Origin of the sequence: uncultured Parabacteroides sp., assembly GCF_902493135.1 — a bacterium.
Lineage (GTDB): Bacteria > Bacteroidota > Bacteroidia > Bacteroidales > Tannerellaceae > Parabacteroides.
Window position 1 is genome coordinate 1 of the sequence record NZ_CABUOD010000042.1, and the last position, 42,253, is coordinate 42,253.

The following is a 42,253-nucleotide window of genomic DNA, read 5'->3' on the forward strand; positions in this document are numbered from 1 at the left end:
CTCTTTTTTTCGCCTTTTTTGACGGACAAGAAAAGGTATTATATGGTACGCATGTGTGAAATATCTTCGAAAAGAGGAAAATATGCGAAGTCCAGTATCTGGCATGAACAAATACAACAGCCAGTTGTTCCTAAAATGTATTTATGCGCTATACAAAACTAAATTTTACAATCATGGCAAAAGAAAGTGTTAAGATCCTTAAGGGCAAATTAGATGTAGACAACTTGTTAGTACAAATGAATGCTGCATTATCCGAAGAATGGTTAGCTTATTACCAATATTGGATTGGTGCCCTCGTTGCAGAAGGAGCTATGCGAGCAAACGTGCAGGCTGAATTCGAAGAACACGCTAAAGAAGAACTGGGGCATGCCAAGTTGTTGGCAGACCGCATTATCGAATTGGAAGGCGTCCCTGTATTAGATCCGGAAAAATGGTTTGATCTTGCCAGATGCAAATACAGTATTCCTACCGACTTTGATGTCGTTAATCTGTTAAACCAGAATGTTGCATCCGAACGTTGTGCGATCGTACGTTACCAGGAAATCGCCGAATTCACAGACGGCAAAGACTTCACCACCTGCGATATCGCCAAGCACATCCTGTCTATGGAAGAAGAACACGAACAGGACTTGCAGGACTACTTGCGGGACATTGCAAGAATGAAGCAATCCCTCTTAAGCAAGTAAGCTTAAGAACTTTGCTGTAAAATAACCCTGTCATTTTATTTATGAATTGGCGGGGTTATTTTGTTATTTGCCCCAACTATTACACACGGTTGATTGTAATTGTTTTGGATATTCACAACTAAACGTATACTTTTGTAGTTATAACATAAAAAGGCTAAATTATGAAGAAGATTCTACAAGAGTTCAAACAATTCGCCATGCGTGGCAATGTGATCGACATGGCAGTGGGTATCATTATCGGCGGTGCTTTCGGTAAAATCGTGTCATCTGTCGTCGGTGACATCATTATGCCTGCCATCGGTTTACTGATCGGAGGCGTAAACTTCACCGATTTAAAGATCGTACTGAAACAGGCTGTAATGGACGGTGACAAAGTTGTCTCACCGGCTGTTTCCATCAACTATGGAAACTTTTTGCAGGTGACTTTCGATTTCATCATTATCGCTTTCTCTATATTCATGCTGGTAAAAGGGATCAACGCCCTGAACAAAAAGAAAGAAGAAGCACCGGCAGCTCCGGCTCCCCCTCCCGCCGATATACAGTTGCTTACTGAGATACGGGATTTATTGAAAGACAAAAAATAGTCATTTCAAGATTTCTCGAAATGGCTTTTCACTATTCAAAACCCATTTCGAGAAATCTTGAAACCGTTTTTCACCGTTGAAAAGCCATTTCTATCAATATCAAGACTAATAAGAAAGTATTTCAAGTCCCGTTTCCGTCATCAGGAACGTATGTTCCCATTGCGCGGAAGGCAGTTCGTCTTCGGTAACGACTGTCCATCCGTCTTCTTCGTCAATAAAGACCTGCCAGGTTCCCATGTTGATCATCGGCTCGATCGTAAATACCATGCCGGGAACCAGAAGCATCCCTGTCCCCTTCCGTCCGAAATGACAGACCTCCGGTTCTTCATGAAATTCCAGTCCGACACCATGCCCACATAAATCGCGGACGACAGAGTAACCGTTCTTCTCCGCATGGCGTTGGATGGCATTGCCGATATCGCCGACAAAACCGAACGGTCTCGCAGCCTGCATGCCGATTTCGAGACACTCTTTCGTCACCCGCACCAGCTTTTCCTTTTCAGGAGTCGTCTTACCTATGATAAACATACGGGAAGCATCCGAGTAATATCCGTCCAATATAGTCGAAACATCTACATTGATGATATCCCCTTCTTCCAATATCTCATCTTCGTTGGGAATACCGTGGCAGACCACTTCGTTGACAGAAGTACAGACGCTTTTCGGGAACCCTTCATAATTAAGAGGTGCCGGAATAGCTCCGTGTGAAACGGTATAATCATACACCAACTTATCGATCTCGGCGGTAGACATACCGGCCTTGATCTCTTTTGCAACGCAATCGAGCACCCCCGTATTCACTACACTGCTCCGGCGGATACCTTCGATCTGTTCTGCTGTCTTAATCAGTTTGCGGGAGGGCACCAGGTGGCCTTTATTCTGAAAGTAAAGTACTTTTTTGTCTAATTCGGTAAGAGGCTGTCCTTTGATGATGTGCCAATTGTTCTTAATTCTTCTGCTATGCATGGCTTTGTTTATTTATCCATACAAAGGTAACGGTTATCGGGCATTATCCAGATACTTTTCCTTGAATATATTGAAACAAAGTATAAAGATCGAGATCAAAAGCGGCCCGAAGATAATCCCCATAAAACCGAACAAAGACAAGCCGATGATCACACCGAATATGGTGATGAGCGGATGAATATCCGCCATCTTCTTCTGCAAAATAAAACGGATCAGATTATCCACATTCGTAATAATAATCAAGGCATAAGCAGCCAACCCGGCAGCGTTCACCCAATCTCCGGTCAACGCCATATAAAGAACCAGCGGCAACCAGACCAACGCAGTACCCACGACCGGAATGATCGTGGCAAAACAGGTCAGAAAACCGAAAAGAAAAGGACTCGGCACATTGAATATCCAATAACCGAGCAAGGCGATCAATCCCTGGATAATCGCCAGCAACGGAATCCCGATCGCATTGGAAGTGACGATCATATTGATCTCGCTCAAGACATTTTTCTTATTCTTGTCGCTAAAAGGCAGAATGCTGTAAACATACTTTTCCATCTTGGCACCGCCGATCAGCATGAAATAGAGTACCAGCACCAGTACGGCCACATTGATGGCGAAACCACTGATTCCTCCCATCAACACCTGCCCTATCTTCGGGAGGACGGAGACGGCAGACATGATATTGGAGGTGTCGAGCACGTCATATCCGGTCCGTTGCTCGATCAGGTTCGCGACATGCTCCACCGACTGGACCAGCCGGGTCGGATCCAGATTAAAATTCTGCAACTTATTGATGAATAACCAGACAGCCAGAGAAAGCGGTATCAAAAAACAGAGAACCGTCTCCAATAGCAAGATTACAGCGACGATACTGCGCCGCCAATGTTTCTTTTCCGTCAGATACAACAGTTGTTTCCTTACCAATATATAAATAGTGCACGCTCCCAAGATCCCTCCCAGAAAAGGGATAAACTCTACAAAAAGAATTACCCCCAGCACGATTATAATCGTTATCAGAGAGTATTTCCAATATCGTTCCTTTACGTTTATTTTGTTATTTAGCATCATTATACATTATATATATACATAACAATACGAAAAGGCTGTTGTTTATTTCCACCTGTCAATACAAGCTGAAATCGGAAGGCTTGATAACGAAGCCTATCCTTATCATACTTTTGAACTTATTATATTCCAGGAGATTTTCTCCAAAACCATTGTAATATTGCAGGAAGAAATATTGATTCTCATTATTGTTGAATTTGTAGCTCAGTTCGACCTGCGTGTTAAAGCTGGTCCAGGTCTTGCGCTTGGTCAGGATCACACCGCAATTAAAACGGCGGTTGTCGGTCCGGTAATTGGCGGCCACTTGGAAAATCCCGTTATACTTCAGCAAGTCTTTGTTATATTTGCCGTCCACAATCGGTATCCAAGTCTTGAACTGCGCCTCCCAATTCGGCGAAAGAGTGATCGCAACCGCAAAAGTGACTTTATTCCAACTGCGGGAAGCGGTACTGTCCTTCCCGTTCGATTCATGTTCGAGCATAAGATATCCCTTGCCTATATATTTATTATGGTAGACGATCAGATGCCCCAGACCGATACCGGGATTAAAATTAAGGTCTTTCATAGGCAACGATTCCTGAAAGACATTCCAAAAAGCCTTCTGAGTGTACTGGATAAACAGATAAGTATCGAACGGCAATTTACTTTTTGTCAGTCGTTGCGCAATACTCAACTGGAATTTCACATCCGAATTGGCAGCAGTCGGTTTATGTCCGAGAGTCGTCCCTCCTACGAAGTAATTGTCTTTGAACAGGGTGAAATACGGCATCTTGTCCAAAATGGCACGGATACTGTCGGCGTTATAAGCATTCGCCACGATTCTTTCCCCGATTGTTTCTCCCTTTTTTTCCTGTGCCGACAGGGCACAGACCATCACTGACAGAAGCAGGAGCATCACGATTCTTTTCATAAAATGCATCAAGTTTATTGAGTCGATAAAAATCTCAGCAAAGATATACGAATCAAAGAATGATAATTCGCCTGTTTAGCACCTATATTGGTCATTTCGTTATCATTCTTTTTAATAAAACCAATTACAGAATGGTTAGTTCATTTTTTCTATCTTTGCACGCATGGAAAAGATATACAACTATTACCAGGATATTGTCACAGCTTACACCCGCAGGGCTGATAGTCTGAAGAAAAAAATTCATTTGCTCGGAAGCATCCGTTTGTTATTGGTTGCCGGTTTGATCGCCATGATCTGGTTTTTCAAATCCGAAGACTGGACAGTGTTGGCCGGGATTGCCGTCTTGTTCATTATCCCGTTTATGGCTCTGATGGTCTGGCACACCAAACTGTTTGCCCGGAAATGTTATGCCGAAGCACTGGCAGACCTTTGCCGAAACGAACTGAACGGGTTGGATTACGATTTCAGCGCGTTCGACGGAGCACCGGAAAAAAGCTCCGCAGAACATTCGTTCAGCCTTGATCTGGATTTGTTCGGAGACCATTCGCTTTTCCAGTCTATCAACCGCACGGTTACTTTTATGGGAAAAGAGAAGCTGGCCGGCTGGTTTATGCAACCGCTCACCGACAAGGCAATGATAATAAGGCGCCAGGAAGCGATCCGCGAACTGGAATCATTCACGCAGCTCCGACAACATTTCTATGTGACAGGGATCTTGCATCCGGGAAACAAGGGCGATCAACAACTTGTCACGCTATTAAGCAAAACCGCTCCTTATTTCATCAACAGCAAAACATGGAAACTGCTCATCTATCTGTTCCCCGCCATTTGGGTATTGATCGCGATAGGATGTGCACTGAACCTGCTCCCGATATCGATAGCCGGCCTGTTTTTCGGATTATCATTCATCGTCTCTTACATCAATGCAAAACAGATCGCTACGGTACACAATTCCTTGGACAAGATGGAGCAGATCCTCCATACTTATTCCGATCTGGTCAAATGTATCGAGAGAGAAAACTTTCAATCTGCCGAATTAGCCGATATCCACGACCGGTTCGCAAGCGACGGACAAACGGCCTCTTCGATCATCAAAAAACTATCCGGCCATATCGGTGCGCTGAACCAACGTTTCAGTGCAATCGGCGTCATACTGAATATCTTCACCTTGCGCGACACCCGCATGGCGATGAAATTAGAAAAATGGAAAGAGGAGTACGGACAGGAAACGGAACGCTGGTTCGAGGCATTGGCTTTGTTCGATGCTTACTGTTCGCTGGGCGGATTCGCCTTCAATCACCCGGAATATATTTATCCTGAAATAGCAGACGCGTATTTCAAAATGGAAGGCAAAGCGCTCGGACATCCGTTACTGCGCCGGGACATATGCGTAAAGAACGACATCGACATCCGGAAAAGTCCCTGGTTCCTGATCATTACAGGAGCGAATATGGCAGGGAAAAGCACTTACCTGCGCACCATCGGCGTCAACTATCTGCTCGGCTGTGTCGGCGCTCCGGTTTGTGCAGCGTCTTTGACCTTGTATCCGGCGCGGATGGTGACCAGCCTGCGTACTTCCGATTCGCTTGTGAGCAACGAGTCCTATTTCTTTGCCGAACTGAAACGGTTGAAGATGATTATCGACCGTTTGCAACAGGGTGAAAAGTTGTTCATCATCTTAGATGAGATCCTGAAAGGGACCAATTCGATCGACAAACAGAAAGGTTCCCTCGCTTTGATGAAACAGTTAGTGGCGAATCAGGCTTGCGGTATCATAGCCACACACGATCTGGCGTTAGGCGAACTTGAACAGGAATTTCCGAACCAGATCAAGAATTACCGTTTCGAGGCCGACATCCAAGACAACGAACTGACTTTCTCCTACCAATTGCGGGAAGGAATAGCCCAGAATATGAATGCTTGCTTCCTGATGAAGAAGATGGGGATCATACTCATATGACGGTTCTCTCATGCCTGCGCCAAAGGAATCCTGTGCCCACCCTTATCGGGACGTTTTTCCATTCGGAACGAAATTCCCCTTCACAGATCAGGATGAGAAGGGGAACTCGTTTTTACCAATATTTGAACCGGCTTATAAAGCACGGGCGGCTTTGCGGCGATCCAATTCCGCTTTCAACATACGAAGTTCACGGCTGGTTTGTCCGGCAACCGAAGTGTTTTCCTCGGCACGGCGGATCAGGTATGGCAAAACATCCCGCACCTTTGCATACGGCACATATTTGGTTACGTTATACCCTTCATGAGCCAGGTTAAAAGATATATTGTCACTCATCCCCAACAGTTGGGCGAAAAAGATACGGGGATCATCTCGTTTCAAGCCTTTTTCATCAATCAGCTTGGCCAATTTATAGTTGCTCTCTTCATTATGCGTCCCCATAAACATTTCGAAATGGTCGAGGTGGTCCATTGTGAAACGGACAGCTTCGTCATAGTTCTCGTCCGTCGCCTTTTTATCCTTGCAGATCGGATCGGGATATCCCAAAGCGGCCGCTCTGGCACGTTCGGCTTCCATATAAGCGCCACGCACGAATTTCACGCCGGCAATATATCCTTTCTCTTTCGCATCATCCAAAATACGGCGCAAATAGGGCATACGGTCATGACGATACATCTGCAAGGTAGCAAATACAATCGCACGTTTCTTATTATATCTGCGCATAGCCTCATCGGTCAAAGCATCGAGGGCATCCTGGAAACAATAGTCTTCGGCATCCACAATCAGTCGCACGTCATTGTCGTAGGCACGCTGGCAAAAAGCCATAAAGCGTTCCTTGAATTCGCGGTAGGCCTTTACTTCTTCGATAGTCAGTTCCTCATGTTTTTCGGATGCTTTAGCGAGAAGTTCGTCCGTTATGATAGTGGAAGGCTTGAATACGGCATACGCCAGATTATCATTTCCCTTTGCAAAATCGATCGAACGTATGGTTTCCTCAAAAGTGGCCTGTATGCCTTCGGGGGTTTGCTCGCCTTCGGCAGAAAAGTCCAGGGTGGAGCGCACATTGAACTTCCGCAGGTGGTCGATCGCCTTTGAACAGTCCTGCAGAGTTTCACCTCCGACAAATTGCTTGTACAAGGTCGGTTTGACCGCCCATCCCAACGGGAAATGAATTTTCAAAGCGATATTACTTGCTACACTGGCGCATTTGACCAGCCACGGATACTTGATTGTATTGAACAGCAAATAAGCATTTTTCAGCTCAGACTGCGATTTGGCAGAGAAAGCAATTTCGGTGTTATTAAAATCTAACATGGTATTTGATGATTAGTTGACAGTTAACGTATAAATAATGAGTTGGAATACCGTTTGACAAAATGTGCCAATCACCAATTCATAAGAAGTATTCTATCATTGGCATATTGGCACATTCTAATTACCGGTTCATCATTAAATTAATTACTTTTCTCCAAGAAACGGATAACCATAGCTTGTCGGCGGGACCAAAGCCTCTTTGATGCAACGGGCATTTGTCCATCGAATCAGGTTCAACGGTCCGCCGGCCTTATCGTTCGTACCCGAAGCACGCGAGCCGCCGAACGGCTGCTGGGCGATGACAGCACCTGTCGGTTTGTCGTTGATATAGAAGTTACCCGCTGCATAACGCAATTTATTAAATGCCATATCGATCGCATAGCGGTCGCGGGCAAAAATAGAACCGGTCAAACCGTACGGAGAGGTACGGTCGCAGAGTTCGAGTGTCTCTTCATACTTATTATCATCATATACATAGATCGTGATAACCGGGCCGAAGATTTCTTCCACCATGCTCTTGAACATCGGGTCCGTAGTCCGGATGACAGTCGGTTCCACGAAGTAACCTACCGACTTGTCACCGTTGCCACCGAAAACGATTTCCGCATCCGGAGACTGTTTTGCATAATCGATATAGCTCATGATGTTGTCGAACGAAGCTTCATCGATGACCGCATTGATAAAGTTCGTGAAGTCCTGGACATCTCCCATCTTGATTTCTTTCAGCATATCGCCGACATAATCTTTCACTTCCTTCCAGAGTGAAGCAGGGATATAGGCCCGTGAGCCTGCCGAGCATTTCTGTCCCTGGTATTCAAACGCACCGCGTACGATAGCCGTTGCGACATCCAAAGCCGGAGCGGAAGGATGGACGAAGATAAAGTTCTTGCCGCCTGTTTCACCGACAATCTTCGGATAAGATTTATAATGTCCTAAGTTCTCACCGATCTGACGCCAAAGGGTATTAAAGGTGGAAGTGGAACCGGTGAAATGGAAACCGCCCAAATCACGGCTGGCGGTCACGACTTTGCCGATCACGCTTCCCTGTCCCGGAATAAAGTTGACAACACCGTCGGGCAAACCGGCTTCCTGGAATACTTTCATCAGAAAATAGTTAGAGTGGATAGCTGTCGTCGACGGTTTCCAGACGGCCACATTCCCCATCATGGCAGGCGCCATGTTCAAGTTAGAGGCAATAGAGGTAAAGTTGAACGGCGTGAGCGAGAACACGAACCCTTCCAAAGCACGATATTCCATCCGGTTCAGGATACCGGTTTCCGAATAAGGCTGGTCGGCATACACCTGACTGGCATAGAAAGTACTGAAACGAAGGAAGTCGATCAATTCGCAAGGAGCGTCGATTTCCGCCTGGAACGGATTCTTGCTTTGCCCCAGCATGACGGATGCGTTCAATATATACCGATATTTCGTAGAAAGCAATTCTGCCACACGCAACATGACGGAAGCACGTTCGACCCAGGGAAGTTCGGACCATTCCTTATGCGCCTTCATGGCAGCATCGATAGCCATCTGCACTTCTTTCTCTCCGGCCTTATGATAAGTTGCCAATACGTGATGGTGGTCATGCGGCATCACGACCTTACCGGTATTGCCAGTACGGATTTCCTTACCTCCGATAACCAACGGGATGTCCCATTCTTCTGAAGAGAGCTGTGCAAGAGCCTTTTTCAAGGATGATTTTTCACTTGAACCGGGAGCGTATGCCTTTACCGGCTCATTAATGGGTTTGGGAAAACTAAAAATTGCGTTGTCCATAGTATACCTTAATTTTATTAAGTGTTCAAAGACTGATTATTTCAGCGCCGTAAACATAATCAATAATTTTTTAAAATAAGAGACTGAAGCGTTAAATTAAATTTAAATCCTAATCTCGTCCAGCATCAACAATTCAAGCCGTAGAGCTGTTATCATAACATATTAATCATCTTAAACGTAAAGAATATGGCTATAAAGAGTGTTTGGGTAGAAGAAGATTGTATCGCCTGCGGTACATGCGAAGGCATCTGCCCCGAAGTATTTCAGGTCACAGACCGCTCACGCGTCAATGAAGGAGTAAACTTCAACGATTATGAAGAAGGAATAAAGGAAGCGGCCGAAAGTTGCCCGGTCAGTGTCATCAAATACGATTAAGGTTTTTCCGGCACGCCACCACCACTTTTAACAAGTTAGTGCTTAACATCTTGCAGTTTCCTACTGGAAGAAACTTTCGTTTCCTCGGCAGGAAACTGCAGTTCCCCTTGCAGGGAACTATCGTTTCCCGCTAAGGAAACTATGGTTTCCTGCAAGGGAAACAGCCGTTACCTGAAAAGCATCTTCCACACGGCCTTATAAAAATAACTAAATAACATTACATTCCTCTTTCCTTAGACATTTTGCTTTTTATTCCTATCTTTGGAGCATCATAAATATAATAATCAACGGAGATGAACGAACAGATAAAACAAATTGCGGAGCGTTTGGCCGGACTCAGGGATGCATTGGAGATCACACCTGAAGAAATGGCCGGGGTTTGCAACCTGACTCCCGAACAGTACATGAAGCTGGAAAGCGGTACTGTCGATATTTCAGTAAGTGTATTACATCAGATCTCGCAGGCTTACGGCGTAGAGCTGACAACGCTGATGTTCGGCGACGAACCGAAAATGAGCAGTTACTTCATTACCCGTAAGGGCAAAGGCATTGCCGTCGAACGGACCAAAGCCTATAAATACCAGTCGCTTGCCGCCGGTTTCGTCGGCCGGAAAGCAGACCCGTTCATGGTCACCGTCCATCCGACGCCAGATGAGACGCCGATCTACCTGAACTCGCATCCGGGACAAGAGTATAATATGGTACTGAAAGGCCGCATGCTGTTGCAGATCAACAACAAAGAGCTGATACTGGAAGAAGGCGACAGTATCTATTTCAACTCCGAACTGCCGCATGGCATGAAGGCGCTCGACGGAGAAAAGGTCAGTTTCCTGGCTATTATCCTTTAAATTGACAATTCAAAATAGTTATGTTAGAAAGATTCATAGACAAAACGACCTTTGAGTCGCAGGAAGATTTTATAAAGAATTTCAAGATAAAAGTCCCGGAGAACTTCAACTTCGGATATGACGTAGTAGATGCATGGGCGGAAGAAGAACCCGATAAGATTGCGTTGTGCTGGACAAACGACCAAGGGGAACATATCGACTTCACCTTTGCCGACCTCAAGAGAGAGACCGACCGGACAGCCGCTTACTTCCAGTCGCTGGGAATCGGCCACGGCGATATGGTCATGTTGATATTGAAACGCCGCTATGAGTTCTGGTTCTCGATTATCGCATTGCATAAATTGGGAGCTGTGGTGATCCCGGCCACTCACCTGCTGACAAAGAAAGATATCGTCTACCGTGCGAATGCCGCCGATATCAAGATGATCGTCTGTGCAGGCGAGGAAGTGATCACCAAACATATCATCGACTCATTGCCCGATTCGCCTTCTATCAGGAGCGTCGTTTCGGTCGGTCCCGAAATCCCCGAAGGCTTCGAGGACTTCCACAAAGGCCTCGATAGCGCGGCTCCGTTCGTACGTCCGGAACATCCGAACAGCAACGACGACATCTCACTGATGTATTTCACTTCCGGGACGACCGGCAACCCGAAGATGGTGGCGCACGATTTCACCTATCCGCTCGGACATATCGTGACAGGTAGTTTCTGGCACAATTTGCATACCGACAGCCTCCACCTGACTATTGCCGATACCGGCTGGGGGAAAGCCGTCTGGGGGAAACTTTACGGACAATGGATTGCGGGAGCGACCGTATTCGTGTACGACCATGAGAAATTCACGCCGGCCGATATGTTGCAGATGATACAGGACTACCGCATCACATCTTTGTGCGCACCTCCCACGATCTTCCGTTTCCTGATACGCGAAGACCTGACGAAATACGACCTGTCGTCCCTCCAATACTGCACCATCGCCGGCGAAGCCTTGAACCCTGCCGTATTCGACACGTTCTACAAACTGACTGGCATCAAGCTGATGGAAGGTTTCGGGCAGACGGAAACCACCTTGACCGTCGCCACTTTCCCGTGGATGGAGCCGAAACCCGGTTCGATGGGCGTACCCAATCCGCAATACGACGTAGACTTGTTGCGTCCGGACGGGACCCGTGCCGAAGACGGCGAACAGGGACAGATCGTCATCCAGACGACAAACGGCAAGCCGATCGGACTTTTCAAGGAATATTACCGGGATGCCGAACGCACACGCGAAGCCTGGCACGACGGACTCTATTACACGGGCGATGTCGCCTGGCGTGATGAAGACGGTTACCTCTGGTTCGTAGGCCGTGCCGACGATGTGATCAAGAGCTCCGGCTACCGGATCGGCCCGTTCGAGGTGGAAAGCGCCCTGATGACGCACCCGGCGGTTGTCGAATGTGCCATCACCGGCGTTCCCGATGAAATCCGCGGACAGGTGGTAAAAGCCACCATTGTCCTGGCGAAGGACTACAAGGATAAAGCCGGAGACGCTTTGATCAAGGAATTGCAGGATCATGTCAAAAAGGTGACGGCTCCGTACAAATACCCGCGTGTCGTCGAGTTCGTAGACGAATTGCCGAAGACGATCAGCGGCAAGATACGTCGGGTCGAGATCCGGGATAAAGATAAGAAATGAAACGTATCGCCGTTAAAATAGGTAGCAACGTGCTCACCCGCAAGGATGGCACGTTGGATATTACCCGGATGTCCGCCTTGGTAGACCAGGTGGCCGAACTGCACCGCAAAGACGTGGAGGTCGTCCTCATCTCTTCCGGGGCGGTCGCTTCGGGACGCAGTGAGATAAAGGCCGGCAAAAAGCTGGACTCCGTCTCCGCCCGCCAACTTTATTCGGCAGTCGGGCAAGCCAAGCTGATCAACCGTTATTACGAGTTGTTCCGCGAACATGGCATGACCTGCGGACAGGTGCTCACCACGAAGGAGAACTTCGGCAGCCGCACGCATTACCTCAACCAGAAACACTGCATGGAGGTGATGCTTGAAAATAAAGTGATTCCCATCGTGAACGAAAACGACACGATATCGGTTACTGAATTGATGTTCACGGACAATGACGAGCTATCCGGGCTGATCGCCACCATGATGGGAATGGATGCTTTGATTATCCTGAGCAACATCGACGGAATATATAACGGCAACCCGTCCGACCCGTCTTCCACGGTTATCCGCGAGATCGACGGAGGCAAGGAAGACCTGTCGGAATATGTACAGACCAGCAAGTCTTCATTCGGCCGCGGCGGTATGCTGACCAAATGCAACATTGCGCAGAAGGTGGCCGACGAAGGCATCACGGTGATCATTGCCAACGGCAAGAAGGACAACATCCTAGTAGACCTGCTCGCCAAAGACAGCCGGGCCGTTTGCACGCGTTTCATCCCGTCAGACAGACCTGTCAGCAGCGTCAAGAAGTGGATCGCCCATTCCGAAGGCTTTGCCAAAGGCGAGATACACATCAACCGGGGAGCCGAAGAGGCGTTGTTAGGCCCGAAGGCGACCAGTATCCTGCTGGTCGGCGTCACCCGGATCATCGGCGACTTCGAGAAAGACGATATTGTCAAGATCATCAACGAGGAAGGCCGCCAGTTAGGGGTCGGATGCGCAGGTTACGACAGTACGGAAGCACGGGAACTGGTCGGCAGCCGGGACAAGAAACCGTTGATACATTACGATTATTTGTATCTGGATTAATAAAATAGAAGAGAGTATGAAGAAGTATTGGTTATCATTCGCATCAGTCCTGATGATTGTAGTAGGACTGCTCAGAGGCATGGGAGGCGTCACCCTCCTGACACACGGGGACAAATTGGACTTGGGGCTGCCCGTCACTGCTTCGCCTGCCGAGTTGAAAATAGCAGCTTACAGCCTGATTGCGGTATGCCTACTGCTTGTCATCTCTGCTGTCAGCCTGACGATACGCAGGCTTGTATCGAATTACGCATTCTGCTGGGCAAGCCTCGGGCTCTTCCTGGTAAGCGGCCTTGTCAACGGTTTCCTCCTGTTCGGCCACCCGTTAGGCAGCGGCCAGCTTATCAACTGGGGCGTGAGCTTCGTCATCGGGCTTTGCCTCGTGTTAGGGAAAGATGCCGTCCATCCCAAGTATATTCAGGAATACGAAAAGTAACAACGATCATACGACCATGATTAACGAATTATTGCAACAGACCCTCGCCGCTTCGCGCCAGCTTGTCACGCTGGACGATGCCGCCATCAACCGCATCCTCACAGACACGGCTTCGGCTTTGCTGTCGCGCCGGGCGGAAGTCCTGGCCGCCAACGCCGAAGACTTGCAACGCATGGACCCGGCGAATCCGAAATACGACCGTCTGAAACTGACGGAAGAACGCCTCGCTGGTATTGCCGGAGACATGAAGAACGTCGCCTCGCTACCGTCGCCTCTTGGGAAGCTGTTAAGCGAAACGGTACGCCCAAACGGCATGGTGATCCGAAAAGTGACCGTTCCCTTCGGCGTGATCGGCGTCATCTACGAAGCACGCCCGAACGTCACCTTCGACGTTTTCTCCCTCTGCTTCAAGAGCGGGAATACCTGCGTGTTGAAAGGCGGTTCGGATGCCGACAGTTCCAACCGCGCCTTAGTGGCGATTATCCATAACGTACTGGCAAAACAAGGCATCGACCCGGCTGTCTGTACGCTCCTGCCGCCCGACCGCGAAGCGACGACCGAACTGTTGAACGCCGTCGGCTTGGTGGACCTTATCATTCCGCGGGGCAGTAGTTCGCTGATCAACTTCGTCCGTGACCATGCCCGCGTGCCGGTCATCGAGACGGGAGCCGGTATCTGCCACACCTATTTCGACAAGGACGGGGACAAAGAGAAAGGGCGCGAGATCGTCAACAATGCCAAGACACGCCGCGTCAGTGTCTGCAACGCCTTGGACTGCCTGATCGTCCATCGTGACCGGTTAGGCGACCTGCCGTATTTGTGCGGCAAGCTGTCCGGCAACCACGTGGTTATCTATGCCGACGAACCCGCCTTTGCCGCCCTATCGGGCCACTATCCCGCCGCTTTGCTCCAGCCGGCTGCGGCAGACAGCTTCGGCACCGAGTTCTTAGACTACAAAATGGCGGTCCGCACGGTCTCCTCTCTGGATGAAGCCCTGCAACATATCGCCCGCTACAGTTCGAAACACAGTGAAAGCATCGTCAGCGAATCGACGGAAGCCATCCGCCGTTTCCAGCAAATGGTCGATGCCGCCTGCGTCTACGCCAATGTGTCTACGGCTTTCACCGACGGGGCGCAGTTCGGTTTCGGAGCCGAAATCGGCATCAGCACGCAGAAGCTGCACGCCCGCGGTCCGATGGCGTTGCCGGAACTGACGACCTACAAGTACATCATCGAAGGAGACGGACAAATACGAAAGTAATTCCTGATACAGTGTTGGTATTATCAGTGTCAGATGATAATACAGCTATAACGGTATTGCATAAATCTGAAATCATTGTTTACCTTTGCAGGCAGAACAATTTAAAATGAGACATGATATGAGAAACTTCACTTGTGTACAGGATTTGGGCGACCTCAAGCAGGCGCTCGCCGAGGCTTTCGAAATAAAGAAAGACCGTTACCAGTTTACCGAACTGGGCAAGAACAAGACGTTATTGATGATATTCTTCAACTCCAGCCTCCGCACCCGCCTCTCCACCCAGAAGGCAGCCATGAATTTAGGCATGAACACGATGGTGCTCGACGTGAACCAGGGAGCCTGGAAGCTGGAAACCGAACGAGGCGTGATCATGGATGGCGACAAGCCCGAACATCTCTTAGAAGCGGTTCCGGTGATGGGTTGCTATTGCGACGTGATCGGCGTACGTTCCTTTGCCCGTTTCGAAAGCAAGGAAGACGATTACAACGAAAAGATCCTGAACCAGTTCATCCGACATTCCGGCCGGCCGGTGTTCAGCATGGAGGCGGCTACCCGCCACCCGTTACAAAGCTTTGCCGACTTGATCACGATCGAAGAGTATAAGAAGACAGACCGTCCGAAAGTCGTCATGACCTGGGCCCCGCATCCTAAATCACTTCCGCAGGCTGTTCCGAACAGTTTTGCCGAATGGATGAATGCGACGGACTATGAGTTCGTCATCACCCATCCGGAAGGATACGAATTGGATCCGCGCTTCGTTGGCAACGCCCGCGTGGAATACGACCAGAAGAAAGCGTTCGAAGGCGCCGACTTTATCTATGCCAAGAACTGGGCGGCCTATGCCGATCCCAACTACGGCAAGGTTCTCAACATGGACCGCAGTTGGACTGTCGACACGGAAAAGATGGCGCTCACCAACAATGCCTATTTCATGCACTGCCTGCCCGTCCGCCGCAACATGATCGTTACGGATGACGTAATCGAAAGCCCCCAAAGCATCGTGATCCCCGAAGCCGCCAACCGCGAAATATCGGCACAGACAGTATTGAAGAAGATATTGACGGGATTGCAATAGAGCGCTACCCGGCGCTCCCGCCAGGCTTTACCGAGTACGACCACCGTAACAGTACGCTTACGAAAGGCGTAACAACTTATTACCCGATAGATTGTTCTATAAGAAACAATAAACACATAAGACATCATGGGATTCAATATCGCTGATACAGGTAAGAAACGGGTCGTTATCATTGGCGGGGGCTTCGGGGGATTAAAGCTTGCCAACAGACTGAAGGGTAGTCATTTCCAAATCGTATTGATTGACAAGAACAACTACCACCAGTTCCCGCCATTGCTCTACCAAGTGGCCTCTTCCGGACTCGAATCGAGCTCCATCTCCTTCCCTTTCCGCAAGATTTTCCAGAAGCGGAAAGACTTCTTTTTCCGGCTGGCCGAAGTGAAAGCGGTCATACGGGAAAAGAACCTGATACTGACCTCTATCGGAGAATTGAAATACGATTACCTGGTAATCGCTTCCGGTACCGTCACGAACTTCTTCGGCAACGAGGTGATCCAAAGCCAGGCATTGCCGATGAAAACCATCGAAGAAGCCCTTATCCTGCGCAACACGCTCCTCTCCAATTTCGAGAAAGCGACGATCTGCACCGATCCGCAGGAGAAACAGGCATTGATGAATGTCGTCATCGTTGGCGGAGGTGCTACGGGTGTCGAAATATCGGGCGTGCTGGCGGAGATGAAACACTTCGTCCTGCCTAAAGATTATCCCGACCTGAAACAGTCGGAGATGAATATTTACCTGGTGGAAGGTTCGCCCCACCTGCTTGCCGCCATGTCGGAAGAGGCGTCGGACAATGCAAAGCGGTTCCTCGAAGGGATGGGTGTCAAAGTCATGTTGCAAAAAAAGGTGGTCGATTACAAAGACGGCAAAGCCATACTGGACGACGGCAACTCCATCGAAACGAAAACAGTCGTCTGGGTTAGCGGCGTAACCGCCACCCGTTTCGAGCAGATCGACCATAAGGAATTAGGTCGGGGCGGACGTATCCTGGTCAATGAATACAACCAACTGCACGGTTCGGGAAATGTATTCGCCATCGGCGATGTCTGCCTACAAACGGAAACCGACTATCCGAACGGCCATCCGCAAGTCGCCCAAGTCGCCATCCAGCAGGGCCTCCTGCTTGCCGACAACCTGAAACGTCTCGAAAGCGGTAAACCGCTGAAACCTTTCCATTACAAGAATCTCGGAACCCTGGCAACCGTCGGCCGCAACAAAGCGGTAGCCGACCTCCATAAAGTGAAACTGCACGGCTTCATCGCCTGGCTGGTCTGGATGGGCGTGCACCTCCGTTCCATCCTCGGTGTCAAGAACAAGATCATGGTGCTGATCGAATGGGTATGGAGCTATTTCACCTACGACCAGTCCATCCGATTGATCCTGTTCATTCCGAAGAAGGAACGGGATAAACAGGAAGGCTGACAAAACCGGCCTTATAGATTATACGTCAACGTCACCCAAGTCACCTGTGCGTCGCGGTTGCGGATCTGGGTCATTTGCAGGTCTTTCGTGTCGACGATCGTTGTCTCTTCGAGACCATTGAAGATGTTGTTGATGCTCAGGTTGGCACGCAACTTACGGTGCATGAAATATTGGGAGATACCGGCATTGACGCTGGAACGGTACTTGATCTTTCCCTGCGGGGTAAGCTGGTCGGAGATGTAAAAGCCATCAAGCTGCAACTCCGTCGTCGGGGTGATGCAGATGTTGACAGAGCCTTTGATATCGCCGCAGACCATCGACTTCTTTTCATCATAACCGATCGTACGCCCATCGATCTCGTCCCGGTAGATATCGCCGGACCAACCGAGAGACAGCATACGGACCGGTTGCCAGGTTCCGGACAGTTCAAAACCGAATGTCCGGCTATGGCCGATGTTCTCCTTTGTCCAGATCGTCCCGCTTTCTCCTGCATCTTCTACCCTGTCCATGATCCGGTTCTTCTTATTTCGGTAATACAAGCTCGGCGACAGCCGGAAAACGGAGGTAGCATACGAATAGGCCAACTCGACCGAATGGATCAGTTCGTCTTTCAAATCCGGATTCCCCTTCCAGATATGGGTCGCGTCGCTGCGATCGGTAAACACATTCAGGTAACTGCCGTAAGGCCGAATTACGCGTTGCACGTAACTCAAGGTCAACTCCCCGGATTTATCCGTCTGGTAGCCCAACTTCAAACGGGGAAAGAGATGAAAGCGGGAAGTGCTCTTTACCATCGGGATCTTTTCCTGCACATCATCGGTCTGATAACGCGTATCTATCTTTTGCCAGTTCAGTTCGCCTTGCACGCCCGCTTCGGCATAGAAAGCATTCCACTTCTTTTCCAAAGCGGCTACAAGCAGATTCGTGCGGCGGTTGAAATAATATTCGTTCTCCTTCTGCCAGTCAAAAGCCCATGTTTCGCCTGACAACTTACTGCCATTGGCATGATAGCTCTCATCCTTGAAGCGCCCGATATAACCGACATGCAAGCGCCAGTCGTCGGCAAAGAGTTTACCGTAGAGGACAGACACGTAATAATTATTCTTATCCTGATTGACATAATAGTTATCCTCGGCAATGATCTTACCCGTTTCCGGCTTCTCATTCTTGTATTCGTTGCCTTCGTCATACCCGAAATTATTGTAGTTGAACACGACGTCCAGGCGATCCCGGGGATTGTCGAATGTATGGTTCCAGCGCACTTCGGCAGCATACGCTTCCTGGCGCTGGTCATTATAACGATGGCGGAACATCACCGGTTGCAGGTTCCCGTCCACCAGCTTATTGTTATGGATCTTCCCGTAACGGCTATAGTCCATCAGGCTGTACAGGCCGTAGACCGTGATCAGGTCGTTTGCCGTCAGGTCATATCCGACACTCAGATCGGCGAGATGCACATCAGGGCGGGCAGACGCATTATTGTTCATAACGGTTGTCCCTCCCTTGTTCGTCGTCGACTTGCTGAACGTACGCTTACGGAACTCCCGGCGATAATTATATTTTCCGACAATATGAAACTTACCCGGATGCAGATTCAGGATCGCACCGACATTATAACGTTCCTGAAATCCGGCTCCCAACGTCAGGACCAGAGGCGAATCAGCAGCCGTATAAACCGCCGACGACAGGTTCAGAATCCCAGCATCCCCATCCGGCACAAACCCGATGGAAGGAGTCGACGTCATCGACACCCGGTCGAAGAACAACGCCGGAAGCTGGATCAGCATATCCCCGCTATACTCTTCCAGCAAACCATAGGGCACTCCGTTTATCAGCAGGCCGGGATTGCCGGAACCACGGAAAGTGATTCCTCCCTCGATATCCGTAACAACGGAAGGCAGCAAGCGAAAGACATCGGAGGTCGTCCCGGTCAGGCCACTCAGGTTACCGTCCACCTGCAAGCGTTTCACTTCCCCGCCGGTCAGACCGCCAAAACGTTTCCCCTGGATTTCAACACTCTGCAACGAGACAGTTTTATCAACAGGAACCTGTGCGAAAGCAGACAGACCCAGACATGCAATAACCGGAAGGAGTAATAGCGTTCGTTTCATATACATAAATTACATAGGTTTAAAAACAAAAAAAGTCTGTATGTTACACGCATACAGACTGTCCTCATTACTGATCACTGAATGATTATTCAGCGGGAGCAGCTTCTGTTTCAGCAGCCGGAGCTTCAACAGCAGTCGAATCACCTTCAGCAACTGTTGCTTCTTCTGTTGTTGCTTCTTCAGCAGGAGCAACAACTTCTTCTACTGTAGCTTCTGTTTCAGTTTCTGCAACTTCAGTGTTTTCTGCTGATTTGTTGCCACAAGATGCGAATGATACAGCTGCGATAACGGCAGCAAATGCAACTAACTTTTTCATTTTGTTTTTTAATTTAAACGGTCTATAATATCTTCTTGTCTTAAAACGATGCAAATGTATGTATTAATCAAACATGTTGTACAACATAATGCACTTTTTTTCAAAATATTTTTCATACAGATCCCAACAAGCTGATTCACAGACCGTATAAATCCACTAATAGTTACTATACAAGTAACGCTTGATGCTCTTCTTAGGCGTCTTTTCAAATTCCGTCGGATACAATTGCAGGGCGGAAACAGCCTCGTAAGGTGCTAAAAGTTTGTTAAGTTCGATCCGGTTCTGCTCCATGATGATCGGAAGGTCTTCGTGCGAAACCCCTGTACCGTCCACCGTATCGTAATCCGGATAGACAAGTCCTAACAGCTTACCGTTCTTCTCAATTATGATGCTTTCCATTACGAACGGCAAGTTGTTCAGCTTCGATTCGATCTCTTCCGGATAAATATTCTGTCCGCTTGCTCCTAAGATCATAGTCTTGCTACGGCCACGGATATAGATGCGGTTATCAGCATCGATCGTTCCAAGGTCACCCGTACGCAACCAGCCGTCTTCGGTAAAGACATTGGCAGTCGCCTCTTCGTTCTTATAGTAACCTTTCATCACATTTTCACCGCTCACCTGGATTTCCCCTACCTTATTATACGGATCTTCCGAGTCGATGCGCACCTTCATGATCCCTTTCAAGACCTGTCCGCATGATCCGGGGACATATTCGTCATTATGGTCATAGCTGATCAACGGGCCGCATTCCGTCATACCGTAACCGATCGTGAACGGGAATTTGATCTTATAAAGGAAGTTCGTCACCTCTTCATTCATGGCAGCCCCACCCACGATCACTTCACGGAAACGTCCGCCGAACGAATCGACCAGCTTCTTCCGTATCTGTGCATAGATACGGGAATCCAGCAACGGGATATTCAGCGCCACTTTCATGGTTGTCTTGCTGAGTTGCGGCAAGATCATCTTCTTGTAAATCTTCTCCAGGATCAACGGGACCGTCAGGATCAGGTTCGGCTTCACCTCTTCGAAGGCTTTCAACAGGATCTTGGGAGAAGGGACTTTCCCTAACAGGTAGACATGCGCCCCGACCGCCATCGGAACCAGGAAATTGAACGCACAACTGTAGGCGTGCGCCAAAGGCAGGAAGCAAAGTTCGCGCTCCCCTCTGTACAATACGCCAAGCTCGATGCCGTACACCACATTCCCGGCCAAATTATTTCCGGTCAGCATGACGCCCTTGCTGAAGCCGGTCGTACCGGAAGTATAGTTGATCTCCACCACCTTGTCGTTATCCAGTTCCGCATATTTGATATCGTCTTTTCCGAAACCGTCCGGGTATTTCTCTTCCATCTTCCCGTCCATCCCTTTCAGCAGCTTCTGGATGTTTTCACCATCCCGCTGGTGCAGACAACGGAAATCGGACAGCGAAAAGACGCCTCGCACATCCTCGATCATTTCCTCTTCCAGCGTATCCCAGATACGGTCGCTGACAAAAAGAAAAACAGATTCGGAATGATTGATAATATGATGCACATCGTTCGGACTGAAGTCTTGCAGGATAGGCACGATAATCGCCCCATAGGTCACAGCGGCCATATAGACAATACACCAGCGGGCACTGTCTTTCCCGATCAGAGCAATCTTATCTCCCCTCCGTATCTGGCATTCTTCAAACAGGATGTGGATACGGGCAATCTCTTTAGCCACGTCAGCAAAAGAAAAAGTCGTTCCTTTGCTGTAATCCGTCAAGGCAGGCAGTTCCCAGTTCTTCTTGAAACTGTCCTCGTATATCTTGATAAAATTCTCTTGTATCATATTGCACACTGTATTATAATTTGCGCAAAAATACAGACTATCCGACAAATACACAACAGATAGCCAGAGTTTAACCCTTACAGTCAAGGGGATATTCTCCTGAACATGACGGATCCGCCTATCCGCACGGGTTATTTGAATTTAATAATCCTGACAACCGGATTATCATCTTCTATAAGCCCCTTAGCCACCTTATTGCCATTTCCCTTCAACCGTTTCTTCTGATAAGCCTCTATCATAACAGGGGCTTGTATCAACTCGGCTGTCATGTTCTTAGCGATAGCAGGGAATGTACTAATATCCCATTCCCCTAATCCGTATGGCTTCACTGCAAACTCGGCATCCAAAATAGATATCCGGCTTATTTCATCGGTCTTAAAGTCATACATAAATACCGGTATCTTTCCTCCTCTCGCGTTAAAATCCAGAAGAAACTTACCTATCTGCATAAATTTATCTGTTATCACAAGAGGCATCCATATATTACGGGGTTCAGAATCATGAACCGATGGCTTGCGGGTTAGCAAAGGGATCAATCCTTTCCCTGGAGATAACCGGTATATCGTATCGGATGAAATATCAGCAATGATCAGATCTGAACCATCATGCACATTCTTGGGATAAGACAGTACATAAGATCTCCACATATTGCCATCTAAATGTTGAGCGATTTTGTTGGAATATCTTTTGGGAAAATAAAGATCCAATGCAGAAATCAAGCTACCATCATTTTTTGAAACCAAGTAGTAAGGCTCTTTTTTAGTTTTATCTTCACGCCCCGGCTCTATAATTACACCTTCATAAATAAGCAAAGACTCATCGTCAAAATCAAAAATGCTCATTTCTTTGCCATAGGTACGTATTTTTAATGTCCGTTTGTATTCTCCCTTCAACGAATAAACTTGAACAGACTGGGAACACACATAAATCTCCTCCTTCCTTTCATCCAAAATCGTACCTGCATTAATCCAATTATATTCCATTCCTCCCTGCCCTTTATGATTGAAATGAGAATAAAGTTTCCCGGTCGTGCGATCGAAAACAAATATATCACCCCGTATATACTCGTGCAAGAGAATATATTTGTCGGTAACGGCAGAAAGTACAGATTGGTCGCCCAGCAAAATATCGTCGCTTGTTTCCAGCGGGATATATTCGATATCCGTTATATCCTGAAGGAGCATCTTTTTTTGAGGATAGTCTTTTGTAAAATCAAACACCGGCAAGCCACCTCCTTTTGTCTGGGGACTTATAGATTGGCTTCCCATTACAAGGAGGGCCGTCAGTAAGATGAGATTTTTTGCTTTCATAATATTTTGTTTTAACCGTTACTACACCAAGTCCCTGTAAGCATCCACTCAAGTTTGTTCCCATAGGAGAGTTCGCATCAAGCTGATTTTTAGGAAATAGAGTGGCAATGTATCAAGAAAACCTTGAATAAGCAAATTTTTCCCTATCTTTCGGCTGCCTAATAATATGATATATGAACAGATGGATACTGCTACTATGCGGAATATTGGCCGGTTGCCAGTACTCTCATAAACAAGAGGCGGACGATATGGTCTGCCAAACGATCGATATGGCTGCCGTTTTCGATAGGGAGCCAACCGAAATAAAATTGGACGAATGGGCGAAAAACGTACGTTTCATCCCGTTGGAGACGACCGACCCCGTTCTATTGACCGGATACATACCGCAGATTGTCGACTATCAGGACAAGTTGGAAGAAGGCGGACGCTACCTGATAGGCTATGAAGTACAAGAAAACGACGAGAATCCGGTCATCATCCTGGCAGAACGTTAAGCAAGCAACAACATGAATTTGAAAATTTTTATAATAATAGGAATGTGTTTACCGGGCTACACCCGTATATGTGCACAGGGGACAGGAACAACCGACTCCCTGTCCTGCCATCCGCTCACGCACGAGGTCGGCATCGACTTCCGCCCCGTCTACCTCATCCCCACCAATGAGTTCTTTGCAGGCGACAACGCATCGCAGCACCCCTTGCGCAAGTCCGTATCGGCACACCTGAAATACTCCTTCCGGTTTCATCCGGAATCGCGTAACGGGAAATTATACCCCCACACATACCAGGGGATCGGCGTCTCCTACCATTCTTTCTTTGACAAGGCCGAGATCGGGACTCCGGTTTCGATATACGCCTTCCAGGGGTCGCGCATAGCCCGACTCTCCCCCCGCCTGTCGCTGGACTACGAATGGAACTTCGGGGCTTCCTTCGGATGGGAGAAATATCATCCGGAGACCAACGCCTACAATTATGTCGTGGGGTCGAAGATCAATGCTTATATCAATTTGGGATTCCTGCTGGACTGGCAACTGGCGACGGGATGGCGGCTGACGGCAGGCATCGACCTGAGCCATTTCTCCAACGGGAACACCCAGTACCCCAATGCAGGCGTCAATACCGTCGGAGGCAGGATAGGCTTGGTGCACACCTTCGGAGAAAATGCCGGGGCGGTGATGTCCGGCAGGCCGACCACCCAGCACATCCAACCGCACATCAGCTATGACATCGTCTTATACGGCGCCTCGAAACGGAAAGGGGTCATCAAGCCCGATGAATCCTACCTCGCTCCCGGATCGTTCGGCGTATTGGGATTCAATTTCAATCCCATGTACAACTTCCACAAATATTTCCGTGCCGGGGCATCGCTCGACGTGCAATTTGACGAAAGTGCGAACCTCAAGGAACACGAAGCCGATTATACCTACGAAGCCGAACACCGGTTTTACCGTCCGCCGTTCAAGGAACAACTGGCTATCGGGCTATCCGCACGGGGCGAACTGGTCATGCCGATCTTCACGATCAACGTAGGCATAGGCTACAACGTTTACCACAAATGCACCGACACACAAGGAATGTACCAAATCCTGGCGTTGAAGACATCCGTCACCCGCAACCTGTTCCTGCACGTAGGCTACCAATTGAGCAAATTCAAAGATCCCAACAACTTGATGTTAGGGATAGGCTACCGGTTCCACAATAAACGATAAGAATATGCTATGTCCAAACATTTTCGCTAAATTTGCGCGATAATTAAATGACAATGATTGATAAGACTGTTTTTGAGAATAAGATAGCCGCATACTACACCTTAGGATGCAAGTTGAACTTCGCCGAAACTTCGACCATAGGGAAAGTCCTTGCCGAACAGGGCGTACGCAAAGCGCGTCCGGGTGAAAAGGCCGATATTTGCGTTGTCAACACCTGCTCTGTGACAGAACTTGCCGACAAGAAATGCCGCCAGGCGATCCGCCGGATCAGCAAGCAGCATGCGGGAGCGTTCATCGTCGTGACCGGCTGCTACGCCCAGTTGAAGCCGGAAGAGGTTTCGCACATCGAAGGGGTCGACCTCGTGTTGGGCGCCGAGCAGAAGCTGGACATACTCATGTATTTAGACGATCTGAAAAAGAAAGAAGAGGGAGGCGCCGTCATCGCTTCCCAAACGAAAGATATCCGCACCTTCTCCCCTTCCTGTTCGGCGGACGACCGTACGCGCCATTTCCTGAAAGTGCAGGACGGATGCGATTATTTCTGTTCCTATTGCACCATCCCGTTCGCCCGCGGACGTAGCCGCAACGGGACGATCGCCAGCATGGTGAAGCAGGCCGAAGAGGTTGCCGCGGGTGGGGGAAAAGAGATCGTGCTGACAGGCGTCAACATCGGCGACTTCGGGAAGAGCACCGGGGAGACGTTTATCGACCTGATCCGCGCCCTCGACGAGGTGGAAGGGATCGTGCGTTACCGCATCTCCTCCATCGAACCGAACCTGATCACGGACGAAGCGATCGATTTCGTGGCACGGAGCAAACGTTTCGCCCCTCATTTCCATATCCCGTTGCAAAGCGGGAGCGACGAGGTGCTGAAACTGATGCGCCGCCGTTACGACACGGCCCTGTTCCGGCATAAGATCGAAAAGATCAAGGAGGTCATGCCACACGCCTTTATCGGCGTCGATGTGATCGTCGGTACGCGAGGCGAGACGGATACCTGTTTCGAGGAGGCCCGCACCTTTATCGAAAGCCTGGACATCAGCCAGCTGCATGTGTTCAGCTATTCGGAACGGCCGGGTACGCAGGCGCTCAAAATCGACCATGTAGTCGACCCGAAGACCAAGCACGCCCGTAGCCAGCAATTGCTGGACATATCGGACCGCAAGCTCCATGCTTTCTATGAAGCGCATATCGGGCAAAAAGCCGACGTTTTGTTTGAACAAACCCGCAAAGGAGGCATGATGCACGGCTTCACGGAGAATTATATCAAGGTAGAGATCCCGTACGACCACTCGTTGGTCAACGAAACCCGGCAGGTCATACTGGAAGGTTGGAACGAGGACAAAACGGCGTTAGTAGTAAAGATTATAGAATATGTGGAATAAAATACAATATGCGCTTATCTATAGCTGGGTAAAAGTTCATGCCTTATTGCCGATGTGGGCGCTTTATATATTATCGGATATCCTCTATGGGCTGGTCTATAAGGTCGCCAGATACAGGGTGAAGGTCGTCAGGCAAAACATGAAAGCCTCTTTCCCCGATAAATCGGAGACGGAGTTGCGCCGGCTGGAACGCGAGTTCTACCACCATTTCACCGACTACGTGGTCGAGACGATCAAGCTCGCCCACATCTCCCTCGAAGAGTTGCAACGCCGGGCTTTCCTGAAAAACCCCGAACTGGTAGACAAGCTGATGGAGAAAGGGCACACCTGTTTCATCCTCCTGATGGGACATTACGGCAACTGGGAATGGTTTTCCGGCTCGACCTCCCGTTTCAAGGACTCCCGCATCTACCAGATATACCGCCCCCTCAACAACCAGGCTTTCGACCGCCTGTTCATCAACCTGCGCACGAAATTCGGCTCCTTCGGGATCAAAAAACAAGACACCGTGCGCGATGTCATCACCCTGAAGAAAAACAAAACCCGTTGTGTCGTGATCTTTATCGCCGACCAGACGCCGAGCCGTAACAACCTGCACTACTGGACGAACTTCCTGAACCAGGATTCCTCCATCCTGACCGGCCCCGAACGCCTGGCCCGCAAACTGGATTTGCCTGTCATCTTCCTCGACACGAAGCAAGTGAAACGCGGCTACTATACCGTAGACATGAAACTGGTGACCGAGACTCCCAAAGAGACTCCCGAAAACTGGATCACCGAACAATATGCCCGCCTGATGGAAAAATGCATCCTTCGCAATCCGGCCGGCTGGCTTTGGACGCATAAGAGATGGAAACATAAGAGAGTTGACAATGCATAATTGACAATCGACAATTAGCAACAACATCAAAAAAGAAGGTACGATATGGAAACAAACACGAATCGTCAATTCAAACGTCTTGCCGTCGTTATCCTGAACTGGAACGGCCGGGCGCTGATGGAGGAGTTCCTGCCCTCCGTCGTCGCTTACACGCCCGGCGAACGGGCGGATGTAATCGTTGCCGACAACGGCTCAACGGACGATTCCATCGAGATGCTGAAGACAAAGTTCCCGACGGTCGGCATCATCCGGCTGGATAAGAACTACGGCTTTGCCGAGGGATATAACCAGGCATTGAAGCACATCGGACACGAATACACGGTTCTGCTCAACAGCGATGTCGAAGTCACTCCGGGATGGCTGGATGCCCCCGTCGCCGCGATGGATGCCGACAGGAGCATAGCCGGGGTCCAGCCCAAGATACGCGCCCAACGGAACAAGGAATATTTCGAGTATGCCGGAGCGGCAGGGGGATATATGGACCGGTACGGCTATCCGTACTGCCGCGGACGCGTCCTGCACGTCGTCGAGAAAGACGCCGGACAATATGACACGCCTGCCGACCTGCTCTGGGCCACGGGCGCCTGCCTGTTCGTCCGTACGGCCACTTACAAAGAGGTGGGCGGCCTCGATGCCGGGTTCTTTGCCCACCAGGAAGAGATCGATATGTGCTGGCGGCTACGTTCGCGCGGCTACCGGCTGGTCTGTACGCCGTCGTCGGTCGTGTACCACGTGGGAGGCGCGACGCTGAATGTCGAGAGTCCGCGCAAGACATTCCTCAACTTCCGTAACAACCTGCTGATGCTATATAAGAATTTGCCGGAAAAGGATTTGAAGCACGTGATGCGTGCACGTTTCTGGCTGGACTATATTGCCGCAGCCAAGTTTCTGCTGACCGGCCATTCCCCGAACGCCCGCGCGGTGTATGAGGCCCGGAAGGCGTTCCACGAGCTAAGACCGTCTTACGAACCGGTCCGCCGTGAGAATCTCGCCAAAACAAAACTTTCCGACATTCCGGAGCTGCGAAAAGGAAGCCTGATCTTAGCGTTCTATTTACAGGGGAAAAAGAGATTTACGGAACTATGAACAGAGAGAATTTTGCAGGCAAACGGACAAGTACGGACAGATATAAAAACAACATTTTACAGGTTCGAGTGTTGCAAAATGTCGATCATGATCGGCTTGAAACCGCTCACGAAACACTCCACGGCGATCACCATCAGGATCAATCCCATCAGGCGCATCATGACGTTATTGCCCGTCTCGCCCATATAGCGGTTCAGACGGGTGGAGGCGCGGAGGATCAGGTAGGTGATGAAATAGATCAAGCCGATCGTCCCGATCAGGATGCACTTCTTTGCCAATGTCACGGCATCGTCCATCAGCATCAGGGCATTGGCGATCGCACCGGGACCGCAAAGCATCGGGATGGCAAGGGGCGTAATGGAAATATCGTTCACATACGTCTTCACCTCCTCTTCTTTCAGCTTGGCTTTCGCATAGCGTGCCTGCAACATGTCGAAGCCGATCGTGAAGATGATGATGCCGCCCGCAATGCGGAACCCGTTGGTCGAAATACCGAAGAACTTGAACAGGAACTGGCCGGAGAACGTGAAAACCATCAACGTCATAAACGACACGATCGTGGCGCGGCGGACAATGACACGGCGCTGCTCCTCACTCATGCCATTCGTCATGGTCAGGAAGACAGGCATCGTGCCCAACGGATTCGTTAACGTAAAGAACGAGGTAAAGCATAATAGAAAGAAAGGCAACAATGATTCCATGATAATACTATAATTTAAATTATTTTATTCTTCTCCCACCAAATAAGCAGACACGAGCCAATGGTTCAGCTTGTCCCCGTCTGTCCCGGCGGCTTCGGGAATGCCGGCCGTGAAGGTATGCGCTTAGTATCTGGTAAGCTCTTTAAGCAACTGCTTCTGCCCGGAAGCCCTGTCGCCATGCACGCACGGGCCTGTCACACAACCGCCTTCGCAGGCCATCACCTCGATGAATTGTCCCGGAGCCTTGCCCGTCTTGGCGTAGGCACGTAGCAGGGCGACGTTCTTCTTCGTCAGGTTGGCCACCTGGATCGTATTCAAGCTGGCATCCTGGTCTTCTTTCAAGTAGACCTTCACCGCATTGATCACACCGCCTGCTTGCGCAAATCCATGCGCCTCACGTACGGAGTTACGCAAAACGGAGAACGGCTGCGCCTCCTCGATCTTGATCTCCATACCGGCCAGCACGGAACCGACCTCTTCGAACGTGAGCGTGAAGTCCACACACGGGTCCATCTTCACCTCTTTCCGCTTCGCCACGCACGGGCCGACGAACACGATCTTGGCATCCGGATATTTCTCCTTCACGATCCGGGCGGTGTAGTACATGGGCGAACCGGTAGTCGAAATATATTTCTTCAAGTCCGGGATATGCTTCTCGGCAAGCTGGATATAGGAAGGACAACAACTGGTCGTCATGAAGGGCTGGCCTTCCGCCAACTTTTCCTTCAGCTCTTCGGCTTCACGGCGGGTCGTCTCCATCGCACCTTGCGCCACCTCGACGACTTCGAGGAAGCCCAGCGACTTGATGGCGCCGTAGACCTTCTCGACCGGAGCCGAAAACTGGGCCAGGATGGACGGGGCGACAATGGCCACCATCGGTTCCTTGTTGCGCAGGCGTTGCAGGATATCGAACACCTGCGATATCTCGAAGATCGCTCCGAAAGGACAGGCGTTCACGCATTTGCCGCAATAGATACATTTGGACTCGTCGATATGTTCCACCCCGTACTCGTCCTTGCTGATCGCCTTCACCGGACAGACCTCCTCGCAAGGGATCGGGATATACACGATGGCATGATAGGGGCAGTTCTGGTGGCATTTGCCGCAACTGATGCAGGTGTCGTGGTCGATCTCCGCCTGCCCGTTCTTCTTGAAGCGGATCGCGTCTTTCGGGCAGTTCATGTAGCAACTGCGTGCTACGCAGCCACGGCAAAGGTTCGTAATCTCATAGTTCACCTGCACGCAGGACGAACAGGCTTCATCCACCACGCACATCAGGTTCTCCTTCTTGTTTTCCGAACGGAGCAGGGCTTGTTTGGCATATTCGGACAGAGGGGTCAGCTCGTCCACCTCGTCCTGCATATCGAATCCGAGCAACGGCAATGTCTTGTATTTCCACACGGCCCGCTCCTTGTGCACACAGCAACGGCCGATGACCTTAGACTTACGGGGACTCAACTCGATAGGCAACCGGTCTATCTCTTCGAGCAGACGGTTTTCCTTCCAAAGTTTCACTAACTTCGCCAGCAATCCGTGGCGGACAATCATTACGTTGTTGGTAAATGCCATGGTGAATTATATTATTTGTGCTTTATATGGCACAAAGATACATCGCATAGCCCCTCTCGCAAAAAAACGAGGCCCACTAAGCAGTGAATATTTGTTAAACTATGCTTTGCCTCATACAAAACATAGTTTTCATGCACAGAAAGCTATGTTTTCCTTGTTATCGTGACAAATGACAATATTACAATATTACAATATTACAATAACGGAAAAGACATAATCCCCTCCCTATAGAAATAGTATTATATATATAATATATATATAATACTATTTTACTATAAGATAAATTCTCTTTCAAACTAATTGTAATATTGTCATTTGTCACGATAAGGTGGTAGAAACGTCTCGCCAAGAAGGATCGACGCGCTATGGACATCGCCTCCGAAAGGAGGGTTTAACTTACTAAATTTCAATTCGATACCGGTCAACTCAGGGAAGCGTTCTTTCAGGGCATACACAATCCGTCCCGCCGCATGTTCGATCAGCCTGGAAGGGATATCCATCTGCTCTTTTACAACCGCATAGACGGCGGCATAGTCGATCGTATCGTCCAGTTCGTCACTCTTCACGGCCTGTTCCAACGGAGCCGTAAGGGTCAGATTCACAACGAAATTGTTCCCCACCTTCGTCTCCTGCGGCATTACACCGTGGTAGGCATAGAATCTCATTTCCTCCAGTACTATCTTTGTTGTCATAATTCGTTATTTTATCTGTAAATGTAAATAAAGTAAACCTTTCTGCCAAAAAATAGTCTTATATTTGCGATATGCAGAGACGTACGGCCGTGCGTCTCTAACAAACAATACGAAATATGATGGGAATAAAGCAAAAAGAAGAAAACACGAATGGCGGCCTGCATAACACCCTCGCCGCCGGCACGACCGTTAAAGGCGACATTGTGACGGAAACAGACTTCCGCCTGGATGGAAAAATCGAAGGAAACGTAAATTGTAGCGGCAAGATCGTAATCGGCCCGAAAGGGAACGTGACGGGAAACATCGTTTCCGCCAATGCCGAAATATTGGGGGAAGTGGAAGGCTCCGTGCAGGTCAGCGCCAAACTTGTCCTGAAAGCGACCGCCGTCATCCAAGGCGACATATTCGCCCAAACCCTGGAGATCGAACCGAACGCCCGCTTCAACGGGGTCTGCAAGATGTCAGGAGAAAAAAGCATAGCCAAATAAAACCGGGCTTATCAATCGACATGAATCAGGCACGGATGACACACCACATGGCATCCGTGCCTGAAAGATTTTTAAGGAGAGGGGTTCCTCCTTCTATTTTCTTCCTGAATCCTTAATCATTTCCGTGATCTTGTTGTTCAGGCTATCTGCCTCGATCAGTTTCTCCAACGGGATGTGCATCCTGTAGCGCCAGTAGTTGTCCGAATCGGACGGGATGTTGATGCGTTCCGCCTCGCAATCTCTCCGCTTGACGGAATCGTCCATTGCGAACCAGTCCTGCAGGGGGATAACGGCCAGCATCGAAGCGGTTGCCAGATGGTTGGAAACGATCCGTGCCGCCAAGTCGGCCGTACATTCCTCCGGCGCCTCTCCGGCCTGTCCAAGCACATCGTTGTAATAACGTTGCGTCTTGGCGCGGTCCTCTTTCCACCAGCTGCGAAGCGGCGTCATATCGTGGGTCGATGTCGTACAGACCGAATGATAAGGCAGGTTATGCAGGTCCGTGAACTCGCGTTGCGGAGTCTTGGGCATACGTTCTATTTCCAGGCTGAATATCTGCAACTTGTTCATCACGTCGGGCACGGACTCCGGAATCATCCCCAAGTCTTCGCCGCATACCAGCATGTTCGTGCTGCCTATCAGCGGAGTCAGGCGGCTAAAGGCTTGCGCCTTCCAGAACTCGTTATGGCGGTGATAGAAGAAGTTCCAATACAGCTGGTCGAAAGCATATCGGTCGGAAGCGTTCAACTCGCGATACAGATAGGACTGGCTGGCCGAGATGCGCGGGTGGAACTTATCCGGCTCACGCGGATCGCGCAGGAACAGCACTTCATTCGCGATGGCAAACAGCCCTTTCTTGATCCGAAGAGACGCCTCGTCCGTCTTTCCGGCAAACAGCGCTTCCACCTTGCGTTGCGTATCGCAGAAGGGTTTCAACACGAAATGGCGGGAGGACGACTGGGCCAGGAACGCGCCGATCACCTCCTCGGTCTGGTCGCCAAACAGTTCGGGCAGAAACTCGCGGTTGATATGCGGGGTGGTAAGCCGGGCTTCATTGAAACTCAGGCCATACTGTTCGATCTCGTTCGGGGTAAGCGGCAAAGCCGGATTGAAATGTCCGCAAAGTCCCTGGACATAATCCAACGGCACTTCCCAGATACGGAAAAAGCCTAAGATATGATCGATACGGAAGCAATCGAAATAGTCTTCCAGCTTGCGGAAACGTTTCTTCCACCAGGAGAAATCATCTTTCTCCATCCTCTCCCAATTATAGGTCGGGAATCCCCAGTTCTGGCCGTTCACGGAGAAATCATCGGGCGGAGCGCCTGCCTGTCCGTTCATATTGAAGTATTTCGGTTCCATCCACGCCTCGACACTCGTACGGTTCACTCCTATAGGCAAATCGCCTTTCAGCACGATCCCGTTCTTGCGGGCATAATCGGAAACGCCCTTAAACTGGGTATGCAGGACGTATTGCAGGAAATAGATGAAAGAGATTTCCGGGTATGCCTTGCCCGTCGGGGAACAAAGTTCACGGATGCTGTTCTTGTCGAATACGGAGTTTTCCTTCCATTGGGTAAAGTCGGAAGTCCGGTACGTGTCACGCAGGTAGCAATAGGCGGCGTAAGGCATCAGCCAAGGCTCGTTCTGCTCGCAGAACTCCTGATATCCGGGGGTGGAGAGGATCGCTTCCCCTTCCTGCCTGAAGTATTCCCGGCAATATTCCAGTTTATACCGGACCGCCTGCTCGTAATCGACGGCATCGAGTTTGTTCAACTCGGCCTGTTTGCGGGCAAAAAAGGCGGCCTTTTCCGAATCAGCCAGTTCTCCCAGATCGGGCAGGCTGATATACATCGGATGAAGGGCATAAATCGAAATCGCGCTATAAGGATACGAATCGGAACGGGTATGCGTCGTCGTCGTGTCGTTCACCGGGAGCACCTGGATGACACGTTGGTGCGTTTTCTTGGCCCAATCCACCATCATGCGCAAATCCCCCAGGTCGCCGACTCCGAAGCTCTTTTCCGAACGTAAGGAAAAGACCGGGATCACCGAACCGGCACACCGCCACAAGGGCAGGTTATCGCGGAAATAAAGGCCCGAGACGATCGCCGTCTCGCCCGCCTGTTGCGGAGGCAGGTTCAAGACACGGTTCTCATCTTCTTCCCAATATAGAGGTTGTTGCTGGTCGTCGCAGATCAGGAACTTATATTCCAACGGATAGGTGATCTCGTTGGCATCCAGGTCTATATGCCAGACCGGGAAGGTGTCGCAACTCAACACCAACGCTTTATCGGGATGCCAGTCGCCCAGGCATTCCTGATTGCCGGTGATAGCCACGCGCTGGTTCTTTTCGACACGCGGGACGGAGATCTTGATCGTAAGCCTCTTGCCGCTCTTCACCACCCGTTCGTGCGTATTGCACGGATGGGCGAACAGACTTTTGGTAAATGCAGAGGAATAAAAAGCTATATTGGCAGGACGAACCTGCCAATAATCATATAGCGTATATCGATCTGCCTGCCCGATAAAGAATACCTGGTGGTTCTTTTCCCACTCCTCGAATATCTGCTTATCGTTTACACTCAGGAAATATCTGTATTCTATATCCTTGACAGGAGAGGTCACTTCCAGCTCGAGCTGCCAGTTCCCATCTCCCTTATAACTCATTTCCTTTGCCAAAGCCGGCTCCCAGGAACCCAGCTCAGGAATCGACCCTACAACACATAACTTCTGCCCCCAAACGGTATGGAAGTTGATATTAAAGGTGACTTTCATTTCTATGAATTTATGATTTATGATTCATGGGGTGTTATTCACGATTTATGATTTATCATTTAGCGTCAATGATAAATCATAAATCATAAATCAAAAATCTTTTCATCCGCATCTTGAAGCGCCGCAATTGGTACAGATCAGACATCCTTCTTGGTAGACAAGCGTTTCATGTCCGCAATTCGGGCATTTCTGTCCTTTTGCCTCCATACCGTTCGGCAGGTATTTCTTCAAAGCGCGTTCCACACCGTTCTTCCAGGTGTTGATAGATTCGTTATTCAGTTCCATGCCCTGGACGAGCTTGATCACCTGGTCGATCGGCATGCCGTAGCGCAAGACGCCGGAGATCAACTTGGCATAGTTCCAGAACTCCGGATTGAACTTGCCGTCCAAACCTTCGATCGTCATCTTATAGCCGCGCTTGTTCTTGAACTGGAAGTCGTAGTGCTTCTTGCCGTCCTCGTCGTAGCTCTTGATGATGCTGCCCTTCGAAACGTTCTTCGGCAACATGATGCCTTCGTCGTCGTCGGCAAGACCGGTAAAGATCTCGTACGGGCGGCCATTCAGCAAGCCGACAAATGCGATCCACTTCTCACGGTTGTTCTGGAATTTCACCACATCGGCTTCCAGTTCGCGCGGGCGGGTAGCCACGATAACCGGCGGCTCCATGCAATTGCAATCCTCCTTTTTCTTCTTCTTGTTATCCGTAGACAACAATACGCCCGAACGGGAACCGTCGCGATAGACCGTACATCCCTTGCAACCGCACTTCCAGGCTTCCACATACAAAGTGTTCACAAGGTCTTCCGTCACATCGGCCGGCAGGTTGATCGTCACGCTGATGGAGTGGTCCACCCATTTCTGGATACGTCCCTGCATACGGACTTTCTGCAACCAGTCTACATCGTTTGAAGTCGCTTTATAGTAAGGAGACTTGGCAACCAGTTCCTCCACTTCTTCCTGCGTATATTTCTTGGAAGCGGAGAAGCCGTTAGCCAACATCCAGGTTACGAACTTATGATGGAATACGATATACTCCTCGAATGCGTCACCTGTCTCGTCGACAAAGTCAACACGCGCTTCCGCATCGTTCGGGTTCACCTTGCGGCGGCGGCGGTACACGGGCAGGAACACCGGCTCGATGCCCGAAGTGGTCTGTGTCATCAAGCTGGTCGTTCCGGTCGGTGCGATGGTCAGACAGGCGATATTACGGCGGCCGTATTTCACCATGTCGTCATACAGTTCCGGATCGGCTTCACGCAGACGGTTGATAAACGGGTTCTTCTCTTCTCGCTTTGCATCGTAGATATCGAATGCCCCCCGCTCCTTGGCCATTTCCACTGAAGAACGGTAGGCAGCCAGAGCCAACATCTTTTGTACCTTTTCGGCAAAGTCTGTCGCTTCTTCCGTGCCGTAGCGCAATCCCAAGGCGGCAATCATATCGCCTTCGGCGGTGATGCCCACACCGGTACGACGTCCTTGCAAAGTCTTCTTCTGGATCTTCTCCCACAGGTGGCGTTCGCTCTGTTTTACTTCCAATGATTCGGGATCGGCATCGATCTTCTCCAGAATCTTTTCAATCTTTTCCGATTCCAGATCGATGATATCGTCCATGATGCGTTGTGCCAGGATAACATGCTTCCGGAACAAGTCGAAATCGAAATAGGCCTCTTTCGTGAAAGGATTGACAACATACGAATATAAGTTGATCGCCAACAGGCGGCAGCTATCGTACGGGCACAAAGGAATCTCACCGCAGGGGTTGGTCGAAACCGTACGGAATCCGAGATCCGCATACGAATCGGGCACCGACTCTTTCAGGATCGTATCCCAGAAAAGCACGCCCGGTTCAGCCGACTTCCATGCATTATGAATGATTTTCTTCCAAAGTTCGGCCGCGTTGATTTCCTTCACATTAGTGGGTTCTGACGAGTCGGTCGGATATTGTTGTTTATAAGGGGTCCCGTCGACTACCGCCTGCATGAATTCGTCATCGATCTTCACCGACACGTTAGCCCCCGTCACCTTCCCTTCCGTCATCTTGGCATCGATAAACGATTCCGAATCCGGATGCTTGATTGAAACGCTCAGCATCAGGGCGCCACGACGGCCGTCCTGCGCCACTTCGCGGGTGGAATTCGAATAACGTTCCATGAAAGGGACCAATCCGGTCGATGTCAACGCCGAGTTCTTAACAGGAGATCCTTTCGGACGAATATGTGATAAATCGTGACCAACACCGCCACGACGTTTCATCAACTGCACTTGTTCCTCATCAATTCGAATAATCGCACCATATGAATCGGCATCTCCATCCAATCCGATTACAAAACAGTTAGAGAGTGAGGCAATTTGAAAATCATTGCCAATTCCCGTCATCGGGCTTCCCTGAGGCACGATGTAACGGAAATGATCAAACAGGTTAAAGAGTTCCTCTTCCGAAAGCGGGTTAGGATACTTCTTTTCTACACGGGCAATTTCACCGGCCAGACGATGATGCATATCCACGGGAGATTCTTCATAGATATTCCCGAACGCATCCTTCAAGGCATACTTATTTACCCATACTTTTGCGGCCAATTCGTCGCCGGTAAAGTAGTCCAGTGAAGCCTTAAACGCTTCATCGAAGGTGTAAGTTTTACGATTCACGATTGTTTTAAGTTTAATGATGTGCAAGTTTAAGCATAGTTTGCGGATTAGCCAAATTATTCAACAAAGAAAATATATATTGTTGACAAGTTTTCCTCTTCCTCTACAAATCCGGCTATTTATCAACAGCTTACCTTTTCCTCCGATTCAAAAAGTTTTCCAAAAAGACAACCTGCCCTACAACATGGTTTTCCCAAAAGCAGAAAAAGGACGCCACCTGCGAGTGCATCCCTTCCTATCATTATCCTATTGAATCAAGCTTTGAGCAAAGCCTCGATCTCTTCTACCGAAGAGCGGAAAGATTTATTCGTTTCGATCTGGTCCTTTACCGTCTTGCAGGCATGAAGGACGGTTGCATGGTCGCGTTTCCCGACGATCTTCCCGATATGGGAGAAGGAACTGTCGGTGTACTTCTTCGCCAGGTACATCGTAACCTGACGTGCCTGCACGATTTCCCGCTTGCGCGAGTTGGTCTGGATAGCGGCCAATTCCAGATTATAGTATTTACAGACTACATCCTGAATAGATTCCACGGATACCTGTTTCTTCTCCAGTTTTACGACACGGCTCACCACCTGTTTGGTCAAAGGCAGGTCGATCATCCGGTTGAACGCCGTAGAATAGGCCAGCAAGGACGCGACGATGCCTTCCACATCGCGTACGTTCTCCGTCACGTTGCTTGCAATAAAATTGAACACGTCGTCCGGAATCACCACTCCGTCGTGGCTGATCTTATTCTTTAGAATCTTCTTGCGCAAATCCAGATCAGGACGATCCAACTCTGCCGTCAATCCCCACTTCAAACGGGTAATCAAACGTTCCTCCATGCCCTGCAAATCGACAGGCGCCTTATCGGAAGTCAGGATCAATTGCTTACCCAGAAGATGCAAGTGATTGAATATATGAAAAAATGTATTCTGTGTCTTATCTTTTCCGATCAGTTCCTGGATATCATCCAGAATCAGCACATCTACGCCCTGATAGAAATACATGAAGTCGTTTGTCGTATTTTTCCGGATAGCTTCCGTGTATTGTACGGTAAAGAGATGGGCCGATATATACAGCACCTTCTTTTCCGGGTGGATCTCCTGAATACGGTTACCGATCGCATGGCACAAATGGGTCTTCCCCACACCGGATGCCCCGAACACGAACATCGGGTTAAAAGTCTTTCCCGGTTCCTGGGCGATAGCCTCGCTCGAAGAACGGACCAGCCGGTTGCTTGTTCCTTCAAAATAGTTGTCGAAGTTGTATTTAGGGTTCAAATGCGAATCCCAGTCCTGGCGGGCTTTAGATTCGAATAGAGAAGGGATATCCGCACTCTTCTTGCCGGTACGGGGAGCGTCATTACCGGTAGGTAAAGTAATCATGCCGTCTTCTTTCACCTTATCAACGACCTTGATACGATAGTTCAATATCGTACCCTGCCCTATCACACGATATAGCGTAACTTTCAATACGTTCACATACTTCTCTTCCAGATACTCGTAAAAGAACTGGCTGGGTACTTGAATCGTAAATTTATTATCCTCGTATGATAATGGTATGATAGGTTTGAACCATGTGTTAAAAGCGGCCTCAGGGACGATGTCCTTAATGACTCCGAGGCATTTATTCCACAAAGTTTGATGTTCAGTCTGCATGATTTTTTACTCTCCCAACTATACTTACAACTTCAATTTTTACTTTTACGACTACAAAGTTTAGAAATTAATTCCGAAAAAAAAAGTATCATTTTGTTTGGAACTTTTGATTGTTCAATATCCTGTTTATTGTCAGGCAGTTAATTCCAACAATCTGAATATCTTCATTTTAAAACATTAGAACAACAGAAAGCCTTTGTTTAAGAGCATTCTTCAGCCCCTTGCATTTCCAGGCAACCGACCTCAAAAAAGGCCTTTCGATCCAGTTATATTTCTCTATCTAAAGGCCTTAGAGAAGCCAAGCTCCTGTATTTTATATTTTTTCGTTTAATTGGAATAATTCTAAATAAACGGTTTGTACAAGAAATCTTACGCTATCTTAAAATACAGAAAAATGCACATACCTTTTGGGGTTCTGCCTCAAATCGAGCAAAAGCTTGGATGCGTTGTCCGCCGTACTGTTCAGGTTATCATAAAGAGCTCGGTCGTTCAGCAGAAGCCCCATACTATTATCCTTTGAGTTCAACTTGCGCGTCATCTGCTCCACATTATCCAACGTAGCATTCACCGCATTCACGGTCGTTGCCAGATCCAGCTTCTTCAAATCCGCGCTGACATCGGCAAAGTTTCCGGTGATGACCTTCAGATCACTCATAATGCCCGGCACATCCTTGCTCAGCATCCGGTTGAGCTGGCGGGAAGAAACAGCCAGGCTATTGGTCGTTGCCTCTATATTGTTCAAGGACTGGGCCAATGCCGGATGATTTACCAGCGTCTGCAAGCCGCCCAGGATCGAATCGATCTTCGGCAACAACAACTCCACCTGCGGAAGAATCTTTTCCTGGACGGATTGCATCATGTCCGTCTCCATCCGCCCCTCGATCGTGGCACCGGGTTTCAGATAGTCGTCTACATACTTGTTCAGATGGATATGCAATTCACCACCACCGAGGAAACTGTTCACGATCGTAATATAGCTGCCTTTGTTGATCTTCATATGATCTTCCAGGCTGATATCGATCGAAATCTTATCGACGGCATCATAGTCATAAATGATCTCACGCACCAGACCGACCTTAAAGCCTTCTACGAATACAGGACTCGAAACCGTCACTCCCTTTACATTCGTACAAGCCACCACATAATGGTTTGTCGGCTTAAACAGATTGATCCCTTTCAAGTAATTAATTCCTAAATATAGCAACGCCAGACTGACTATAGACACAAGTCCGATCTTTGCCTCTTTGGTGAATACATTTTTCATTTCTTCTCTGTATATAATATAAATTCTGTTACTATCAATATTTCACTTTCTTTCCATCCTTAAAGGCGACTATAAAAGCGTCTTTAAAATCTTTCGCTACCTGCCGGCGCAACTTGCGGATAGAATCGAAACTCGTCGTCTCGCCATACGTGTACTTGTAAATGCCTTTTTCGATAAAGCAATCGACATTCTTATATCCTTTAAACAATTTAGAACCGGGAGAAAGTTTTTTATCCGAGGTAAGTATTTGTATTTTATAAATCGTTTGTCCCTTTTTAACCGGGTTCGTCTGCTTCACGGAGACTTCCGTCTTGGACACGCGGCTCCGACCGGATTCCTTAACCTTGTTCTTTTGACGAATATATTCTTCACTTCCCGGAGGTGCTGAAATCGATTGATTATCATCGATATTATCTACGACTTCCAATAGAGGAGCGACATTTGCATTCCCCGCCAACGCACCGCGCTTGCGGTCATATTCCCACTTATATTTTGTAAAAGCATTATAGATAGCGGTTGCCAGCTTGTTTTGCCCTTCCTTCGTCTTCATGAAACGTTCTTCCGCCGGATTCGAAATATATCCTAATTCTACAAGAACACTCGGCATACTCGTCTTACGCAACACCAGGAAACCCGCCTGCCGCACCCCTCTGTTATTACGCTTGGCGGAAGCAAAGCATTTCTGCACCTCCGAAGCCAGGCTAATACTTTGTTCCATATGCTTATTCTGCATAAATTCGAAAATAATATACGATTCGGAAGAAGTCGGATCGAAACCTTCGTATTTCTGCAGATAATTATCTTCCAAAAGGATAGCCGAGTTCTCACGCATGGCCACTTCCAGATTCTCGTCCGTGCGTGCCAAACCTAACGTATAAGTCTCCGTTCCCGTGACCGAACTGCCCCTCTTCACCGCATTTGTATGAATGGAGATGAACAAGTCCGCCTTATTCCGGTTGGCGATGTTCGCCCGCTCGTCCAACTCGATAAAGACATCCGTTTTACGCGTATAAATGACTTTCACATCCTTGTGCTTTTCCGATATCAGGCTGCCGAGCTTGAGGGCTACCGCCAGATTAATAGCCTTTTCATGGATGGACGAGCCACGCGCACCGGGGTCTTTTCCCCCATGCCCGGCATCGATCACCACCGTAAACGCCTTTTCCTTTGCCTGCAAAACAGGTAAAACAAAAAACAGGGCTATTACCAAATTGATATATAGAAAAGTACTTTTTGCCACTTTAAAATTTTCTTGCAAATTCGGGACAAATGTAATGCTTTTTGACGAGTAAAACTGGGCTGATCTGAAATAAAAAAAGGGCAATTCGCAAGGAACCGCCCTTTTTATTTATATATCCGGTATGGGATTTACTCAGAAACTACTTCAAAAGGAATTTCTACCGATACTTCTTTGTGAAGTTTCAGGATGGCTTTGTAATTGCCGACTTCCTTAACAGAATCCTTGATATAGATAATCTTACGATCTACTTCGAAACCGGCTTTTGCCAAAGCATCGGCAACCTGGATGTTCGTTACAGAACCGAAGATTGTACCTGTAGAACTTGTCTTAGCACCGATTGTCAAGGCAACGCCTTCCAACTTAGCAGCCAAAGCCTGAGCATCTTCTTTGATCTTAGCCAACTTGTGAGCACGTTGTCTCAAGTTTTCAGCCAATACTTTCTTTGCAGACTCAGATGCGATAACTGCTTTACCCGTGGGGATTAGAAAGTTACGTCCGTAACCGTCTTTAACTGTTACGATATCGTCCTTGTAACCTAAGTTGATTACGTCTTCTTTCAAAATAACTTGCATATTCTGTCTCCTCTCTTTTATTATTTCATTAAATCGGTTACGTAAGGAAGCAACGCCAAGTGACGAGCTCTTTTAACAGCCTGAGCGATACGACGCTGGAATTTCAAAGAAGTACCCGTGATACGACGCGGAAGAATCTTACCCTGTTCGTTCAGGAATTTCTTCAAGAATTCAGGATCTTTGTAATCGATATACTTGATACCGTTCTTTTTGAAACGGCAATATTTTTTCTTTTTAACGTCTACTGAAGGCGGAGTCAAATATCTGATTTCTGATTGAGTTGCTGCCATGATTAATTCTCCTTTACTGTTTCTTTAGATGATTTCAAACTTCTTCTCTTTGCTGCATATTCTGCCGCATATTTATCCTGGCGGAAAGTCAGGAAGCGAATCACACGTTCGTCACGACGGAAATTGACTTCCAATGTAGCGATTGTTTCCGGATTTGCTTTGAATTCAACCAACTGGTAGAAGCCTGTTGTTTTCTTGTCGATAGGATAAGCTAATTTGCGCAAACCCCAATTTTCTTCGTTCACGATTTCAGCCCCCTGTTCTTTCAGGATGTTCGTGAATTTTTCTACCGCTTCCTTCATCTGAGCGTCAGACAAAACGGGAGTCAAAATGAAAACGG

37 protein-coding genes are annotated in these 42,253 nt (G+C 48.8%); 17 read left to right on the forward strand and 20 right to left on the reverse strand.

Annotated features, from left to right (window positions below):
- Positions 1 to 173 precede the first annotated feature (173 nt).
- Complete coding sequence (locus tag RDN79_RS15605; protein ID WP_298547430.1) at positions 174 to 686, forward strand: ferritin-like domain-containing protein; 513 nt, start codon at positions 174 to 176, stop codon at positions 684 to 686.
- Positions 687 to 847: 161 nt separating this feature from the next.
- Positions 848 to 1,270 carry a large-conductance mechanosensitive channel protein MscL gene (gene mscL, locus RDN79_RS15610; RefSeq protein WP_005636988.1) on the forward strand — a complete coding sequence of 141 codons (423 nt, stop codon included), beginning with the start codon at positions 848 to 850 and terminating at the stop codon, positions 1,268 to 1,270.
- A gap of 105 nt (positions 1,271 to 1,375) precedes the next feature.
- Here the strand turns inward: mscL and map are convergent, their stop codons facing one another.
- The 3 genes from map to RDN79_RS15625 form a co-directional block, all read right to left on the reverse strand.
- The gene (map, locus tag RDN79_RS15615; RefSeq protein ID WP_298547435.1) at positions 1,376 to 2,236 is read right to left on the reverse strand and encodes a type I methionyl aminopeptidase; all 861 of its coding nucleotides are present in this window, start codon (positions 2,234 to 2,236) and stop codon (positions 1,376 to 1,378) included.
- Positions 2,237 to 2,269: 33 nt separating this feature from the next.
- A complete protein-coding gene (locus tag RDN79_RS15620) occupies positions 2,270 to 3,280 on the reverse strand; it encodes an AI-2E family transporter (protein ID WP_298547571.1) in 1,011 nt (336 codons plus the stop codon).
- 73 nt (positions 3,281 to 3,353) lie between these two features.
- Entirely contained in the window at positions 3,354 to 4,214 is an 861-nt protein-coding gene (locus RDN79_RS15625) for a phospholipase A (RefSeq protein WP_298547437.1), read from the reverse strand.
- 154 nt (positions 4,215 to 4,368) lie between these two features.
- On the opposite strand from RDN79_RS15625, the gene RDN79_RS15630 reads away from it, so the two are divergent.
- On the forward strand, positions 4,369 to 6,165 hold the full coding sequence (locus RDN79_RS15630; protein WP_298547439.1) for a MutS family DNA mismatch repair protein: 1,797 nt from the start codon (positions 4,369 to 4,371) through the stop codon (positions 6,163 to 6,165).
- 132 nt (positions 6,166 to 6,297) lie between these two features.
- Here RDN79_RS15630 and RDN79_RS15635 read toward each other — a convergent pair whose 3' ends face one another.
- Positions 6,298 to 7,476, reverse strand: a complete 1,179-nt coding sequence (locus RDN79_RS15635) for a proline dehydrogenase family protein (RefSeq protein ID WP_298547441.1) — start codon at positions 7,474 to 7,476, stop codon at positions 6,298 to 6,300.
- A gap of 144 nt (positions 7,477 to 7,620) precedes the next feature.
- Entirely contained in the window at positions 7,621 to 9,252 is a 1,632-nt protein-coding gene (gene pruA / locus RDN79_RS15640) for an L-glutamate gamma-semialdehyde dehydrogenase (RefSeq protein WP_298547443.1), read from the reverse strand.
- A gap of 186 nt (positions 9,253 to 9,438) precedes the next feature.
- Here pruA and RDN79_RS15645 point away from each other — a divergent pair, with 186 nt between their 5' ends.
- The 8 genes from RDN79_RS15645 to RDN79_RS15680 all read left to right on the forward strand — a co-directional run bounded on the left by RDN79_RS15645 (position 9,439) and on the right by RDN79_RS15680 (position 17,412).
- Positions 9,439 to 9,627 carry a ferredoxin gene (locus tag RDN79_RS15645; RefSeq protein WP_298547446.1) on the forward strand — a complete coding sequence of 63 codons (189 nt, stop codon included), beginning with the start codon at positions 9,439 to 9,441 and terminating at the stop codon, positions 9,625 to 9,627.
- Positions 9,628 to 9,920: 293 nt separating this feature from the next.
- Complete coding sequence (locus RDN79_RS15650) at positions 9,921 to 10,475, forward strand: helix-turn-helix domain-containing protein (RefSeq protein ID WP_298547449.1); 555 nt, start codon at positions 9,921 to 9,923, stop codon at positions 10,473 to 10,475.
- Positions 10,476 to 10,495: 20 nt separating this feature from the next.
- Complete coding sequence (locus RDN79_RS15655) at positions 10,496 to 12,151, forward strand: AMP-binding protein (RefSeq protein WP_298547452.1); 1,656 nt, start codon at positions 10,496 to 10,498, stop codon at positions 12,149 to 12,151.
- Entirely contained in the window at positions 12,148 to 13,221 is a 1,074-nt protein-coding gene (proB, locus tag RDN79_RS15660; protein WP_298547456.1) for a glutamate 5-kinase, read from the forward strand. Before RDN79_RS15655 ends, proB begins: the two co-directional genes overlap by 4 nt.
- Positions 13,222 to 13,237: 16 nt before the next feature.
- Positions 13,238 to 13,654: a hypothetical protein gene (locus RDN79_RS15665; protein WP_298547459.1), complete on the forward strand. Its 417-nt coding sequence runs from the start codon at positions 13,238 to 13,240 to the stop codon at positions 13,652 to 13,654.
- Between the two features lie 16 nt (positions 13,655 to 13,670).
- A complete protein-coding gene (locus RDN79_RS15670) occupies positions 13,671 to 14,915 on the forward strand; it encodes a glutamate-5-semialdehyde dehydrogenase (protein ID WP_298547460.1) in 1,245 nt (414 codons plus the stop codon).
- A gap of 118 nt (positions 14,916 to 15,033) precedes the next feature.
- Positions 15,034 to 15,990 carry an acetylornithine carbamoyltransferase gene (locus RDN79_RS15675; RefSeq protein ID WP_298547462.1) on the forward strand — a complete coding sequence of 319 codons (957 nt, stop codon included), beginning with the start codon at positions 15,034 to 15,036 and terminating at the stop codon, positions 15,988 to 15,990.
- A 126-nt stretch (positions 15,991 to 16,116) separates the two neighbouring features.
- Complete coding sequence (locus RDN79_RS15680; protein ID WP_298547464.1) at positions 16,117 to 17,412, forward strand: NAD(P)/FAD-dependent oxidoreductase; 1,296 nt, start codon at positions 16,117 to 16,119, stop codon at positions 17,410 to 17,412.
- An 11-nt stretch (positions 17,413 to 17,423) separates the two neighbouring features.
- On the opposite strand, the gene RDN79_RS15685 is transcribed toward RDN79_RS15680, so the two are convergent.
- The 4 genes from RDN79_RS15685 to RDN79_RS15700 form a co-directional block, all read right to left on the reverse strand.
- A complete protein-coding gene (locus RDN79_RS15685; protein ID WP_298547466.1) occupies positions 17,424 to 19,523 on the reverse strand; it encodes an outer membrane beta-barrel family protein in 2,100 nt (699 codons plus the stop codon).
- 85 nt (positions 19,524 to 19,608) lie between these two features.
- A complete protein-coding gene (locus tag RDN79_RS15690; protein WP_293739680.1) occupies positions 19,609 to 19,839 on the reverse strand; it encodes a hypothetical protein in 231 nt (76 codons plus the stop codon).
- 156 nt (positions 19,840 to 19,995) lie between these two features.
- Complete coding sequence (locus RDN79_RS15695; protein WP_298547469.1) at positions 19,996 to 21,660, reverse strand: AMP-binding protein; 1,665 nt, start codon at positions 21,658 to 21,660, stop codon at positions 19,996 to 19,998.
- Positions 21,661 to 21,791: 131 nt separating this feature from the next.
- Complete coding sequence (locus RDN79_RS15700; RefSeq protein ID WP_298547472.1) at positions 21,792 to 22,970, reverse strand: 6-bladed beta-propeller; 1,179 nt, start codon at positions 22,968 to 22,970, stop codon at positions 21,792 to 21,794.
- A 173-nt stretch (positions 22,971 to 23,143) separates the two neighbouring features.
- Between RDN79_RS15700 and RDN79_RS15705 the strand changes: the two genes are divergently transcribed.
- Genes RDN79_RS15705 through RDN79_RS15725 form a run of 5 tightly spaced genes read left to right on the forward strand, consistent with a single transcriptional unit; the run spans position 23,144 to position 28,030 of the window.
- Positions 23,144 to 23,464: a hypothetical protein gene (locus RDN79_RS15705; RefSeq protein WP_298547475.1), complete on the forward strand. Its 321-nt coding sequence runs from the start codon at positions 23,144 to 23,146 to the stop codon at positions 23,462 to 23,464.
- 12 nt (positions 23,465 to 23,476) lie between these two features.
- Entirely contained in the window at positions 23,477 to 24,679 is a 1,203-nt protein-coding gene (locus RDN79_RS15710; RefSeq protein WP_298547477.1) for an acyloxyacyl hydrolase, read from the forward strand.
- Positions 24,680 to 24,732: 53 nt separating this feature from the next.
- Positions 24,733 to 26,064 (forward strand): tRNA (N(6)-L-threonylcarbamoyladenosine(37)-C(2))-methylthiotransferase MtaB, encoded by a 1,332-nt coding sequence (gene mtaB / locus RDN79_RS15715; RefSeq protein WP_298547479.1) that lies wholly within the window; start codon positions 24,733 to 24,735, stop codon positions 26,062 to 26,064.
- Positions 26,054 to 26,944, forward strand: coding sequence for a lysophospholipid acyltransferase family protein (locus RDN79_RS15720; RefSeq protein WP_298547481.1), 891 nt, complete (start codon positions 26,054 to 26,056; stop codon positions 26,942 to 26,944). Before mtaB ends, RDN79_RS15720 begins: the two co-directional genes overlap by 11 nt.
- A 45-nt stretch (positions 26,945 to 26,989) precedes the next feature.
- Positions 26,990 to 28,030, forward strand: coding sequence for a glycosyltransferase family 2 protein (locus RDN79_RS15725; RefSeq protein WP_298547483.1), 1,041 nt, complete (start codon positions 26,990 to 26,992; stop codon positions 28,028 to 28,030).
- Between the two features lie 56 nt (positions 28,031 to 28,086).
- Here RDN79_RS15725 and RDN79_RS15730 read toward each other — a convergent pair whose 3' ends face one another.
- The 3 genes from RDN79_RS15730 to folB all read right to left on the reverse strand — a co-directional run bounded on the left by RDN79_RS15730 (position 28,087) and on the right by folB (position 30,992).
- On the reverse strand, positions 28,087 to 28,731 hold the full coding sequence (locus RDN79_RS15730) for a MarC family protein (RefSeq protein WP_298547485.1): 645 nt from the start codon (positions 28,729 to 28,731) through the stop codon (positions 28,087 to 28,089).
- Positions 28,732 to 28,854: 123 nt separating this feature from the next.
- Positions 28,855 to 30,300, reverse strand: coding sequence for a monomeric [FeFe] hydrogenase (locus RDN79_RS15735; protein WP_298547486.1), 1,446 nt, complete (start codon positions 30,298 to 30,300; stop codon positions 28,855 to 28,857).
- 311 nt (positions 30,301 to 30,611) lie between these two features.
- A complete protein-coding gene (gene folB, locus RDN79_RS15740; protein ID WP_298547488.1) occupies positions 30,612 to 30,992 on the reverse strand; it encodes a dihydroneopterin aldolase in 381 nt (126 codons plus the stop codon).
- Positions 30,993 to 31,108: 116 nt separating this feature from the next.
- Here folB and RDN79_RS15745 point away from each other — a divergent pair, with 116 nt between their 5' ends.
- Positions 31,109 to 31,480 (forward strand): polymer-forming cytoskeletal protein, encoded by a 372-nt coding sequence (locus RDN79_RS15745; RefSeq protein WP_374044522.1) that lies wholly within the window; start codon positions 31,109 to 31,111, stop codon positions 31,478 to 31,480.
- A gap of 93 nt (positions 31,481 to 31,573) precedes the next feature.
- Here the strand turns inward: RDN79_RS15745 and RDN79_RS15750 are convergent, their stop codons facing one another.
- From RDN79_RS15750 to rpsF, 8 genes are all read right to left on the reverse strand, one after another.
- Positions 31,574 to 34,258, reverse strand: a complete 2,685-nt coding sequence (locus RDN79_RS15750; protein ID WP_298547490.1) for a 4-alpha-glucanotransferase — start codon at positions 34,256 to 34,258, stop codon at positions 31,574 to 31,576.
- A 102-nt stretch (positions 34,259 to 34,360) separates the two neighbouring features.
- The gene (locus tag RDN79_RS15755; protein WP_298547492.1) at positions 34,361 to 36,904 is read right to left on the reverse strand and encodes an adenosylcobalamin-dependent ribonucleoside-diphosphate reductase; all 2,544 of its coding nucleotides are present in this window, start codon (positions 36,902 to 36,904) and stop codon (positions 34,361 to 34,363) included.
- 254 nt (positions 36,905 to 37,158) lie between these two features.
- Positions 37,159 to 38,547: a chromosomal replication initiator protein DnaA gene (dnaA, locus tag RDN79_RS15760; RefSeq protein ID WP_298547494.1), complete on the reverse strand. Its 1,389-nt coding sequence runs from the start codon at positions 38,545 to 38,547 to the stop codon at positions 37,159 to 37,161.
- A 379-nt stretch (positions 38,548 to 38,926) separates the two neighbouring features.
- Entirely contained in the window at positions 38,927 to 39,811 is an 885-nt protein-coding gene (locus RDN79_RS15765; RefSeq protein WP_298547497.1) for an MlaD family protein, read from the reverse strand.
- 34 nt (positions 39,812 to 39,845) lie between these two features.
- A complete protein-coding gene (locus RDN79_RS15770) occupies positions 39,846 to 41,051 on the reverse strand; it encodes an N-acetylmuramoyl-L-alanine amidase (RefSeq protein WP_298547500.1) in 1,206 nt (401 codons plus the stop codon).
- 128 nt (positions 41,052 to 41,179) lie between these two features.
- Entirely contained in the window at positions 41,180 to 41,623 is a 444-nt protein-coding gene (gene rplI / locus RDN79_RS15775; protein ID WP_298547503.1) for a 50S ribosomal protein L9, read from the reverse strand.
- A gap of 20 nt (positions 41,624 to 41,643) precedes the next feature.
- Positions 41,644 to 41,913, reverse strand: coding sequence for a 30S ribosomal protein S18 (rpsR, locus tag RDN79_RS15780; RefSeq protein ID WP_007654155.1), 270 nt, complete (start codon positions 41,911 to 41,913; stop codon positions 41,644 to 41,646).
- Positions 41,914 to 41,915: 2 nt separating this feature from the next.
- Positions 41,916 to 42,253 (reverse strand): 30S ribosomal protein S6 (gene rpsF / locus RDN79_RS15785; protein WP_302461495.1); only part of this gene is annotated, 338 nt, incomplete at its 5' end.

What these genes read in the sequence shown, in the direction of transcription:
- RDN79_RS15605 (WP_298547430.1), top strand. Translation starts at nt 174, where the DNA reads ATGGCAAAAGAAAGTGTTAAGATCCTTAAGGGCAAATTAGATGTAGAC.
- mtaB (WP_298547479.1), top strand. Translation starts at nt 24,733, where the DNA reads ATGATTGATAAGACTGTTTTTGAGAATAAGATAGCCGCATACTACACC.
- RDN79_RS15655 (WP_298547452.1), top strand. Translation starts at nt 10,496, where the DNA reads ATGTTAGAAAGATTCATAGACAAAACGACCTTTGAGTCGCAGGAAGAT.
- RDN79_RS15670 (WP_298547460.1), top strand. Translation starts at nt 13,671, where the DNA reads ATGATTAACGAATTATTGCAACAGACCCTCGCCGCTTCGCGCCAGCTT.
- RDN79_RS15725 (WP_298547483.1), top strand. Translation starts at nt 26,990, where the DNA reads ATGGAAACAAACACGAATCGTCAATTCAAACGTCTTGCCGTCGTTATC.
- rpsR (WP_007654155.1), bottom strand. Translation starts at nt 41,913, where the DNA reads ATGGCAGCAACTCAATCAGAAATCAGATATTTGACTCCGCCTTCAGTA.
- RDN79_RS15645 (WP_298547446.1), top strand. Translation starts at nt 9,439, where the DNA reads ATGGCTATAAAGAGTGTTTGGGTAGAAGAAGATTGTATCGCCTGCGGT.
- RDN79_RS15750 (WP_298547490.1), bottom strand. Translation starts at nt 34,258, where the DNA reads ATGAAAGTCACCTTTAATATCAACTTCCATACCGTTTGGGGGCAGAAG.
- RDN79_RS15745 (WP_374044522.1), top strand. Translation starts at nt 31,109, where the DNA reads ATGATGGGAATAAAGCAAAAAGAAGAAAACACGAATGGCGGCCTGCAT.
- RDN79_RS15675 (WP_298547462.1), top strand. Translation starts at nt 15,034, where the DNA reads ATGAGAAACTTCACTTGTGTACAGGATTTGGGCGACCTCAAGCAGGCG.
- RDN79_RS15630 (WP_298547439.1), top strand. Translation starts at nt 4,369, where the DNA reads ATGGAAAAGATATACAACTATTACCAGGATATTGTCACAGCTTACACC.
- RDN79_RS15700 (WP_298547472.1), bottom strand. Translation starts at nt 22,970, where the DNA reads ATGAAAGCAAAAAATCTCATCTTACTGACGGCCCTCCTTGTAATGGGA.
- map (WP_298547435.1), bottom strand. Translation starts at nt 2,236, where the DNA reads ATGCATAGCAGAAGAATTAAGAACAATTGGCACATCATCAAAGGACAG.
- RDN79_RS15650 (WP_298547449.1), top strand. Translation starts at nt 9,921, where the DNA reads ATGAACGAACAGATAAAACAAATTGCGGAGCGTTTGGCCGGACTCAGG.
- folB (WP_298547488.1), bottom strand. Translation starts at nt 30,992, where the DNA reads ATGACAACAAAGATAGTACTGGAGGAAATGAGATTCTATGCCTACCAC.
- RDN79_RS15730 (WP_298547485.1), bottom strand. Translation starts at nt 28,731, where the DNA reads ATGGAATCATTGTTGCCTTTCTTTCTATTATGCTTTACCTCGTTCTTT.
- RDN79_RS15635 (WP_298547441.1), bottom strand. Translation starts at nt 7,476, where the DNA reads ATGTTAGATTTTAATAACACCGAAATTGCTTTCTCTGCCAAATCGCAG.
- RDN79_RS15665 (WP_298547459.1), top strand. Translation starts at nt 13,238, where the DNA reads ATGAAGAAGTATTGGTTATCATTCGCATCAGTCCTGATGATTGTAGTA.
- RDN79_RS15695 (WP_298547469.1), bottom strand. Translation starts at nt 21,660, where the DNA reads ATGATACAAGAGAATTTTATCAAGATATACGAGGACAGTTTCAAGAAG.
- mscL (WP_005636988.1), top strand. Translation starts at nt 848, where the DNA reads ATGAAGAAGATTCTACAAGAGTTCAAACAATTCGCCATGCGTGGCAAT.
- RDN79_RS15720 (WP_298547481.1), top strand. Translation starts at nt 26,054, where the DNA reads ATGTGGAATAAAATACAATATGCGCTTATCTATAGCTGGGTAAAAGTT.
- pruA (WP_298547443.1), bottom strand. Translation starts at nt 9,252, where the DNA reads ATGGACAACGCAATTTTTAGTTTTCCCAAACCCATTAATGAGCCGGTA.
- RDN79_RS15685 (WP_298547466.1), bottom strand. Translation starts at nt 19,523, where the DNA reads ATGAAACGAACGCTATTACTCCTTCCGGTTATTGCATGTCTGGGTCTG.
- RDN79_RS15765 (WP_298547497.1), bottom strand. Translation starts at nt 39,811, where the DNA reads ATGAAAAATGTATTCACCAAAGAGGCAAAGATCGGACTTGTGTCTATA.
- proB (WP_298547456.1), top strand. Translation starts at nt 12,148, where the DNA reads ATGAAACGTATCGCCGTTAAAATAGGTAGCAACGTGCTCACCCGCAAG.
- dnaA (WP_298547494.1), bottom strand. Translation starts at nt 38,547, where the DNA reads ATGCAGACTGAACATCAAACTTTGTGGAATAAATGCCTCGGAGTCATT.
- RDN79_RS15705 (WP_298547475.1), top strand. Translation starts at nt 23,144, where the DNA reads ATGAACAGATGGATACTGCTACTATGCGGAATATTGGCCGGTTGCCAG.
- RDN79_RS15625 (WP_298547437.1), bottom strand. Translation starts at nt 4,214, where the DNA reads ATGCATTTTATGAAAAGAATCGTGATGCTCCTGCTTCTGTCAGTGATG.
- rplI (WP_298547503.1), bottom strand. Translation starts at nt 41,623, where the DNA reads ATGCAAGTTATTTTGAAAGAAGACGTAATCAACTTAGGTTACAAGGAC.
- RDN79_RS15690 (WP_293739680.1), bottom strand. Translation starts at nt 19,839, where the DNA reads ATGAAAAAGTTAGTTGCATTTGCTGCCGTTATCGCAGCTGTATCATTC.
- RDN79_RS15680 (WP_298547464.1), top strand. Translation starts at nt 16,117, where the DNA reads ATGGGATTCAATATCGCTGATACAGGTAAGAAACGGGTCGTTATCATT.
- RDN79_RS15710 (WP_298547477.1), top strand. Translation starts at nt 23,477, where the DNA reads ATGAATTTGAAAATTTTTATAATAATAGGAATGTGTTTACCGGGCTAC.
- RDN79_RS15735 (WP_298547486.1), bottom strand. Translation starts at nt 30,300, where the DNA reads ATGGCATTTACCAACAACGTAATGATTGTCCGCCACGGATTGCTGGCG.